The following is a 45,294-nucleotide window of genomic DNA, read 5'->3' as shown; positions in this document are numbered from 1 at the left end:
CAGGCCCTGGGCGGCGCCAAGAACCACATGCTGGTCCTGCCGGACGCCGACCTGGACGCGGCCGCCGACGCCGCCGTGAGCGCGGCCTACGGCTCCGCGGGCGAGCGCTGCATGGCGATCTCGGCCGTCGTCGCGGTCGGCGCGATCGGCGACGAGCTGGTGGAGAAGATCCGCGAGCGCGCCGAGAAGATCAAGATCGGCCCCGGCAACGACCCGACGTCGGAGATGGGCCCGCTGATCACCAAGGTCCACCGCGACAAGGTGGCGTCCTACGTCACCGGTGCCGCGGCCGAGGGCTGCGAGGTCGTCCTGGACGGCTCCGGCTTCACGGTCGAGGGCTTCGAGGACGGCCACTGGATCGGCATCTCCCTCCTCGACAAGGTGCCGACCACGGCGAAGGCGTACCAGGACGAGATCTTCGGCCCGGTGCTGACCGTGCTGCGCGTCGACACCTACGACGAGGGCATCGCGCTCATCAACGCCTCGCCGTTCGGCAACGGCACCGCGATCTTCACCCGGGACGGCGGCGCGGCCCGCCGCTTCCAGCTGGAGGTCGAGGCCGGCATGGTCGGCGTGAACGTCCCGATCCCGGTCCCCGTCGGCTACCACAGCTTCGGCGGCTGGAAGGACTCCCTCTTCGGCGACCACCACATCTACGGCAACGACGGCACGCACTTCTACACCCGCGGCAAGGTCGTCACCACCCGCTGGCCCGACCCGGCGGACGCCCCCTCCGGCGTGGACCTGGGCTTCCCCCGCAACCACTGACGCAGGGATCAGGGGCCGTCCGTATAGCGGACGGCCCCATTTTTTTGTGCCCGGCACCTACGGTTCCCGTACGGCCGAATGAGGCGAATTCCCGCGCGGGCATGCCGTATCCGGGGCCAAAAGCCGTTTTGATCTACGGATTTCGTAGGTGAACGGCTATTGACGCGCTGGTTTTCGTTGGGATTCCATCAGCGCAATCTGCTGCCCCTGGCGATCGGAACCGCGCATGACCGACACGCTCCGCCCCGTCGACACCGTCGTCGACGCGCCCCACGGCCCTCAGAAGCTCAAGCGCTCCATCGGCGTGGTGGGCGGAACCCTGCTGACCCTCTCGTGCGTGACCCCCGCCTCCACCCTCTTCGTGGTCGTCCCGGATCTGTTCGGCTCGCTCGGCACCGCGACCGCCCTCACGATCGCGATCGGCTCGCTGCTCTGTATCGCCGTGGCGTTCTGCTACTCGGAGCTGGGCACCCTCATCCCCAGCGCGGGCGGCGAGTACGCCATGGTGTCGACGCTGGCCGGACGCCTCGCCGGCTGGCTGGTCTTCGTCCTCTCCCTGCTGGTCGTGATGATCGTCCCGCCGGTGATCGCGATGGGCACCGCCGACTACCTCGCCCCGGTCGTCCACCTCGACCCCGCCCTCGCGGGCGCCGGCGTCATGCTGCTCGCCACCCTCGCCGGACTGCTGGACCTGCGCGCCAACGCCTGGATCACCGGCGTCTTCCTGGTCCTGGAGGTCATCGCCGCGGCCGTCGTGGCCGTCCTGGGCTTCGCGCACGGCCACCGCGGCCCCGGCAGCCTGGTCTCGATGCAGGTCGCGGACGCCCACGGCGGCACCGACACCGTCACCGCGATGCTGGTCGTCTCCGGTCTCGCCATCGCCCTCTTCGTCACCCAGGGCTTCTCCACCGCCGTCTACCTCTCCGAGGAGCTGGAGCACCCGCGCCGCAACGTCGCCCGCACCGTCCTCGCCACCCTCGCCATCTCCTCGGTGATCATCCTGGTCCCGGTCGTCGCCATCACCTTCGGCGCCTCGGACCTCGCCCAGCTCACCGGCGGCGACATCAGCTCCATGGTCACCGCCTGGTCGAACTCCGCCGTCGGCACCTTCGTCAGCCTCTGCGTGGCCCTGGCGATCATCAACGCCGGCATCGTGATGGTCATCCAGAACTCCCGCGTCCTGTTCGCCTCCGCCCGCGACCAGGCCTGGCCCGGACCGGTCAACCGTGTCTTCGCCAAGCTCGGCCGCTTCGGCTCCCCCTGGGTCGCCACCCTCGCCGTCGGCGTCCCCGGCGCCGCCCTGTGCTTCGTGAACCTCGACACCCTCTACGGCGTCACCGGCGTCTCCGTGACCGGCATGTACCTGCTCGTCGCGGTCGCCGCCCTGCTCTCCCGCCGCGGCCACCACCGGCACACCCCCGCCTGGCGCATGCCCCTGTGGCCCGCCGTACCGGCCCTGCTGATCGCCGTACTCGCCTACATCCTCACCCAGCAGGAGACGAGCTACCTGCTGTGGACCGGCGGCATCACCGCCGCCGCCACCCTGTACTGGGCCCTCTACCTGCGCCCCCGCCCCGACACCCGCTGGCTGGTCACCCTGCCCGAGGACGCGCAGGCCTGACACCGCCCCGGTACCGCGCCTGGTGTACGTACGAGGGCGCACGTACGCCCCTGGTAGGGCAGGCGGTTCGGCCTCCGGTCGACAACTCCCCGACAGGTTGACCCCGTACGGTTGAAGCATGGATCTTCGACTGCCCGGTCTGCGAGGACCACGGCGGCCACGACGGCTCCTCGCCGCCGCGGCCGCCGTCGTCGTACTCGCCGGTGCCGGTACGTGGACGGCCGTCGCCGACGACGACGACCGGCCCGCGGTGCACCACAGCGATCAGGTGATGTCCGTGGACGGCGTCCGCCTGGACACCTCCTACTTCACCTCCGGCGGCTCCGGCCGCCGCCCCGCCGTCCTCCTCGGGCACGGCTTCGGCGGCACCAAGGACGACGTACGGCAGCAGGCCGAGGACCTCGCCCGCGCCGGATACGCGGTCCTGACCTGGTCCGCGCGCGGCTTCGGCAGGTCGACGGGCAAGATCGGGCTGAACGACCCGAAGGGCGAGGTCGCCGACGTCACCCAGCTGATCGACTGGCTGGCCGATCGGCCCGAGGTGGAGCTGGACAAGAAGGGCGACCCGCGCGTCGGCGTCGCCGGCGCCTCCTACGGCGGCGCGATCGCCCTGCTCGCCGCCGGGTACGACGACCGGGTGGACGCCATCGCCCCCTCGATCACCTACTGGAACCTCGCCGACGCCCTGTTCCCCGACGGCGTGTTCAAGAAGCTGTGGGCCGGCATCTTCGTCAACACCGGCGGCGGCTGCGACAACTTCGAGCCCGCGCTGTGCACGATGTACCAGCGGGTCGCCGAGTCCGGCACCCCCGACGCCGCCGCCCGCGCGCTCCTCGACGCCCGCTCGCCGTCCGCCGTCGCCGACCGCATCAAGGTCCCCACCCTCCTCGTGCAGGGCCAGGCCGACTCCCTCTTCACCCTCGCCCAGGCCGACGCCGCCGAGAAGGCCATCAAGGCCAACGGCGCCCCCGTGGACGTCGACTGGATCGCGGGCGGCCACGACGGCGGCAACCTGGAGAGCAGCCGCGTCCAGGCCCGCGTCACCGCCTGGTTCGACCGCTACCTCAAGGGCGGGAAGAGCGTCGACACCGGCCCCGCCTTCCGCGTCACCCGCACCGGAGGCGTCGACTCCACCGACGGCACGGTCCCGCTGCGCGGCGCGAGCGGCGACAGCTACCCGGGCCTGGCGAACGACCGCAGGTCCATCGCCCTGACCGGCCGCGAGCAGTCCTTCGACAACCCGGCCGGCGCCAGCCCGCCCGCCATCTCCGCCCTGCCCGGCCTCGGCGGCTCCGGCCTCGGCCAGCTCTCCGCGTTCGGCGTCGGCGTCTCCCTCGACTTCCCCGGCCAGTACGCCGCCTTCGACTCCGCGCCCCTCACCGGCGCCCTGCGGATCACCGGCACCCCGACCGCCACCGTCCACGTGAAGTCCACCACCGGCACCGCCGTCCTCTTCGCCAAGGTGTACGACGTCGGCCCCGACGGCAGCCGGCAGCTCCCCTCCCAGCTCGTCGCGCCGATCCGCGTCGAGGGCGCCAAGGCCGGCAAGGACGTCACGATCACCCTCCCGGCGATCGACCACGACATCGAGGAGGGCCACCGGCTGAGCCTGGTCCTCGCCTCCACCGACCTCGGCTACGCCTCCCCGGCCACCCCGGCGACGTACACCGTCTCCCTGAAGGGCGAGCTGCGGGTTCCGACGGCCCCCGCCGTCACGACCGCCGCCGCCCCCCTCCCCTCCTGGGTGTGGTGGCTGCCCCTCGCGGGCGCGGGCGTCGCCCTGCTGCTCCTGCTGACCGGCCGCCGCCGCACCGCCATGCCCGCCCCCGACCCGGAGCTGGCCGAGGTCCCGCTCCGGATCGCCGGCCTGAGCAAGAAGTACGCGGGCGGCGACCGCTACAGCGTCCGTGAGCTCTCCTTCCAGGTGGAGAAGGGCCAGGTGCTGGGCCTCCTCGGCCCCAACGGCGCCGGCAAGACGACCACCCTGCGCATGCTGATGGGCCTCATCGGACCCGACGAGGGCGAGATCCGGGTCTTCGGCCACGCCGTCCGCCCCGGCGCCCCCGTCCTCTCCCGGGTCGGCTCCTTCGTCGAGGGCGCGGGCTTCCTGCCGCACCTCACCGGCCGGGAGAACCTCGACCTGTACTGGAAGGCCACCGGCCGCCCCGCCGAGGACGCCCACCTGGAGGAGGCCCTGGAGATCGCCGGCCTCGGCGACGCCCTGGCCCGCGCCGTACGGACGTACTCCCAGGGCATGCGCCAGCGCCTCGCCATCGCCCAGGCCATGCTGGGCCTGCCCGACCTGCTGATCCTCGACGAACCGACCAACGGACTCGACCCGCCGCAGATCCGCGAGATGCGCGAGGTGATGATCCGGTACGCGGCCGCCGGACGCACGGTGATCGTCTCCAGCCATCTCCTGGCGGAGGTCGAACAGTCCTGCACCCACCTCGTCGTCATGGACCGCGGCCGGCTCGTCCAGGCCGGCCCGGTCGGCGCGATCGTCGGCTCCGGCGACACCCTCCTGGTCGGCACCGCCGCCCCGGTGGAGGAGCCCGTCCTGGAGAAGGTGGCGGCCCTGCCCGGCATCGCCTCCGCGGACCGCACCGACGAGGGCCTGCTCGTACGGCTCGACGCCGACGGCAGCGCCCAGCGCCTGGTCGCCGAACTCGTCCGGCTGGACGTGCCCGTGCAGTCGGTCGGCCCGCACCGCCGCCTGGAGGACGCCTTCCTCACCCTGATCGGAGGTTCCGCATGAGCACGCTCACCGAGGTCGCCTCCGGCTACCAGCCAGGCCGCACCCTGCCGTTGCGCGTCGAACTGGCCCGCCAGCTCAAGCGCCGCCGCACGATCGTCATGGGCGGCATCCTCGCCGCCCTGCCGTTCGTGCTGCTGATCGCGTTCGCCGTCGGCGGCGAACCGGGCGGCCGCAACAACACGGTGACCCTGATGGACACCGCGACCGCCTCCGCCGGCAACTTCGCCGCCGTCAACCTGTTCGTGTCGGCGGGCTTCCTGCTGGTCATCCCGGTCGCCCTGTTCTGCGGGGACACGGTCGCCTCCGAGGCCGGCTGGTCCTCCCTGCGCTATCTGCTCGCCGCCCCCGTGCCGCGGGCCCGGCTGCTGTGGTCCAAGCTCGTCGTCGGCCTCGCGCTCAGCCTGGCCGCGATGATCCTGCTGCCGCTCGTCGCCCTCGCCGTCGGCACCGCCGCCTACGGCTGGGGACCGCTGGAGCTGCCCACCGGCGGCACGCTCGACGCGGTCACCGCGGCGCAGCGCCTGGTGGTCGTCGTGGGATACGTCTTCGTGTCCCAACTCGTCACCGCCGGGCTCGCGTTCTGGCTGTCGACCCGGACCGACGCCGCCCTCGGCGCGGTCGGCGGCGCGGTCGGACTGACCATCATCGGCAACGTCCTGGACGCCGTCACCGCCCTCGGCGACTGGCGGGACTTCCTGCCCGCCCACTGGCAGTTCGCCTGGGCCGACGCCGTCCAGCCCAGCCCCGAGTGGTCCGGCATGCTCCAGGGCACGGCCGTCTCCGTGACCTACGCCCTCGTCCTGTTCGCCCTGGCCTTCCGGGGGTTCGCCCGCAAGGACATCGTGTCGTAGGCCGCGTGCCGTAGACCGATTCGCAACCGGCCCGCAACCTCCCGGGCCGCACGTTCCGGCCCCCTGTCCCGTCACAGTCACAGACATCGACGGACACAGGGGGCACGGACGATGAGAACCCACCGGACACCCGTACTGCTCACCCTCGCCACCGCACTGCTGCTCACCGGCTGCGCCGCCGCCGACTCCTCGGGCAGCAAGGCCTCCGACGGGGCGGCACGGGGCAGCGAGGCCTTCCCCGCACCGAGCGCACCCGCCACCGAGGCGGACGGCGACGAGGCCGCCCGCGACCACCTCTCCACCTTCGCCCTGGACGTCGACACCGCCTCCTACGGCTACGCCCGCCGCACCCTCGCCGACGGCGCGCTGCCCGACCCGTCCACGGTCCGCCCCGAGGAGTTCGTCAACAGCTTCCGCCAGGACTACGACCGCCCCGACGGCAACGGCTTCTCGGTCACCGTGGACGGCGCCCGCACCGGCGACGACGACTGGTCCCTGGTCCGCGTCGGCCTCGCCACCAGGGCCGCCGACGACGAGAGCGACCGCCCGCCCGCCGCCCTCACCTTCGTCGTGGACGTCTCCGGCTCGATGGGCGAACCGGGCCGGCTGGACCTCGCCCGGCACGCCCTGGACACGATGACCGACCGGCTGCGCGACGACGACTCCGTCGCGATCGTCACCTTCAGCGCCGACGCCGAGACCGTCCTGCCGATGACCCGCCTCGGCGACCACCGCGCCCGCGTGCACGACGCGATCGACCGGCTGAAGCCCGACGACTCCACCAACCTCGGCGCCGGTGTCGAGACCGGCTACGACACCGCCGTGGACGGGCTGCGCGAGGGCGCCACCAACCGGGTCGTCCTGGTCTCCGACGCCCTCGCCAACACCGGCGACACCGACGCCGACGCGATCCTGGAACGCATCGGCACCGACCGCCGCGAACACGGCATCACCCTCTTCGGCGTCGGCGTCGGCAGCGACTACGGCGACGCCCTCATGGAACGGCTCGCCGACAAGGGCGACGGCCACACCGTCTACGTCTCCGACGAGGACGAGGCCCGCGAGGTGTTCTGCACCGACCTCCCGCAGAACATCGAGCTGACCGCCCGCGACGCCAAGGCCCAGGTCGACTTCGACCCCGACACGGTCACCGACTTCCGGCTCGTCGGCTACGAGGACCGCGCGGTCGCCGACGACGACTTCCGCGACGACTCGGTCGACGGCGGCGAGGTCGGCCCCGGCCACACCGTCACCGCCCTCTACGCCGTGCGCACCCGGCCCGGCGCCGAGGGCCGCCTCGCCACCGCCACCGTCCACTGGCTCGACCCCGAGACCCGCACCCCGCACGAGAACACCGGCAGCCTGACCGCCGACGCCCTCCACGACGCGCTGTCCACGGCCCCCGCCCGCTTCCAGGTCACGGCGACGGCCGCCTACTTCGCCGACACCCTCCGCCACACCGGGACCCCGCTGCCCGACGCCCCCTCCCTCACCGAACTGTCCGCTCGCGCCCACGCCCTGGCCGACCGCACCGAGGACCAGGACGTACGCCTCCTCGCCCGCGCCATCGACGAGGCCGACCGCATCGGAGGCCCGGACCTGGACCCGGACCTGGACCGCAGGCGTTGAATTTTCCTTACTTGCGGGTAAGTTGGCCCACCGGTACCAGCCACCCACACCCGCCAGCCGCACCACGACACGGGAGCCGTCATGGGCGTACGCAAGGATCTGAAGCGGGCGAAGCGACGCACCGACCTCGCCTCCCGCACCCGTGTCGAGGTGACCCGGGACGCCTCCGGTGCCGTACGCGAGGCACGCACCGCGCCCCTGGTGGAGCCGCCCACCACGGGCAGCATCGCCGACCTGCCGTTCACCAACGCGGCCGAGGACCCCGGCGCGGTGGTGCTGCGCCGCAGGCACGGCGACGACTGGCGGCCGGTGGCCGCCATCGTCTTCGCCGCCGAGGTCACCGATGTGGCGAAGGGCCTGATCGCCCAGGGCCTCGAACCGGGCGGCCGGGTCGCGATCATGTCCCGCACCCGCTACGAGTGGACCCTCGTGGACTTCGCCGTCTGGGCGGCCGGCGGAGTGACCGTGCCGGTCTACGCCACCTCCTCCGCCGACCAGGTCGACTGGATCGTCCGCGACTCCGGCGCCACGCTCGTCGTCGTGGAGAACGCCGAGAACGCGGCGACGGCCACCACCGGCACGGCCCACCACCCCCGGCCCCCGCGGATCCTCGCACTCGACGCGGACGCCGTCGGCACCCTCACCGCCCTCGGCCGGGACCTCCCCGACGAGGAGGTCACCAAGCGCCGCGCCGCCCTCACCCCCGACACCACCGCCACCCTCTGCTACACCTCCGGCACCACCGGCCGCCCCAAGGGCTGTGTCCTCACCCACGCCAATCTGCACGCCGAGGCGGCCAACCTCCTGGAACTGCTCCACCCGATCTTCAAGGAGGTCACCGGAGAGACCGCCTCCACCCTCCTGTTCCTGCCCCTCGCCCACATCATGGGCCGCACGCTCCAGATCGCCTGCCTGATGGCCCGGATCGAGACCGGTCACTTCCCGAGCGTCAAGCCCGACGAACTGCGGCCCGCGCTCAAGGAGTTCCGGCCCACCTTCCTGGTCGGCGTGCCCTATCTCTTCGAGCGCATCCACGACACCGGCCGCGCCACCGCCGAGAAGATCGGCCGCGGCGCCTCCTTCGACCGCGCCGAACGCATCGCCGTGCGCTTCGCGGAGGCGTACCTGCGGAAGTTCCTCGACGGCGGCAGGGGCCCCGGCCCCGGCCTCTACGCCGCCTGGGCCCTGTACGACCTGCTGGTCTACCGCCGGATCCGCAGCGAGCTCGGCGGCCGGATGCGGTACGCCATCAGCGGCGGCTCCCCGCTGGACCGCACCCTGAGCCTGTTCTTCTACGCCGCCGGCATCGTCGTCTACGAGGGCTACGGCCTCACCGAGACCACCGCCGCCGCCACCCTCGTCCCCCCGCTCGGACCCCGGCCCGGCACGGTCGGCCGGCCCGTCCCCGGCACCGCCGTTCGCATCGCCGACGACGGAGAGATCCTGATCAGGGGCGGGGTCGTCTTCCCCGCCTACTGGAACAACCCGGCCGCCACCGCCGAGGTCCTCAGCGACGGCTGGTTCGCCACCGGCGATCTCGGCGCCCTCGACGAGGACGGCTACCTCACCATCACCGGCCGCAAGAAGGACCTGCTGGTCACCTCGGGCGGCAAGAACGTCTCCCCGGCCGTCCTGGAGGACCGGCTGCGCAGCCGCACCCCGGTCGGCCAGTGTCTGGTCGTCGGCGACAACCGCGCCTTCGTCGGCGCCCTGATCACCCTCGACCCCGACGCGGTCGCCCACTGGCTGTCGGTCCGCAAGCTGCCCACCGGCACCCCGCTCGCCGAACTCGCCCGCGACCCCCGGATGCGCGCCGAGGTCCAACGGGCCGTCGACTACGCCAACGAGGCGGTCTCCCGCGCCGAGTCGATCCGCGCCTTCACCCTGGTCGAGGGCGAGTTCAGCGAGGCCAACGGCCTGCTCACCCCGTCCCTGAAGGTGAAACGGCACGCGGTGACGGAGAAGTACGCGCGGGAGATAGAGGACCTGTACCGCAGGTGAGGCACGCGAACGGCGGGCCACCGGAGAACCGGTGACCCGCCGCGGCGGTACGTCGGACTGCTGAGCGTCAGCCGTTCTGGACGCCGTTGCCCGAGAGGGCCGAGATGTCGTCCAGGATGTGCGACAGCGGCTCGTCGCCCTTGGCCTGGGTGCTGTTCTCGACGCACTGCTGGTTCTGCGGGGCGGACAGGATCGGGATGTCCTGGAGCGCGACGCCGGCGGCGCCGATGCCACCCACGTTGAGCTTGGCCGGCAGGCCGATGCAGGGCTTGTTCAGCGAACCCTGGACCAGCGAGAGCTGCGGGCTCATGTCGCCGAACGTGGCCGAGTTGCCGAACTCCTGCGAGGCACCGTTGCCGCTGGCGGAGGTGGTGCCGCTGTCGTCGCCGATGGCCAGGGCCTGCGGCGCCGAGGCGACCGCGATACCGGCCAGGGACGCGGCGACGGCCGCGGTTGCCCACAGCTTCTTCATGTTCTTTCCCTTTCGCAAAGCGGACTCCGGGGGAGGAGCTGCATGATCGTCAACGCGCGGACCCTGGGGAATGTTGCGCAGTTTGCCCCGATTGGAGTAGCGCATTGGGCGGGCAGAGGCGTGCGCCCCTCGCTCCCGCACCGAAACAGCGGGTCGCCGATGCTCGGTGACCCGCTGTCGTGGTGGAACGTCAGTGGTTGCCCGCACCGTTGCCGGCGAGCAGCGAGATGTCGTCCAGGATGTGCGACAGCGGCTCGTCGCCCTTGGCCTGGGTGGAGTTCTCGACGCACTGCTGGTTCTGCGGGGCGGACAGGATCGGGATGTCCTGGAGCGCGACGCCGGCGGCGCCGATGCCGCCCAGGTTGAGCTTGGCCGGCAGGCCGATGCAGGGCTTGTTCAGGGAACCCTGGATGAGGGCCATCTGCGGGCTCATGTTGCCGAAGGTGGCCGAGTTGCCGAACGACTGGCTGGCGCCGTTGCCGCTGGCGGAGGTCGTGCCACTGTCGTTGCCGATGGCGAACGCCGGAGCTGCGGCAGCGGCGCCGGCGCCGATGACGGAAGCGGCGACCGCGGCGGTGGCCAGTACCTTCTTGATCACTTGCTAGTCCCTTCTGGAGAAACCCCGGCCATCGGAGCGATCTGATCAACCGCCCCCGCCGTGTTTGGTTGCTGCTGTTCACTCCGACGGCCTATTTCTCTGAGGAATGCCGGGAGGGCTGAACTCCTATTGAGTGAAGCGCCGCAACCATTTCCCGCAGCCTGGGTTGAGTCGGGCGCAGACACATGGTCCCGGCGTCGGAGCCGGGGCCCGGAAAGGAAAAGCGAAATGCTGAAGAAGGCAATGGCCGTGGCGGCGGTCGCCGCTTCCGTCGTGGGTGTGTCGGCGGCGGTCGCGCCTCAGGCGCTTGCCATCGGCGACGACGCCGGCACCACCTCCGCCAGCGGCAACGGCGCGCGCGAGGCGTTCGGCAACTCCGTGACCAAGGGCGACATGAGCCCCCAGGCCACGCTGGTCCAGAGCTCCTTGAACAAGCTCTGCATCGGCCTGCCGGCCAAGCTCAACGCGGGCGGGATCGGCCTCGCCGGCATCGCGACCCAGGACATCCCGGTCCTCTCCGCCGCGCAGAACCAGCAGTGCGCCGAGAACTCCACCCAGGCCAAGGGTGACGAGCCGGCGTCGCACATCCTGGACGACATCTCCGCGCTCTCGGGCAACGGCGTGCAGAACGGCTGACGGCCGGCACCACCCGTCCCGGACGGCCCGCGCCTCGGTGCGGGCCGTCCGGCTTTTTATATGAAGACATTCGAGTGAATAGCACGATCATATGTGTTCGCGGCTTTCCCTTGCCGTCAATCACTCGTGTGCAGCCTGTCGGTTCCGACCGTCAACGAGGCATGGCCGCAGAGAAGGGAAATTTCATGAAGAAGAGTGCCGCTGTCGTCGCGGGCCTGGTGCTGGCCCTGGGCGCCGCCACTCCCGCGTTCGCCGACAACGAGACCACCGGTGTCGCCGTCAACTCCCCGGGCTTCCTGTCCGGGAACGTGGTCCAGATCCCGATCGACGTGAACGCCAACGTGTGCGGCAACACGCTCAACGTGATCGGGCTGGTGAACCCGGCCATCGGCAACCACTGCAGCAACGGCTGACGCCACGCCACCCCAGCCCTCCGGCTGGGCCGAGGCCGGTCCCGGGACAGCTTCCACGCGTTCCGGGGCCGGCCTTCCCACTTCTTCGAGCAGGAAGACAACGAGAGTGCGACAGACCCTGAGAAAGGGGATGGTCGCGGCCGCCGCCGCGACGAGCATCCTGTACCTGTGCGGAGGCACCGCCGTCGCGGACACGCACGAGGACGGTACGGCCACGAGTGCGCCGGGCGTGGTGGCGAGCAGCCCCGACGCGCCCGAGGCGGCCGTGCCCACGAGCCACACCCACGAGACGTCGACGTCCGGCAACCAGGACTCCGCCCACCGGGGCTACGGCGACGAGGACTCCGACCACGGCAGCTCCGAGAAGCCGGACCACGGCGGCCACGAGAAGCCGGGTTATGAGAAGCCGGGCCATGAGAAGCCTGGTCACGAGAAGCCTGGTCACGAGAAGCCGGGTTACGAGAAGCCGGGCTATGAGAAGCCTGGCCACGACAAGCCGAGCTACGACAAGCCGAGCTACGAGAAGCCGGGGCATGACAAGCCTGGCTACGAGGAGCCCGGTTACGGCGGGAACGAGAGCCCGAGCCACGGTGGCTACGAGAAGCCGGGCCATGAGAAGCCGGGCCACGGGAAGCCGGGTCACGAGAAGCCCGGTCACGAGAAGCCCGGCTACGGCGATCACGAAAGCCCCAGCCACGGTGGCTCCGAGAAGCCGGGCCATGAGAAGCCCGGTCACGGCAAGCCCAGCCATGAGAAGCCGGGCCACGAGAAGCCCGGTCACGGCAAGCCCACCCATGACAAGCCCGGCCATGAGAAGCCCGGCCACGGTGACCACGGCAAGCCCGGTCACGGCAAGCCCAGCCATGAGAAGCCGGGCCACGAGAAGCCCGGTCACGGCAAGCCCACCCATGACAAGCCCGGCCACGAGAAGCCCGGCCACGGTGACCACGGCAAGCCCGGTCACGGCAAGCCCAGTCATGACTCCGGCTACGGCGACCACGGCAACGGCGGCTCCGGCTACGGGCAGGGGCACGACGACTCCAGCCACGGCTCGCACCCCCCGCACACGAAGCCCCCGCACACCAAGCCCCCGCACACCACCCCACCCCCCACCAAGCCCCCGCACACCACCCCGCCGGAGCACGCCTACCCGCCCCACAAGCCGCCGGAGCTGTCCCACACCGGCAGTGAGGCGATGCTGGCGGCCACGGGGGTCAGCGCCGCGCTGATCGCCGGCGGTGCCGTCCTGTACCGGCGAGGCCGGACCGCCTCCCGCCGGTGACCGCGCCGGGTGCCGGACGCCCGCGCGCCCGGCACCCGCGCCGCACGGATCCCGTACGGCCCGTCAGCGGCTGCCCGCCTTCTCGTCGTCCGTCTGTTCCGCCGAGGGCAGCGTCGAGGGCGTGGGCACCCGGCCGAGCAGGCCGGGGCGGGCACCCGGCGGACCGGAGCGGGGGAGGCGGTCCCGCAGGCGCCGGGTGACATGGGCGCACCACAGCCGCCGCATCGCCCGTCCGGGGGCGGGGTCGTCCCCGGCGTACCAGGCCAGTTCACGGCCCTGCGGGGCCGGCCGCAGCGCGGCGAGCGGCGCATAGTTCTCGACCACGAAGGTCCGCCCCGGCAACGGCTTCCCGGCCGGCAGCGGACGGTGGGTCAGATCCAGATGCTGGGCGCGTACGACGTCCAGTCCGGCCGCGTCGGCGAAGAGCCGGAACTGCGCGCCGGGACGGGGGTTGAAGTCGAGCAGGTGATAGGCACCGGTCCGGCCGCACCGGCGGAAGTCCAGGTCGAGGACGCCCCGGTAGCCGAGCGTGTCGACGAGCCGTTCGGCGAGCGTGCCGACCTGCGGGTTCTCGGTCCACTCACCCACCGCCGTCAGTCCGGCCCCGCGCGGCCAGGCGCACAGCTTTCGCCCCGTCCCGCCGCCGTGCAGCGCGCCGCGGCGGTCGGCGTACCCGTGGAAGAACCAGTCCCGGTTCGGGCCCGGCGGCAGGAAGGCCTGGAGCAGCAGCCGGCTGCCGGCCTCCTCGGTGCGCAGATACAGCCGGCGCGCGTCCTGGGCGGAGCGCACCACGACCGTGCTGCGCAGTCCGCTGCCGGCCGGCAGCAGCCAGGGCCGGCTCCATTTCGCCACCAGCGGCAGCCCGAGGCGCCCTGCGGCCCGGACGGCCTGCTCGGCGCTGTCGGGGACGGCCGTCTCGGGGTGCGGTACGTCGGCCGTGGCGCACAGCGCGGCCAACTCGGCCTTGTCCGCGACCTGTTCGGGTAGCGCGCCGGGCTGCTGCGGCAGCAGGCAGGCGGACGCCAGTTCCTCGCGCAGCCGGGCCACGGCGACCGCGCCCGCGTCGTCCATGGGGATCAGTACGGCGGGCCGTTCGATGCGGGCGGCCACGCGCAGCAGGGTGGCGGCGATGTCGGCGGGCGCGGCGCCGGGCGGCGGCGGGGGATGCAGCTGGCGTACGAAACGGGATCGGCCCAGGGGGCTTCCCGTCGCGTCGGCGACCACGTGCACCTCGACCCCGGCCCGGCCGAGCGAGCGTACGGCGCCGAGGGTTCCGTGGTGGAAGGGGTTCCGGTCGATCCGCAGCAGTACGGCGGGGACGCGGGTGTCGAGCAGCGACACGGGCATTGCGCTCCTGTGGTGGGGCCGGATCACCGGTTCGGGCGAGCAGGGCACTCGAAAGCCGTAACGACGGTGGCGGCACATCTTTTTGTATGACTTTCATATGACTACGTATCAGTAGGGCAATTTCATCCCCCGCAGGGAGGACGGAGCCGGCATGGCCTCACAGCAGCGACGCGCCCGGTCCCGGCGGCCGGCCCTCGCCGTCGTCACGGCGGCCGCGGTGTCGGTGGCCCTGGCTTCCGGCCCCGGACCCGCCGTCGCCGACCCCGACCCGGTGCCGAGCACGACACCGGCGCAGACCGAACAGGCGGCACCCCCGCAGGACCCCGGCACCCAGCCGCCACCCCCACCCGTCCCCGCCGCCCCGACCACCGCGACCACCGCGACCGGGGACACCGAGTCCCCCGACCCGGCGGCCACACCCACCCCTGCCCCTCCGACGGATTCCGCGTCCGCGTCCGCCTCTGCCTCTGCCTCTGCCTCTGCCGCCGCCCCCGCCCCCGTCCCCACCCCCGCCTTCGGCGCCTACCTCGACTTCGGTGCGCGCGGGGTGGCCCGGATCGCCCAGCTCAGCGCCTGGCTGGGCGGGGCCGAGCTGCGGGTCGGGCACACCTATCTGCCGGGTGACCAGTGGCGGAACATCGAGGGCCCGCCCGGCTTCCTCGACGTATGGGCGCACTGGCGGCGGGAGAAGGACGACCGGATGCTCGTCCTCAACGTGCCCATGCTGGAACGCAACGAGGAGGGCGTCTCCGACCCCGAGGTCCGCGATCTGCTCCAGCGGGGCGCGGCCGGGGAGTTCGACCACCACTTCCGTGCCCTCGCCGAGCGGCTGGTCGGGCTCGGGGTGCCGGACACCGTGATCGTGCTCGGCTGGGAGATGAACGGCACGACGTACACCCACCGCTGCGGCCCGGACCCCGAGGCCTGGAAGGCGTACTGGAACCGGATCGTCACCGCCATGCGCGCGGTGCCGGACCAGCGGTTCCGCTTCGACTTCGCGCCCACCCGGGGCCGGGACGCCGTGCCGTGGACGGAGTGCTACCCCGGGGACGGCACGGTCGACATCATCGGCATGGACGCCTACGACCAGCCGAGCGGGCTCTCCTTCGACGAGCAGGTGTCCGAGCCGCTCGGCCTCCAGGAGCACGTCGACTTCGCCCGGACGCACGGCAAGCCCGTCTCGTATCCCGAATGGGGACTGTTCCGCAACGGCGACAACGCGGAGTACATGCGCCGCATGCTCGACTGGATGGACCGGCACGGAGCCCTCTACAACACGCTGACCGACTACTGCCCGCACGGGGTGTGGCAGTGCCGCAGGAACCCGCTCTCGTCCGCGGTCTACCGCTCCCTCCTGTCCCCCGAGTCCCCCGAGTTCCCCGAGACCTCCGAGACCTCCGAGACCATCGTGGCTCCCGCGACCCCGACCGCCTCGACCGCCCCGACCGCGCCCACGTCCCCCCGGCGCCCGGACACCTGCACGCCGATCGTGCTCGGGGAGTGGCTGGAGAGCCGGCTCGGCGGCCGGCTCTGTCTGCGGCTCGGCTGGTGGTCGCCCGCCCGCTGAACCGACCGGGGCGGGCGGGACCCCGTCAGGTCCCCCCGCCACCGGCGCGCTCCTTCCGCCGCTCCCAGCGCAGCAGCAGTTCCTTGCCCCGCCGCCGGGCGGCCACGTCGCAGACGACCGCCGACAGCAGCGGGGCGGTCCGCCGCCGGGCCAGCAGCAGCCGCTGGTTGACGACGGGTTCGGGCCGCCAGTGATGCTTGTACGGCTCGTCGCCGCGCAGCAGGCTCAGCGCGGCCCGCCCCCCGTCCCGCGCGTGCTCGGCGCACGCGTCGAGCAGCATCACCGCCACGTCCGCCTTGCGCTCCCGCAGCCGGGGATGGGCACCGTAGAGGTACCCGCCCGCCAGCCGCTGCGACAGCAGGGTCAGATCGACGGCCACCACGTCGTCGTCCAGCCGGAACTCGGTGACCACCGCGTTGCCCGAGCGCACCATCGGGCCGACCGAGCGCACCAGGTGCTCGCAGAAGCGCGGCCGCAGATGCTCCCCGGTCACCTTGCGGCCCTGCCACTGCAACCGGTGCAGGTGGAGGAGCCGGTGCAGCGCCGCGTCCACCTCGTCGGGCCGTACGGCGTGCCGCTCCACGCCCAGCGCGGTCAGCTTGCGCAGCTTGGCCCGCACCCGCTGGGCCTTCGCCGACGGCAGCCGGGCGACCAGCTCGTCCATGGGCAGGGCCGGCAGCTCCAGGCACAGCGAGTCGCCCACCCGCCGCCGCGGCCCGCGCCAGCGCTCGTAGACCTGCTCGACCGCGCTGCCCGGCCGGACCTCGCGGAAGTCGATGACGGCCGTGCGGGCGGCCGCCGCGAGGCCTTCGGTGAGCGCGGTGACGGCCCGCTCGCCGCGGCCGTCGTCGACGAGGACGTCCGCGTAGTCGGAGATCGCCCCGCCCAGCGGGACCAGCGAGGGCACCGGGCGGCGGAGGGCCATCAGCGGGGCGACGGCGAGCAGTTCGGCGCCGTCGCGGACCACGAGCAGACGCAGCCGGCCGGGGGTGCCGTACGACAGCCACCACGAGTGCAGCCAGGCGTGGCTCTGGAACGGGGTGGCCGTCGCGCACCGCCGGTAGAGCCGGTCCCAGGCGGGCGCGAGCCCGGCGAAGTCCCGCTCCCCGGTGATGAGTTCGGTGACGAGTCCGGTGGCGAGTCCGGTGGCGTACGGCGGTTTCACAGCGCTCCATGGAGTACGTCGTCCCGCGCGGCCGGGGCCGGTACGGCGGTCGCGGCGCCCGGCGTCTCCCGCTCCCGTCGCGGCCGGACCAGCAGCACCAGCCCGCCGAGCAGCCCGCCCGCGCTCGCCCCCACGAGGGAGGTCAGCGCCGGGGACGGCGAGGACGGGTCGGTGGGCGCGACCGCGCGGGCGAACTGCTGGAGTTCGACGTTGGTGGTGCTGCGGGTGCTCAGCGCGCGCTCGGTCAGGGAGCGGGACACCGCGTTGGCCATGGCGGCGGCCAGAGCGGCGCGCGGCGCGGTGGCCGTGACGGCGACCATCGGGGCGTCCGGGGAGGTCGCCGTCGTCACATGGCGCTGCAGTGTGCGGGCCGGCACCCCCGCCGCCGACTCGGCGTCCCCGAGCACCGCGAGCTGGGTGGCGACCCGCCCGTAGGCCTGCGCGAAGCCCAGCGCGGACGCCGGGTCGGACTTCTCGGTGGGGACGGCGACGACATACGCGGTGGCCGTGTACTCGGGCGGGGTGAGCGCGCCGTACGCGCCGCCGGCCAGACCGCCGGCGACGACTCCGGCGGCCAGCAGGGACCACGGCGGGAGCGACCTGGCGCGACGGAGGGCGGAGGGCCGGCGGCGGGGATGCGAGGTCATGCGGAACTGACTCCCTGGGGTGTCGGGGAAGCGTCGGCGGAGGCGGGGGACGGCAGGGGCCGTCCGGTGACGGCGGCCGTGTACACGTCCATGAGCCGGCCGGCGCTGCGGGCGATGTCGTAGCGGTGGGCCGCGTCGGGCGCGGTGCGCGGGCCGGGGGGTGCGGCGCGGGCCTCGGTGAGCGCGCGGACGAACGCCTCGGTGCCGCCGGTGACCCGGTGGGCGCCGGGGACGGTGAGGCCGTCGAGGGCGGGGCAGGAGGCGTAGCGCACGGGGAGTCCGCAGGCCAGCGCCTCGACCACGGCGAGTCCGAAGGTCTCCTCGGGGGACGGGGAGACGAGCACGTCCATCGCGCAGACGAGGGACGGCAGATCGGGTCCTGGGGTGCCGTCGGGATCGTAGGGGCGTTCGCCGGTGAGCAGGACCCGGTCCCCGACCCCCGCCTGCCGCGCGAGGCGGCGCAGCGCCTCCTCCTCGGGGCCGCCGCCGACCAGCAGCAGCCGGGAGTCGGCGGGCAGCCCGGCGAGGGCGCGGACGGCGACGTCGAAGCGCTTGCCCGCGGTCAGCCGCCCGATGCCGCCGACGACGTACGCGTCCCGCGGCAGCCCGAGCTGTCGGCGGGCCCGCTCGCGGGCGGCCGCGTCGAAGCGGAAGCGGGCCAGGTCGATGCCGTTGGGCACCACCGCGATCCGGGTGTTCGCCACGCCCCAGCCGCGCAGCCGCCCGGCGACCGCGGGGGAGACCGCGACCGTGGCGCGGCCGAGCCGCTCACTGGCGAGATACAGCGCCCGGACCCCGGCGGTCAGCCGCCGGCCCTCCAACTGGGTTCCGCCCAGGGAGTGTTCGGTGGCGACGACCGCCCGCACCCCGGCGAGCCGGGCGGCGGGGCGGCCGTAGACGCAGGCCCGGTAGAGATGGGTGTGGACGAGGTCGTAGCGGCCGGCCCGGATGATCCGCACCAGGCGGGGCAGCGCGGCCAGGTCGCGGTTGCCGCGCATCCCGAGGTCGGTGACCCGGACCCCGTCGGCCCGCAGCCCGTCGGCCACCGCGCCCGGGTTCGTCAGGGTCACGACGTCGCAGTCGGCCGCCAGATGCGGCAGCAGCAGCCGCAGCTGCTGCTCGGCGCCGCCCACGCCGAGGCCGGTGATGATGTGCAGGACCCTCACCGCTGCGCCTCGACCCGGCGGCGGCGCAGCGGGTGCAGCCGGTACTTGAGGAAGAGGCGCGCGGAGGTGTCGTTCTGGCCGACGTGGACGCGCGGGAAGGCGTACGGGCCGGTGAGCGGGCCGGGGTCGATCGCGCAGGCGTAGGTGTAACCGGCGTCGCGCACGGCGTCCACGGCCCGCCGGTCGATCGTGCCGTAGGGGTAGCAGAAGCCGGCGGGCGGTGTGCCCAGCAGCTCGCCGAGGGCGTCGCGGCTGCCTGCGGTCTCCGCCTTCAGGGTGGGGTCGTCGGCGCGGGTGAGGTCGAGGTGGGTGAGGCCGTGCGAGCCGATCTCGACGCCCTCGGCGGCGGCCTGCCGGATGCCGTCGGCGGTGAGCAGCGGTTTGCGCGGGCCGAGCGGGTCCCAGGCGTTGTCGCCGCCGAGCCGGCCGGGCAGCACGAAGAGGGTGGCCGTGCAGCCGTGGCGGCGCAGGACGGGCAGGGCGTGGGTGAGGAAGTCGGCGTACCCGTCGTCGAAGGTGAGGCCGACGAGTCCGCCGGGGGCGGGCGCGGCGAGCAGCTCGGCCATGGAGACGCCTCGCAGGCCCCGCCGGGCCAGCCAGGCGAGCTGCCGGTCCAGCCGCTCGGGGGTGATGGTGACGCGGTACGGGTCGTCGGCGCGGTCCTCGGTCACCGAGTGGTACATCGCCACCCAGGGGACGGAGGTGCGTCTGGTGGGGTCAGGAGCGGCCAAGGGAGTTCCTCCGGGTCGCGGAACGTACGGAACGGAGTGCGCGGGCGACGCCCTGGACGCCCAGGGCCCGGCCCAGCAGGGCGAAGACGGCGGTCACGGTGAGCGCGCCGGCGACGAGCCCCGTGAGGGTGCCCGTGCAGCGGCCGGTGACGAGGAGGCCCGCCACGGTCGCGAACAGCGCGGCGAGGACCGGGCGGCCGAGTTCGAGCAGGACGGCCCGGGTACGCAGCGGGACGCTGCGGGGGCCCGTCCCGGCCAGCAGGACCAGCGCGGTGACGGTGATGCCGGCCGCGTTGGCGACGGCGATCCCGTACACCCCCCAGGGGCCCACGCTCAGCGCGCCGACGCCGGACGTCACCAGGATCCCGGTGGCCATCGCACCCACCGGGTACCAGCGGCCGCGGCCGCCGGAGAAGTAGGAGCGGACGAGGACGCCGGTCAGGGTCTGGCCGAGCAGCCCCAGCGCGTACACCCGCATCACCCCGGCCGTGGCCGCGGTGTCCCGCGCGGTGAACGCGCCCCGCTGGAAGAGGATCTCGATGATCTGCGGGGCGCACGCCACCACGGCGGCGGTGCCGAGCAGCACGATGCACGCGGCCAGCGACAGGTCCCGCTCCACCCGGGTCCGGGCCCGCTCGGTGTCCCCCTCGGCCAGCGCCCGCGCGACCACCGGGAAGGTGACCGTGCAGACCATCACCGACAGGATCATCGGCATCTGCGCGACCTTCTGCGCGTAGTTGAGGTGCGAGATCGCCCCGGCGGGCAGGTTCGAGGCGAGGAACCGCTCGATGAGCACCTGCGACTGCCGGCACAGGGCGAACAGCAGCACGGTGGTCAGCAGCGCGGTGTCCAGCGGCCGGGGCTCCTCCCCGGCGGCCTCCCGGGAAGCGGCGGCTCCCTTCCTCAACTGCCCTACCAGCGAGGGAAGTTGTACGAGAACCATCAGCACCCCGCCGACCGCGACCCCGGCCGCCGCCGAGCGCACCCCCCACCGCCCGCCGAGCGCGAACATCCCGGTGACGATGCCGACGTTGTACGCCACGTAGATCGCCGCGGGCGCCACGAACCGCCGGTGCGCGCGCAGGGCGGCGCTGCAGTATCCGGCGAGTCCGAAGCTCACCACACAGGTCGCGGTCAGCCGGGTGCAGTCCACGGCGAGCGCCGGGTCGGGCAGCCCCGGGGCGAGGATCCCGACCAGCTGGGGGGCGATGCCGGCGAGCAGGGCGCCGATCGCGACGAACGCCAGCGACAGCCGCGGGAGCGTGCCCGCGACCAGGGCGCGCACCGGATCGCCGGGGGCGCCCTGGGCCCGCCGGGCCAGCGCCATGCTGAACGCGGGGATCAGCGCGAACGCCAGCCCGTCCTCGATGAGCAGGGTCGCCGCGAACTCCGGCACGGTCCACGCCACGAGAAAGGCGTCCGTGTCACTGCCCGCCCCGAACAGCCGCGCCAGCGCCTGGTCCCGGACCAGCCCGAGCAGCGACCCGGCGACCGAGAGCACGGCGGTGACGAGCGCGGCCTTGGCGAGAAACCCCCCGGAGACCGGGGGACTCCCACTGCCCCCCGCCTCCCCACCACCCCGAGCCACCGGCACGACCGCACCACCACCGGCCCGCCCCGCACGCCGCCCGCCCCGCCCGGACAACACCTTCACCTTCACGCCCCACCCTCCCCGGTTCCCACTTCCTGAGCCCCCACCGGGGTCTCCTCGCCGCGAGGTGCCCGCGCGCTCGCCGTGGCCTTCCCGGCCGGTGGCACCAGCGCATCCGCCGCGCTCTCCTCGGCCCCCGAGACCCGGACCCCCGCCGCGGCCTCCCCGGCCCCCGGGCCCCGGACCCCCGCCGCGGCCTCGCCGCCCGTCAGCGCCCACCACGCGACCAGGCCGAGGACCACGGCGGTCAGGACGGTCGAGGGGCCGCCGATATCGGCGTACATGAAGTCCACGAGCTGCCAGACCAGCAGGCCGCAGGCCGTGAGGGCGCAGTCCAGGCCGGGGCCGGTGCGGCGGGCCCGGAGCAGGCCGCGCAGGGCGAGGAGCAGCAGTGCCAGCCAGCCCCCGGCGAGGGCCAGCAGGCCGATCAGGCCCTGCTCGCTGAGGACCAGCAGATACATGTTGTGCGGGGACAGCAGAGGCTGCCGTACGAAGCCGGAGCCCGCGCCGTCCGTGTCGCTGCCGGAGGACAGCGCGAGCGAGGCGTGCGCGTCGCGGTGCTCGGGGAATCCCTTCAGTCCGACCCCGGTCAGCGGATGCTCGCGCCACATGCCCACCGCCGCCGCCCACATCGTGTACCGGTCGGTGACCGACTGGTCCGGCGCGTCCGTGACCTGCGTGATGCTGCCGACCCGCTCCTGAAGCATCGCCGAGCCCACCCCGAACCCGCCGACCAGCACCACCCCGGCCGCGACCCCGACCGCCCCCACCTTCAGCGCCCGCACCGGCCCGGCCAGCACCAGCTGCACCGAGCAGGTCACCGCGGTCGCGATCCAGGCACCCCGGCTGAAGGACAGCGCGAGCGGGACGCACAGCAGGAGGGCGGCCAGTGCGGCGACCGTCCGCCGCCGTGCCGAGGTCCGGCCCAGCGCCAGCCCCACCGCGCAGACCAGCCCGAACGACACCACCGTCGCCATGCCCATCACGTCCTGCGGCCCGAACGTGCCGACCGCGCGGATCATCTCCCCCTGGTACGAGGCCCCGGTCCCGGTGACGAACTGATGGACGCCCACCGCGCCCTGCCAGCCCGCCAGCGCCACGAACGCCCAGGCCAGCACCCGCAGATCACGCCGGTCCCGGACGAGCAGCAGCACCGCCGCCGGCACCAGCACGAACACCTGGAGATAGCGGCCGAGCCCGGTCAGCCCCTCGCCCGGCGAGGACGCCCCCGCCGCGGCGAGCGCGAGCCCCGCCACCGGCAGCCCCAGCACCACCGCGGCCGTACGGGACAGCGGGCGCCGCCGCTGCCGTACCAGCCGGACCAGGCAGAACAGCACGACGAGCGCGGAGACCGCGTCCGCCGGCCCGGCCCCGCCCTCCCCGCCGGGCGCGACGGGCAGGGCCAGCACGGCGATCACCGCGACGACCGGCAGCACCGGCGACACGGACCGGGCGGCACCCGGCAGAGGCAGCACATACGTCATGGGCGGGCTCAGCTCCCGGTCGGTCGCACGAGGGCGGCCGCGGTGCGCACCAGGATGCACACATCCTGCCACAGCGACCAGTTGTCGATGTACGCGTTGTCGAAGCGCGCCCGGTCCTCGATCGACGTGTCGCCGCGCAGCCCGTACACCTGGGCGAGCCCGGTGATGCCGACCCGCATCCGGTGACGCGCCGCGTAACCGGGATACGTCTGGCTGAACTGGCCGACGAAGAAAGGCCGCTCCGGACGCGGCCCGACCAGGCTCATGTCGCCCCGCAGCACGTTCCACAACTGGAGCAGCTCGTCCAGCGAACTCTTGCGCAGGAACCGGCAGAACGGGTTCATCCGCACCTCCCCGGCCACGTTCCACCGGGTCGCGGACTCGTGCTCGTCGACCGGCCGCAGCGTGCGGAACTTCAGCAGCGTGAACGGCAGCCCGTCCTTGCCGATGCGCTCCTGACGGAAGACCACCCCCGGCCCGTCGGTGCAGCGCAGCACCGCCGCGCACACCAGCAGCAGCGGGCTGATCAGCAGCAGCAGCGTCCCCGACACCAGGACGTCGAGCAGCCGCTTGCCGGGACTGTCCCGCCGCCCGGACCCCAGGTCCAGCCGGCGGCAGGCGAACCCGGCGAGCTGCTCCCGGCCGGTGTACGAGGGCGAGTCGGCGTCGACCTCCCACACCGTGCAACCGGAAGCGGTCAGCGCCCGCAGCAGGGGGCCCTGCTTGGAGCGGACGGCGGGGTGGACGCACAGCACGTCCCGGACGCCGTTCTGGATCAGGGCCCGCTGCACCTCCTGGCCGGTGGTCAGCACCGGCAGCCCGTCGGGGCCGTCCGGCCGCTCCGCGACCACGCCCACCGGCCGCACCCCGCACCGCGGATGGCGCAGCAGCGCGGCGGCCACCCGCTGGGCGGTCGCGGCGGGCCCGATGACGAGCGCGGCGCGCGGATGCCGGACCATCGCCCGGCGGCTCCGCAGATGCACGAGCGCCCGCCCGGCACAGGCGGTCAGGACCTGTGCGGCGAAGCCGGTGGCCAGGGTGTGCGCGGTGAGCGCGTGCCCGGGGTGCCAGGCCGCGGCGAGCGCCCCGAGTGCCAGCCAGGCCACCGTGACCCGGCCGCAGAGGGTGGGCAGCTCGTCCAGCACGCCGCGCACGGCCGGCTGCCGCCGGGGCCGCACCGCTAAGGCCAGTGCCGCCAGCACGGCCATCAGGGCCCGGTGGTGGCCCGCCCCGAGCAGCACCGCCCCGCCCGCCAGCGCGGCGAGGCCGTCGGCGAGCAGCAGCAGCGGGGGCGCGGCGGCCCGGACCGGGGGACGCCGGGCCGGGAATCGGAGGCCCGCGCCGGTGCTTTCCGGCCGGGGGATGACGGACAGGGGCGGATAGCCGCCCTGGACGCCGGTCGGGGCGACGGTCGATTGCGCAGTACTTTCCGCAGTCACGGGTGGATGGACTCCCTGGACTCGGTGGGCACGACCTGGGGCGCGGGCCCGGGACGGAGCAGGTCGCGGTACACGTCCGCGACCGCGGCCGCCGTGCGCCGCACATCGTGCGTGGACAGGACGTGACGGCGCCCCCGCTCGCCGAGCGAGGCCCGCAGCGGCGCGTCGGACAGCAGCGCGGCGACGGCCCCGGACAGCGCCGCCGGATCGCCGGCGGGCACCAGACAGCGGGGGACGAGCGCGGGCGGCAGGCTCTCGCGCGCGCCGTCCACCTCGGTCACCACCACCGGCCGCCCGCAGGCCAGCGCCTCCAGCGGGGCCAGCGCCATGCCCTCCCAGCGGGAGGGCAGCACCACCAGGTCGGCGGCCCGGTACCAGGGGACCGTGTCGTCGACGGCCCCCGCGAACAGCACCGACTCCGGTGCCGCCGCCCGCAGCCGCTCCGCGTCCGGCCCGTCCCCGACGAGCACGAGCCGCGCCGCGGGCAGCCGCCGTACGACGTCCGCCCAGGCCTGAAGCAGTACGTCCTGCCCCTTCTGCGGGCACAGCCGTCCGACGCACACCGCGAGCGGCGCGGCCGGGTCGACCTCCGGCAGGAGGGCGGCGCGTACGCCGTCGCCCGCGCCGGGGTGGAACCGCTCGGTGTCCACGCCGTTGGGGACGACGCTCCACCGGCCGGTGATTCCCGCGCCGAGCCCGGTCGCGCGCTCGGCCTCGCTCACGCACACCAGCCGGCCAGCCCAGCGCGCCCCGAACCGCTCCCACCGCAGGGCGAGCGCGGCGGTGGCCCCGCCGACCGCCTCGAACGACCAGGCGTGCGGCTGGAACACCGTCGGGATCCGCCCCCGCACGGCGAGCCGGCCGGCCAGTCCCGCCTTCGCACTGTGGGCGTGCACCAGCGCGGGGCGTACCTGGTCGAGCAGGCGTACGAGCCGTCGTACCTCACCCGGCAGCGAGGGCCCGGGGGACCGGGTCGCCTCCCAGCGCCGCACCTCGGCGCCCAGGGCGCGCAGGCCGTCGGCGAGGGGGCTGTCGGGGCAGGCCACGGTGACGTGCAGCCCGGCGGCGAGCTGGGCCCGCGTCAGGTCGGTGACGACGCGGGCCACGCCGCCGTCCACAGGCTGGGTGAGATGCAGGACCCGGGTTCCGACGTCGGGTTCTGGCTGGTGCATCGCGGGTTTTCCTCGCTCACGGTGGCGCTCGGGACGGGCCGGAACGCGCCGACTGCTTCGTCCGTGTCCCGGTGGCCGCGAAGAGCGCCCCCGGTCCACGCCGCGTCCCGGTGGAAAACGAGCCTGAACGTCCGCTGGTCACCACCGGGCCGCAACCCGCGCCGAGATCGAACACGTCACCGCAACGGCCCACGACGCCGGTGTGCGCCGGGACGTGCGCCGCCGGAGCCGCCCCGGCCCGCTGATCACCGTGTTCAACACATCGTCGGATGGGCAGACCGGCTCGCCGCGGGCCGGGGCGGGAGCGGCGCGACCCGGGTGTCATCGAGCGCATGGGCGAATCAGTTCACTCCTTTGGCGGCACAACCCCGGGCGGCGCAGCGCGTTGACACAGCGCCGGGCATCCCCGCCCGGGTGATGGGTGTCAACACCCCAAGTCAAAACCCCAAGGAGCACTTCTCCATGTCGCGTATCGCGAAGGGCCTGGTCCTGACCTCCGTTGCCGCTGCGGCCGTCGCCGGCGCCTCCGGCATCGCCGCCGCCGACAGCGGCGCGAGCGGTGTCGCCGAGCACTCCCCGGGCGTGCTCTCGGGCAACGTCATCCAGGCCCCGATCCACATCCCGGTCAACGTCTGCGGCAACACCGTCGACATCGTGGGCCTGCTGAACCCGGCCTTCGGGAACACCTGCGTCAACGACTGACGTCACCTCACGTCCTCGTCGAACGGCCGCCCTCCCCCGGGAGAGCGGCCGTTCGGCGTCGCCCGCCCCCTTTGATCACTTACCTCTTTGACCCCTCTGATCTCGGAAGGAACCCGATGAAGTCCCTCAAGGCCGCCGTCGTCGTCGCAGGGTCCGTCGTCCTCGCCGGCGCCGCCGCACCCGCGTTCGCCCACGACACCGCCGACCTCACGCCCACCAGCCTCAACGGCGCCGTGAACACCCTCACCAAGGGCGATCTCACCGCCCGGGACGTGATGCCGCTCCAGCAGCAGTCGAACGCGCTCGACACCGAGAACAAGGGCTCCCTGCTCAACGCGGTCAACGGCGCGGCCGGCGCCCTCAACCAGCACACCAAGCTGCTCGGCGGGCTTCCCCTGAACGGCTGACCCACCCCCTTTGCGCGGGGCCGGTCCCGTACGGACGGGACCGGCGTCCCTCGTTCGTGTGGAGCACCTCCGAGGCGTCCCCCGGTCGGGTGAGAACACCCCGGCCGCCCGCCACGGCGCTTGTAAGGTCGCGCGGTGACCTCAACCCCAAGCACCACCCGCCCCTTCAGCGTGGCCGACCTGGGCACCCTCGTCGTGATGCCGTGGAGCGGCGAGGCCCCCGACGGCAGCGACATGCCCTACCTGCTCGCCTACTCCCTCGGTGACGCCGCGGACGGCGGCGCCGAGACCACCGCCGTGGCCATCGAGCGGCTGCTCGGCGACAACGGCCTGCCCGTCGGCGGCGACCTCGTCGACGGCGCCGCACGGCCCAGCCTGCCGGTCACGCTGCTCGTCACGGCCGGCTCGGCCGTCCTGAACCTGCCGATGCTCAACGCCCAGTGCGTGCCGCCGCCCGAGTGGATCGACGCCGTCGAGGCCCGCGGCTACGCCTATCTCGTCTTCACCACCCGCCCGTGGCCCGAGGCCGTCCCCGGCCGGCCCGTCGAGCCCGAGGCGCTGGCCGCGTTCGCGGGCGCCGAGGAGACCCTCACCGCGGCGGCCCACATCGTGCTGCCCGCCCGCAGCCTGCGCGGCTGACACCCGTGGCCCCGGCCGAGCACAACAGGACGGCGGGCGCGGCGGGCGCGGCGCGCACCGGCCGCGGTCTCGCCGTACTGCTCGTGCTGTGCGGCGCGGCCGGGCTGCTGGCCTCCTGGGTCATCACCCTCGACAAGTTCAAGCTGCTGGAGAACCCGGACTTCGTCCCGGGGTGCAGCCTGAACCCGGTGGTGTCCTGCGGCAGCGTCATGAAGAGCGACCAGGCCTCGGCGTTCGGGTTCCCGAACCCGATGCTGGGCCTGGTGGCCTACGGCGTCGTCGTGTGCGTCGGTATGAGCCTGCTGGCCGGTGCCGTCCTCCCCCGCTGGTACTGGCTCACCTTCACCGCCGGCTGCCTCTTCGGCGTCGGGTTCGTGACCTGGCTCCAGTTCCAGTCCCTGTACCGGATCAACGCGCTGTGCCTGTGGTGCTGTCTGGCCTGGATCGCCACCATCGTGCTGTTCTGGTACGTCGTCTCCCTCGACGTACGCCGGGAGTTCCTGCCGGCACCGCCGGCCGTGCGTGCCTTCTTCGCGGAGTTCACCTGGGTCCTGCCGCTGCTGCATCTCGGCGTCGTCGGGATGCTGATCCTGACCCGCTGGTGGGATTTCTGGACGAGCTGACGATCCGCTCGTCGTACTACTGCGGCAGTCGGGGGATTTGTGCGCTGGCGGCGATTTCGGACTCGTTACCCGCTACGGACGTACAGCCGTACTGCCGTACTGCGGTACAGCCGCACAGCCCCCAGAACTCGACGAAAGGGCCCGCACCCGAGATGAAGCCGACCACCCGAGGAACCCTCGCCGCCGTGCTGACCTGTGTGGCCGCCGTGGCCGGAGCCGCCGCCGCGACCCCCGCCGCGGCGATCGGCACGGTCCCCGTCCCCGTTCCGCTGAACGGCCTGGAGAACTCCCTCGGCATGGAACTGCCCGAGGTCGGCGGCGAGGTCCCGCTGCCGACGCCGGGCTCGCCCGAGGGCCCGCGCTATGCCGAGGGCCGGCTGATCCCCGAGCGGGCCGTCCCGCAGCTCCCCGTCGACGCCGGTCTGCCCGGCGCCGGCGTCCGGGCACCCCTGCCGGAGGTCCTCGGCGACGGCTTCCAGCACCTCGGCCTCGACGCCCCCGCCACCGACCTGCGCACCCTCGGCCCCGGCCTGGCCCTCGACGCCCCGCTCACCCCGCCGAACCCGGACAACTTCGGCCTGCCGGAGCCGAAGCTGCCCCAGGCGGGCGTCCTCACCCCGGTGGCCCAGGCGGTCCCGGCCGCCCGCCTCGGACTGGGGCAGGGCCTCTAGCGCCGCAGCGGACGACGACAGCGCGCCCACGGGCCCGGACGGCCTCCCGTCCGGGCCCGTCCGTGTGCTTCGGGAGCCGGGAGGTGACCCGGAGGGCCGCCGGGCGGTTACCGCTACGGACAACCGCACACGGACTTCCGCACACGAGAAGGAGCACCCCATGGTCGTCGACGTCGACGGAGTACCCGGATCCACGAGGCAGCCCGGGCCGGCCAGAGCCGGTACCCGGCGGGAGACGCTGCGCGGGCTGCTCGGCGTCGCCGCCGGACTCGCACTCGTCCCGGTCGTCGCCGCCGCATGGCCCGGCCCGGTGGACGACACGGGCGGCACCGGCGCCACGGACGACGCGGCCGGCACCGGCTTCGACGAGATCTACCGCGGCCGCCGCATCCAGGGCGTCCTCACCCCGGCCGGCCGCTCGGCCGCCGACGGCGCCCAGTGGGAGGTCACCGTCGACGGCCGCCCGCTGCACCTGATGCGCCGGGCCGACGGCACCTGGCTGAGCATGGTCGACCACTACCGCTCGTACCGCACCCCGCTGGAGGCCGCCCGCGCCGCCGTGGACGAGCTCGGCCCGGGCGAGATGCTGCGCGAGGGCGACGCCCCGGCGTACGGCGGCGGTCACGCGCACGACATGGGAGGACGCCATGGTCTATACGCGTAAGGACGTCAGCACCCTGACCGCCGACGAACGCCGGCGGTTCGTGAAGGCGATGCTGGAGATCAAACGGCGGGGCGAGTACGACGAGTTCGTACGGACGCACATCGACTACTACGTCTCCGACGGCGAGGGCGGCCTGCGTACGGCCCACATGGCGCCCTCCTTCCTCGCCTGGCACCGGCGGTTCCTGCTGGAGCTGGAGAAGGCGCTGCGCCGGGTCGACCCCTCGGTCACCGTGCCGTACTGGGACTGGACGCGCGCCCGCACCGCGACCGCCACGCCCTGGACCGCGGACCTCCTCGGCGGCAACGGACGTGCCTCCGACCGCCAGGTCACCACCGGGCCGTTCGCCTACGCCACCGGCAACTGGACCCTCAAGGAGAACATCACCGACGGCGAGTTCCTCACCCGGGACCTCGGCCGCTCCGCCGGACCCATCGAACTGCCCACCGCGGCCGAACTGGAGTGGGCCCTGAAGGACCCGGTCTACGACACCGCGCCCTGGGACTCGACGGTCACCGAGGGCTTCCGCAACAAGCTGGAGGGGTGGGGCACCGGACGGGGCAGCGTGGCCTGGCGCAACCACAACCGGGTGCACCGGTGGGTCGGCGGGGAGATGCTGGGCGGCGCCTCCGTCAACGACCCCGTGTTCTGGCTCCACCACGCCTTCATCGACCTGGTGTGGACCCGCTGGCAGGCCCGCCACCGCGTCCACCGCTATCTGCCCGCGGAACCGCCCGGCCCGGCGAGCCGGCAGTACCAGCGGGTCGTCTCCCGCAAGGAGAAGCTGCCGCCGTGGAACGTGACACCGGATCAGCTGGAGGACATGTCGGCGGTCTACCGGTACGCGTAGGCCGGTAGGTCGGTGGGCCGGTAGGTCTGTCGGCCGGTAGGTCTGTCGGCCTGCGGGCGGGACAGGCGAGAGCCCCGGCGCTCGAGGTGCCGGGGCTCTGCCGATGCGTGGGGGACGCGTGCGTCAGTCGCCGTAGCCGGCGCCGCCGCGCTTGCCGCCACCGTTGCTGGAGCTGCTGCCGTGGCGGTCGTGACCGTAGTCGCCGCCGTGCTCCTTGCCCTTGTCGTGGCCGCTGACGTTGGCGCAGGTGTTGCCGAAGGCCGGGTTCAGCAGGGCGATGACGTTGACGGTGTTGCCGCAGAGGTTGACCGGGACGTGGACCGGGACCTGGACGACGTTGCCCGACAGGACACCCGGCGAGCCAACGGCCGCACCCTGCGCACCCGCGTCCGCCATGGCCAGGCCGGCCCCGCTGACCACCGCGGCGCCGGTGCCCAGGGCAACGGCCGCCACCTTCGCGATGCGAGACATCACGTTCTCCTTTAAGTGATTCGGTTCGCGCGACAGCAGGGAACGCCGTCGCACATGCCCTTCAACGCCGCCGCCCCGGCCGGGTCACGGCGCATCGGTCCCGATCACCCTTTTTGAACAGGAGACACCTACAGACGGGTGCCTAGCCAACCCGGAGGTGCGCCGCGACGAAGCCGGCGAGCGTGGCGATGGACTCCAGACTGTCCAGACTCAGGTCCAGCGCGGCGACGTCCACCCCGAACCGGGTGTCGATCGCGCCCAGCAGGGTCACCCCGGCCAGCGAGGTGAGGGCGATCTCCGGGCCGAACAGCGCGGTGTCCGCGGGGAGTTTCCCCACCACGTCCGGGTCCAGCCGGGCGGCCTCGGCGATCATCGAGCGCAGTTCCCGCTCCACCGCGGGCGGGTCCTGGATGTCGGTCACGCCTCGGCGTCCTCTCGGTCGGTCACGTGCAGATAGGGGGGCGGCTGCGGGAGCTCGCCGTGCAGTGCGCGCCCGAGGACGGCCGAGTCGGGCGTCGCGCCCTCGGTGTCGTCCATCCGGCGCAGACCCGCCTGGCGGAGCAGGATCCGCATCTCCAGGTTGGCGTCCGTGGGACGCAGGGTCACCCGGAACTCCTCGGCACCGGCCTGCCGGGCCCGTCCCATCAGCCAGAACAGGAAGGCCGCCGCAGCCCCCCGGCCGGCGACCCGGCAGGAGAGGGCGAGCAGCGGGACGGACCAGGTGCTTGCGCCTGTGCCTGCGTGGGTGCGCTCGACGAGCGCGGCGCCGATGATGCCGTACGCGCCGAAACGGTCCGTCATCCGGGCCGTGTACAGCTCGTGCCCGTCCGAGGCGGCCCGTTCGCGCAGCCGGTCCGGGGTGAGGCCGGAGGAGTTCAGCCGGTGGGTGCGGGCGGCGAGTTCCAGGGCGCGCGGGATCTCCTCGGGCGTGGCCGGGCCGACCGTGAGCCGCATGGCGCACCAGCTCAGGAACTCCTCCCGGCTGCCGTGGAAGCGTTCGCCCTCGGCCCGGCGCGCCTCCTCGGTGCGGTAGCGGTCGACCCGGGCGCGTGACTCGGGGGTGACCTCGCGGCCCTCGAACGCGGCCAGCAGCGCGGGCACGTCCTCGGGGGCGAGGGTGCCCACGGCGGGCAGCAGGGCCTCGACCTCGGCCCGTTCGTAGGGCGAGTCGTCGACCAGGACGAGGGCGTCCACGGCGATCCCGAGGCTCTCGGCGATCCTGCGCAGCGATTCGCTCTTGTCCTGCCAGGACACCTGCGGGGCGAGGAACCGCTCGCGCACCTCCGGCCGGCCGGCCGCGAGCCGGTCGAGCACGGCGGGCGCGCTGCGGCTCGCGATGCTGCTGAGCACGCCGCGGGCCGCGAGCGCGTCGATCGCGGCCAGCATCTCGGGGCGGGGGACGGGCAGTTCGTCGGTGGGGGACTCGACGGCGATGTCGTCCCAGAGGGTGCCGTCGAGGTCCCAGACGACGCACTTGACGCGGTCGGCGTCCAAGGCGGTCATCGCTCACCCCGGGGCAGGAACAGCTTCATCGAGAGGCTGGTGGGGTCGAAGCCGAACTTGCGGTAGACCGTGCGCATCGGGACGTTGCCGACATGGACCCGGCCGGTGACCTCGGTGATGCCGCCCGCCAGACAGAACTCCAGGCCCGCGGTGAGCAGGAGTTCGGCGACGTCGCTGCGGTTGTCCACCGGGGAGACCGCCAGGGAGCGGAAGTTGGCGTAGCGGTCGCCGGTCATCGCGTTCTGGTTGATGCTCACCCAGCACCAGCCGACGGGCTCCTCGCCGGGCCGTCCGGCGACGATCATGCCCTGCTTCGACTTCTCCATCGCCTTCCCGAGGCGGGCCGCCCAGCGGACCGGGTCGTCGATGGCGTCCTCACCGAAGGACACCCGGGCGATCTCCGCCTCGAACGCCCCGATCGCCGGAAGATCGCGCTCGTCGGCCTGCCGGGTGACATAGGGGTGCGCGCGCTCCTGGAGGGCGGCACGGTCCTCGGGGGCCGGGGGGCGCCAGCCGATCGTGCGGGTGGACGGCACGGTGGCGGCGGCGGGTGCGGTGGGGGTGGTGGGTGCGGCCGGGGTGGTGGGTGCGGCGGGCGCGGGAGATTGCCGCTGCCGCACCTCTGTCCGCTCCGGAGCCTCTGTCCGCTCCGGCGCCTCCGGCTGCTCCGGCGCACCCGACGCTTCTGGCGCATCCGAAGTATCCGGCGCACCCGAGGCTTCCGGCGCGCCCGAGGCCTCCGGTGCCTCCGACACCAGCCGTCCCGGCCGGAACGGTCCCTTCCCGCAGTTCGGGCAGCCCTCGGCGCGCAGGGCCGCGACCTGGGTCCAGCGGGCGCCGGGGCCCACCCGGACCTTGTGGCCGCAGGCCACGCACTCGTACTCGCGCTGCCGGGTCCGCTTGTCGCCCGTGTAGAGGGGACCGCTGTAGTCGCCCTGGCGGGAGGCGGTGGAGGTGGTGGTGAGGAGCTGCTGGAAGAAGCCGACACCGCCGAGGATGCCGCTGCCCTCGTACTCGTTGAAGTTGCGGATGTAGCCGTTGGTGACCAGGCCCAGGGCCATGATCTCCCGCTGGACCTCCAGCATCTCGTCCGGGCTCTTGCCGCCGAAGGAGAAGAAGACGCTGTGCGCGGGACCGGGCCGCAGGCCCTCCACGGCGCGGGACAGGAAGAGCCGGGCGCCTTCGGGGGTGTACGGCGGGTCGGTCATCGCGACGTCGTGCTGCCCGTGCAGCTGCTCGGGCAGGGGCTGGCGCAGATCGTGCTGGACGGTCTCGACGCGGGTCCCCAACCCCCCCGCCACCTTCTGGATGTAGTCGAGGATCTCGGCGGAGATGTCGACCACGGTCACCCGCTCGACGATCGGCCCGCCCAGCACGTCGCCCACGACGGCCACGGCCAGCGACACCAGGTCGTCGTCGCCGACGAGCAGCAGCGAGCCGCCCGGCAGCGCGCCCGCCGTCAGCAGCGCCAGCACCCGGCGCACCTTGGTCTCGGCCGTGCAGTGCGACTGGTCGATCGCCATGTCGGCGGCGGGACCGGACTCCATGAGCGCCCGCAGCCGTCGTACGGCCTCGTCGAGCACCTCGGGGATCACCAGCTCACGGCCGTCGCAGGTGCGGCAGGTGGCGTCCATGGTGAGGTCCATGCCGAGCTGCACGACTAGGTCCGTGCCGGCCTCGGTCAGCCGGGAGGGCCGCTCCTTGGTGACGAGACCACGCCGCCGCAGCTCATTCCCCAGGGCGGCCACGATCGGCACCGGCAGACCGGTGGCCCGGCTGAGGTCCTTGGTGGAGGCGGGGGCCAGACGGCGCAGCGCACGCAGCACGGACCGCACTCCGGGCGGGCCCTCCTGAAGCCGGACGGCGTCCGCGACTTCCGTGAGCAGTTGATCGGCGGTGGTACTCCGGGGGTACCGACGCGTGTTCGTCACAATGCTGCTCCAGGGAAGCTGATGGATTCCGTGGGTATCGAGTATACGGGCTGGTAGGCGCCCCGATCGGACTCGGTGCGACGGCCGGGAATACGAAGCGGGAAGGTGAGTTACTGCGTGAATTACGGCGTGAATCGCTGCGTGAATTACGGTGCGCAGCACGGCGACGGTCCCGCACTGTTCCGGCGTGCGACATTCCGCACCGCCGGACGGAAAGGTTTACCGGAATTCACCGCACCGCTTCGCGGCATCGTTTTCCGGTCGAATATGCCCCCGGTCTTGCCGCCCCCTTGACGGGACGCGCTCGCGAGCCCCATAGCGCCCCGGATGCTAGGCTTGGCCCGACCGAGCGCCAGTAACCGGCCTCGCGACCTTCCTCTTCAGCCGCGCGGACCAGCGCAGATCTATCTGAAAGGAGACGGGGGCAGCGGTTCCTCACCCCCGGTTCCCCATGACCAACTCCACCGACCTCGCCACCGAGGGCATAAACGTCGACGATCTGTGCTCTTATGCCGTCGACGTATGGGTGAGCGACCACAGCATCCTGACCGACGAGGAGCGCCTCCTCCAGGTGCTGCGCACGGCCGCCGAAAAGGGAAACGCCACGGTACTCGGTGAGGCGTCGCACGTTTTCCCGAACGGCGCCGTGACCGCCATTCTCCTGCTTTCCGCCTCGCACCTGAGCATTCACACCTGGCCCGAATTCAGCCTGGCGAACGTCGACCTGCTCGCGTACGGCCGGCTGAACGGCGAGCGGATGATGCAGAGCGTGGAGCTGGGCCTTTCGCCCACGAAGATCAACGTGACGCGCATGCTGCGCGCCGTGCACTAGTTCCTCTTCGTCCCCCGTCTCCGTCATGCATTCCGTGCAGGTCTCGTGGGCGCGCTCGGCCGATGCCCACGAGGAACTGCTGGACACGCTCGACCCCGTGGAGCGCGCCCGCTGGGCGGCGACGGTGGACCCCGCCTCCCGCAACCGCTTCCTCGTCGGCTGTGCGCTGAGCCGTCGGCTCCTGGGCGATCTGCTCGGCGTACCCCCCGAGGACGTACCCCTGCGGCGCGTCTGCCCGACCTGCGGCGGACCGCACGGCAAGCCCCGACTGGCGGTCCCCGCCGGGTACGACTTCTCGGTCACCCACAGCGGCGATGTGGTCGGGGTGGCCGTGTGCCGGGGTGCGCAGGTGGGCCTGGACGTCGAGGAGGCCGGCACCGCCCTCGACGTCGACGCCGCGGCCCGCACGGCGCTCTCCGCCCGCGAGTCGGCCGCCCTGTACTCCCTCCCCCCGGACGAGCGGGGCCCCGCGTTCCTGCGTACCTGGACACGGAAGGAAGCGGTGCTCAAGGCGCTCGGCGTGGGCCTGCGCGCACCCCTGCGGGAGCTGGAGGTGTCCGGTCCCGACTCCGCCCCGGCGGTACTGACCTGGCCGGATGCACTCGCCGACCATCCGCGGACGACCCTGGCGGACCTGACGGCGGACGGCGTCCATCCGGCGGCACTGGCGGTGACGGCCCCAGCCGCCCGAATGGCGTGAAAAAGCCCTCCCGACGGGGAGGGCGGAGACTTGCGCCCCCGGCAGGACTCGAACCTGCGGCCAAGCGCTTAGAAGGCGCCTGCTCTATCCACTGAGCTACGGGGGCCGGATGGAGTGGCCTCGTACGTCCTGCCCGGGTGTGGGGCGATCCGTGACGTTGCCGGGGACAAGGATAGGGCTCCCGGTTCCTTGTCCTGGTTGCTTCGCCTCCGTGGCTCAATGTGGAGGTTCGGTGAAGCGGTCCTGATAATCGCAGGCAGGTGCGAATCGTGCATCGCTTTTGGCGTCTCGCAACCCGGGTGTTGTGCACTCGTTATGCCTGGGCTGTGCCTGTGTCCCAGTCGCCCCTTCCGTCCCTTGTGTCCTATCGGCGCGCAGACATGCCTATATGCTTCATAAATCCCCTAAAATTGGGCATTCTTCGCATGTGGTGACCTTGGACGTACGGCCTCAACTGCTCGACGCACTCTCCGCCCTGCGCGACCGTGTCGCCGCCGCACGCTACCCGCTGCCCTTGGCGGGCGCGCCACGCGCGCGTGCCAACCGCGACGAACTGCTCGCCCAGCTCGACGACTACTTGGTGCCCCGCCTCAGACAGCCCGAAGCACCGCTCCTGGCCGTCATCGGCGGCTCCACCGGCGCGGGCAAGTCGACCCTCGTCAACTCCCTGGTCGGACGCCGCGTCAGCGAGGCGGGCGTGCTGCGGCCGACGACCCGGACCCCGGTGCTGGTCTGCCATCCGGAGGACCATCACTGGTTCAGCGGCATGCGCGTCCTGCCCGGCCTCACGCGCGTGTGGGTGCCCCATCAGGAGTCCACGGACGACCTGTTGCTTCCCGGCGAGGACGGCCGGCGCGTCCTGCGCATCGAGACCGCCGAGACCCTCCCGCCCGGCCTCGCCCTCCTCGACGCCCCCGACATCGACTCCCTCATCGCCGACAACCGCGCCCTCGCCGCCGAACTGATCTGCGCCGCCGACATCTGGGTGATGGTCACCACGGCCGCCCGCTACGCCGACGCCGTGCCCTGGCATCTGCTGCGCACCGCCAAGGAGTACGACGCCACCCTCGTCACCGTCCTGGACCGCGTACCCCACCAGGTCGTCGCCGAGGTGTCCCGGCAGTACGGCGCCCTGCTCACCAAGGCAGGACTCGGCGACGTCCCCCGCTTCACCGTCCCCGAACTCCCCGAGTCCGCCTGGGGCGGCGGGCTGCTCCCGGCCACCGCCGTGGCACCGCTGCGGTCCTGGCTCGTCCACCACGCCCAGGACCCCGGCGCCCGCCACCACGTCCTCGCCCGCACCGCCCACGGCGTCCTCGACTCCCTGAAGTCCCGGATGCCGGAACTCGCCGGCGCCGCCGCCGCCCAGTACGCCGCCGCCCTGCGGCTCACCACGGCCGTGGAGAAGGCGTACGACAGCGAGTACGCGCGCGTGCGGGGCCGTCTGCAGAACGGCGCAGTCCTCGCCGGTGGCGCCCTCAAGCGCTGGCGGGCCTTCCCCCTGGACTGCACCGCGGGCGAACTCCTCGACGCCCTCGCGGAGAGCCTGGCCGCCCTCCTGCTCTGCGCGGTCACCGCCGCCGACGAACGCGTCGACGAGGCCTGGCGCCGCGAACCCGCCTCCGCCGCACCGGCCCTGACGGACGCCGAGTCCACCCCGGAACACGCCGAACACCGCATCGGGATGGCCGTACGGCGGTGGCGGCGCGAGCTGGAGGAATACGCGGAGGACGAAGTGCGCGCCCTGGAACGCGGCGCCGCACCCGACCCCGAGACGGTCGCCGCCCTCGTCGCCACCGCCCTGCTGGGCGGCCGCCGGGCCCGCACCGCGGGCGAGGGCCTCGCCGAACGGCTCGGCGCCCACGGCGCGCTGAGGCTGCGCGACCGCGGCGGACGGCTCCTCACCGAACACCTCGACCGCGTCCTGCACGCCGAACGCGAGCGCCGCCTCGCCCCCCTCGACGGACTCGACGTCCACGCCGAACCCCAGGCCGAACTCATCGCCGCGCTGTCCGTACTGCAGAAGGAGAGGTGACCGGTGACCGCCGTCACTGACGAGGACCACACGGATCACACGGATCGCTCGGGCCGTACGGACCACACGGGCCGTACGGATCGCTCGGGCCGTACGGATCAGACGGATGACACCGGTCGCTCGGAACGCACGGCCCACGCGGCCGGCCGTGACCGCAACGGGCCCGAGAGCGGCGGGCGGGGCGGGCCGGAGGACGCTTCCGAGGGTGCCCCCGAGCCGGCCGCGTCCCGCGCGGAGGCCGGTGGCGCCGGTGCGGACGACCCCGTCGCCGAAGCGGTCGGCGCCTGGGACGACGGTCTCATCGCGCGCCGGGTGAACGAGGAGGCGGGCGGCGAGCAGGCCGCCGTGGCGCAGGTCCGCACCGGTGCCGCACCGGCCTCGGGCCCACCCGTCTACGACGGCCCGCTGCGGTCCCGGCTCGACGCGCTGCGCGAACTCGTGGGCCTGTCCCGCACGCGCCTCGACAACAGGACGCTCGCCGAGGCCGGCCGGGTGCTCGACGAGGCGGCGGCGCGGCGCAAGCTCTCCGGGCAGCACACCGTCGTCGCCCTCGCCGGCGCCACCGGCAGCGGCAAGTCCCAGCTCTTCAACACCCTTGCCGGGGTGCCCATCTCGGAGACCGGCGTACGGCGCCCGACCACCGCCGCGCCCATCGCGTGCAGCTGGAGCGACGGCGCCGCGAGCCTCATCGACCGCCTCGGCATCCCGGGCCGGCTGCGCCGACGGCCGGTGCAGAGCCCGGAGGCGGAGGCCCAGCTGCGCGGACTCGTCCTGATCGACCTGCCCGACCACGACTCCGCCGCCGTACAGCACCGCGAACAGGTCGACCGCATCCTGAAGCTGGTCGACGCGGTCGTGTGGGTGGTGGACCCCGAGAAGTACGCCGACGCGATGCTCCACGAGCGGTATCTGCGCCCCCTGGCGGGGCACGCCGAGGTGATGTTCATCGTCCTCAACCAGGTCGACCGGCTGCCCGGCGAGGCCGCCGAACTGGTCCTCGACGATCTGCGCCGGCTCCTCGACGAGGACGGCATCGCCCTCGGCGAGTACGGCGAACCGGGCGCCACCGTCCTCGCCATGTCCGCGCTCACCGGGGACGGCGTCGGCGAACTGCGGGAACTGCTCGGCCAGTTCGTCACCGAGCGCGGTGCGGCGGGCCGCCGGGTCTCGGCCGACGTGGACGCCGCCGCGGCCCGGCTGCGGCCCGTCTACGTCACCGGGCAGCGCACCGGGCTGAGCGAGGAGGCGCGGGAGGAGTTCTCCGACCGGCTCGCGGACGCGGTGGGCGCCGCCGCGGCGGGCGAGGCGGCCGAGCGGGCCTGGCTGCGCAACGCGGGCCGGGCCTGCGGGACGCCCTGGCTGCGGCTGTGGCGCTGGTGCCAGTCCGGCGGGGACCCGGTCACCGGCACCGGGCGGCTCCCGGCCCGGGCCCAGGCCGACGAGGAGGCCACGGCCCGCCAGCGGGTCGAGCAGGCGGTGCGCACGGTGTCCGAACGGGCCTCCGCCGGGCTGCCCGCGCCCTGGGCGCAGGCGGTGCGGGAGGCGGCCGTACGCGGCTCCCAGGGGTTGCCCGAGGCGCTGGACGAGCTGGCCGCGCGGGCCGGTCTGCCGCCCGGACGGCCACCGCGGCCGGGGTGGTGGCCGGCGGCGGTGCTGGCGCAGGCGGCCATGACGCTGCTTCAGGTCGTCGGCGGACTGTGGCTGGCGGGGCAGATCGCCGGGGTCATGGACCCGAACCTGGGGGTGCCGGTGCTGCTGATGGTGGCCGGGATCGTCGGCGGTCCGCTGGTGGAGTGGAGCTGCCGGCTGGCGGCCCGGGGGCCGGCCCGGCGGTACGGGCAGGACGCGGAACGGCGGCTGCGGGAGGCCGCGGCCGGCTGCGGCCGGGCCCGGGTCCTGGATCCCCTGGCGGCGGAGCTGCTGCGGTACCGGGAGGTACGGGAGCAGTACGGGAGGGTCGTGGGGGCGGGGGTGCGCTGAGCCGCGCGAGGAGGGCGAGGGCAGGGGTGGGGGCGGCGACGAGGGCGTGATCCGGCTGTGGATCGACGTGGCTCACTCGTCCGGGTGGCGGGGTTGTCCCCAGGTGGGTGGTGGTCCACAGGGCGCGGCGGGCTCGGTCCGGCGGCGGCAGTCTGGCGGTGCGGCGATCGCGACGGACGCGGTCGGCGCGGCGAGGCAGCCGTACGGGACGGGCCCGTACGTGTGTCCGCCCGGCGGGACGGCCGGGCGAGGGGAGGGTGCGAGGCATGAACGAGACGATCGTGTGCGCGGTGGGGAACGTGGCGACGCAGCCGGTCTACCGGGAGCTCGCGGCGGGGCCGTCGGCGCGCTTCCGGCTGGCGGTGACCGCGCGCTACTGGGACCGGGAGAAGGGCACCTGGGCCGACGGGCACACCAACTTCTTCACGGTGTGGGCCAACCGGCAGCTGGCCGTGAACGCGGCGGCGTCGCTGAACGTCGGCGATCCGGTGATCGTGCAGGGCCGGCTCAAGGTGCGCACGGAGACACGGGAGGGGCAGCAGAACTGGACGTCGGCGGACATCGACGCGGTGTCGATCGGCCATGACCTCGCCCGCGGCACCTCGGCCTTCCGGCGCTCGGTCAGGCCCGAGCCGGCCGCCGTCGGCGCCCCGGCACAGCCCGAACCCGAGTGGGAGACACCCGCACCGGCGACGGACCTCGGCGGACCCGGGGCCCAACAGCCGCGCGAGGCGGTGGCGGTGACGTGAGAACGGGTGATGCGAGACCGGGTGACGTGACGTCGGGCGGTGCCCCCGGGTGACGGATGGGCGGCTTATCGGCGGATCCATCCGCGTTGCCCGGTGGATTTGTCGATAAGCGCTGCTCGCGGACCGCCTGTTGGCGATCTTGGGGATAACGATTCCGAGTCGGATCACCCATCCGATGACATGACCGCGAAACCGGGTGGGCGGGCGTCTCTAGGATGCCGATCGTGGCTCACGGGGCTTCTGAGGCTGCTGGCGGGACCGTACCCCCAGGTCAACGAGTCCTGCTCGAAGGGGAATTACGTTGATTTCTTCGTTCTCCGCGCCGTTCGCGCGCAGGCGCGGCGCCGCCCGCCTCGCCGCGTCGACGCTGGTCAGTGGACTCGTCGCCGCCGCGGGCATGATTGCCGCCGCGAGCCCGGCCGCCGCCGACGAGACCACGCAGACCCCGGGCGGAGCCACCGCCACCATGGGCGGTCTCAAGACGTACGGCGCCGCGGTCCTCCACGACGACAGCGGGGACCAGGAGATCTCGGCGGGCCTGTTCGAGATGTCCGTAGACGGCGGCGGCACCCTCCAGACCTACTGCGTCGACCTGCACAACCCCACCCAGCGGGACGCGAAGTACCACGAGACGCCGTGGAGCGGCAGCTCGCTGGGCGCCGACGACGACGCGGGCCGCATCCGCTGGATCCTGCAGAACTCCTACCCCCAGGTCAACGATCTGGCCTCGCTGGCGAGCAAGGCCGGCATCGCCGGGGGACTCACCGAGCAGGACGCGGCGGCGGGCACCCAGGTGGCGATCTGGCGCTACTCGGACGGCGCGGACGTGGACGCCGTCGACCCGCAGGCCGAGCAGCTCGCGGACTACCTCCAGAAGGCCGCGCGGGACACGGCCGAGCCGGCGGCGTCCCTGACCCTCGACGCGCCGGCCGTCTCGGGCCACCCCGGCGAGCCCATCGGGCCGGTGACCGTGCACACCGACGCGAGCGCGGTGACGGTCACCCCGCCGCTGGACGCCGGTATCACCGGGGTGCGGATCGTCGGCAAGGACGGCAAGCCGGTCACGACCGCGACGAACGGCAGCCGGCTGTTCTTCGACGTGCCCGCCGACACCGACCCCGGCTCCGCCGAACTCACGGTCCAGGCCTCCACGACCATCCCCGTCGGCCGCGCCTTCACCTCCGAGAGCCGCAGCCAGACGCAGATCCTGGCCGGCTCCAGCGAGTCGACCGTGTCGGCGACCGCGAGCGCGAGCTGGGCGGAGCAGGGCGCCGTACCGGCCCTGTCGGCCGCGAAGAACTGTGCCAAGAGCGGTGTCGACATCACCGTGGCCAACCAGGGCGACGAGGCCTTCACCTTCGAGCTGATGGGCGCCGAGCACGCCATCCCGGCGCGCACCACCCGCACGGTGACGATCCCGCTCCAGGAGGACCAGCCCTACGACTTCACGATCACCGGTCTCCAGGGCGCCGAGACCCGCTTCACCGGCCTGCTGGACTGCCAGACCCGGACCGCGGAGACCGCGAACGTGACCACCCAGACCCTCAGCGACCCCAGCCCGGCCACTGTCGGCGGCACCACCACCGCCACCGACACCAACCTCGCCGAGACGGGCGGCTCCAGCGCCACCCCGATCATCGCGGGCACGGCCATCGGCCTGGTGGTGATCGGCGGAGCGGCCCTGGTGCTGGCGGGCCGCAAGGAGAACGCCTGAGGGAGGGCCTGGGCGGGTACCGCCGCTGACGTCCGCCCGCGGCGCATGGTGCGGCTGACTGCAACTTCCGGTGCGAACGGGCCGTCATATCCGCTGTGACTGAAGCATGCGCACATCGGAGGGTGAGGTGGTCGCCCGCCTTCGCCGCGGTGGCGGGTACCGGGGCGCTGGCACTCGCCGCCGTGGCGGGCTGGAGCAGGCTTCTGCTGGTGGTGCAGGAGCGGGTGGTCCCCGGCTGGGGCATGAGCGCGGCGTCCCTCGTCCTGGCGCTCGCCCTGCGCCGGGCCCTCACCCGGAGGAGCCGCCGCGCGGGCGCCGCGGAGCTCCCGCGGAAGCAGGCCGGATGGGTACGGCAGGCGGGCCGTCTGCTGATCGGCGTGGCCGTGCTCGGTATCGCGTGGGGAGCGGTGGACGACCTGGTCTCGGGCGCGAAGTACTACGTCCTGAGACCAGCGGGGCCGGACGGCTGTACGGCCGTGGTGCGGGAGACGTCCTTTCTCGTGATCGGCAGCGGCGAGGTCTACGCGGTGGGACGTACCGGCCTGGCCGTGGGCACGGCGGGGCACTGGACCGTCGACGACAACCGCCGGCCCGTCGAGGAGGGGGCGTACGAGCTGACCTGGGGGCGGGACGGCGGTCGTCTGCGGGTCGACGGCGCGACCGGTGATCCGGTTTTCGACGGGGGAGCGGCCGACGTCGACTGCTGACGGCGGCACGGGCGGAGCTGGTTAAAAAGTGTGATTTTTTCCGAGCGTTCGAGTCGTTCCCCCGTGTTTTTGATTCCATCGAACAGGGGCTCGGAATGTTCCTCGCCAGGTTGCATCGCCGTATGAAACAGGTGAGGAAATGAGAAAGGCGTACGCCTTGTTGCCGGTGATCGCGGCGGTGTCCGCGGCATTGCCGGCCGCACCCAGCTATGCCGCGTCCACGCTCATCGTCTCCGCCGGCGGACCGACGACGAACTGCCCGAACTCCACCTACACCACGATCGGGGACGCCCTGGCGGCGGCGGTGCCGGGTGACACGGTCCACGTCTGTCCCGGCACCTACGCCGAGATCGTCAACGTCACCAAGTCGGACATCACGCTGGAGGGCGAGACGACCCGCCCGCAGAACTGCGACGTGTTCGCGGAGCCCGACCCGACGGCCGATTCCGTCATCCAGGCCACGAACACCATCGGTGAGGGGATCGTGAACCTGCGCGAGGACAACATCCGGCTCCGGGGCTTCACGATCCAGAACAACCAGGGCTCCACCTTCGGCGGTTACGGCGTCAACACCGTCGTCGGTCACTCCGGCTACCTGGTCACGAACAACGTGATCCAGGGCAACCCGGCGGGGATGTACTACAACACGAGCGGCACGATCCAGTCCGAGGTCGCGAACAACTGCATTCGCCTGAACAACACGGGCTTCGGGATGCAGCCGGCGGCCGGCAACGGCGTCTACTCCGACCAGGGCGTGGACAACGCGCTGATCGACAACAACGCGTTCTTCCAGAACAAGAACGGCGCGATCACCCTCGACAAGTACCAGAACACCGTGCGGGTCGACATCAACCACAACGTCTCGCACCAGGACGAATCGCTCCTGAACATCTTCCGCTCGAACGACAGCCTGGTGACCGACAATCAGGCCGTCGGGAACACCGGAGCCGCGATTTTCATCGGCGACGACAACCACGGGCTCCAGATCCTGCGCAACAACATCCAGGGAAGCGACGCGGGAATCCGCTCGGGGACCTTCGTGGACCTGCCGAGCGATCAGGTCCGAATCAGTGACAACACCATTCAGGACAGCATGCGTGACGGAATCTCCGCAGGACCCGACTCGCTGACGAATTCGACCATCTCGGACAACAGCGTGACCGGCAGCGGGCACGACGGCGTCCTCATCGAGGGCAACGCCGGCAACGGCGGCAACACGGTCACCGGCAACGTGGTGCAGAACAGCGTCCACTTCGACTGCGAGGACCTCACCGTCGGCGCCCGCACGGCGGGGACGGCGGACACCTGGACGGCCAACCAGGCCGCGACGAGCAACCCGGCCGCCCTGTGCCCCGCCAGGCCCTCCTTGACGATCGGCAAGACGCACGAGGGCGACTTCACGGCGGGGCGGCAGGGGACGTACACCATCACGGTCGGCAACGCCGGGCCCGGTGCGACGGACGGCAGCACGGTCACCGTCCAGGACGTCCTCCCCGTCGGGCTGACCGCCGCGAGCCTCTCGGGCCCCGGCTGGACCTGCTCCGTGGCCAGCCTGACCTGCACCCGCAGTGACGTCCTGGCCGCCGGGTCCGGCTATCCGCCGATCACGCTCGTCGTCGACGTGCCGTGCAACTGCAGGACGGTCCACGGCGTCGACACGGTCACGGTCACCGGGGGCGGCGACCGCACGACGCACACCGCCACCGACCCGACCACGATCAAGCACACCGAGCACTGCGAGGAACACGGGCACCACCACGGCGCCCACAAGCCCTACTTCCCGTTCCCCTACAGGTTCCCCATGCCCTCCATGCCCGCGATGCCTTCCCTGCCTTTCCTGTCCGGCCGCGACTGACGCACCACCGCACAGGCCGATGGCGCGCACGGTCCGGTGAATCCGGGGAGTGGTCCCCGCTGACCTTCAAGGCTGTCGTACCGCGCCTCCGCACGGGTCCGCGGGGTCACACAGGTGAGGTCGTCGGAACCCCACGCCTCACGCCAGACTTACCCTTCTCGGCAGGTACGGGGCCCGTAGTCCTGGGCGACGGCGGTCGACGGCGCAAATCAGCCCACCACCGATTCCTGCGGCAACCACCATCGTCGCGGCCATGAATCGCCGGAACACAGTCATACCTCCAGAGTTCCGAGGCCGCTATGTCTCCATCGTCGGCTCGCGCCGTGAAATCATCAAATCCGCCGGTATTTCTACCGCTCCAGCGGAATTCAACGGATTCGGCCGTCAAATGTCGAATTCCGGGAGCGACTCACGGGCTGCGGCTGCCGCACCTCACGAGAAGAAGCCGGACCAGTACTCGTCATGACCGCACACGAAATCGCCCGGACGCTCCGCCCTCAGCACCTCGTACCTGGCGACAAAGACCTCCAAGGCCTCTTGGAGCGAGCAGCCCAGATGCTCACGTAGTGCCTTGAGACCCCGGATGATCTGGTTGGTGAGGATCTGCTCGTCGGCAAAGTCGACTGCGGCGCCATCGGTCATGGCTGAGATCGAAGCCGATCCATGGCTCACCGGGCAACAGGGTTTGCTGCTGCGGGGCAGATGCCGTGATGCGTGGATCGGGTCGCGCCGCGCACCGGCCCTCGCCCTCGCCTTCGCCCCGACCGAAGGAGTCTGATTCGAAAATCCAACCTTCCCGCAGGTCACCCCGCTTCCGCTGATTGGAGGGACACTTGATAACCGAGCATGTTGAGCTGGCTGAC

At 73.0% G+C, this 45,294-nt stretch carries 41 protein-coding genes and 1 tRNA gene; 25 read left to right on the top strand and 17 right to left on the bottom strand.

The window, feature by feature from the left end; all coding sequences use genetic code 11:
* The 6 genes from ABZ490_RS48025 to ABZ490_RS48000 form a co-directional block, all read left to right on the top strand.
* Positions 1 to 768, top strand: a 768-nt coding sequence (locus ABZ490_RS48025; RefSeq protein WP_359005863.1) for an aldehyde dehydrogenase family protein, incomplete at its 5' end; no start/stop codon positions are given.
* Between the two features lie 226 nt (positions 769 to 994).
* Positions 995 to 2,389 (top strand): APC family permease, encoded by a 1,395-nt coding sequence (locus ABZ490_RS48020; protein ID WP_359005860.1) that lies wholly within the window; start codon positions 995 to 997, stop codon positions 2,387 to 2,389.
* Between the two features lie 118 nt (positions 2,390 to 2,507).
* Positions 2,508 to 5,147 (top strand): alpha/beta fold hydrolase, encoded by a 2,640-nt coding sequence (locus tag ABZ490_RS48015; RefSeq protein WP_359005857.1) that lies wholly within the window; start codon positions 2,508 to 2,510, stop codon positions 5,145 to 5,147.
* A complete protein-coding gene (locus tag ABZ490_RS48010; RefSeq protein ID WP_359005854.1) occupies positions 5,144 to 5,998 on the top strand; it encodes an ABC transporter permease in 855 nt (284 codons plus the stop codon). Before ABZ490_RS48015 ends, ABZ490_RS48010 begins: the two co-directional genes overlap by 4 nt.
* A gap of 111 nt (positions 5,999 to 6,109) precedes the next feature.
* Complete coding sequence (locus ABZ490_RS48005) at positions 6,110 to 7,627, top strand: von Willebrand factor type A domain-containing protein (protein WP_359005851.1); 1,518 nt, start codon at positions 6,110 to 6,112, stop codon at positions 7,625 to 7,627.
* A gap of 81 nt (positions 7,628 to 7,708) precedes the next feature.
* Positions 7,709 to 9,628: an AMP-binding protein gene (locus ABZ490_RS48000; RefSeq protein ID WP_359005848.1), complete on the top strand. Its 1,920-nt coding sequence runs from the start codon at positions 7,709 to 7,711 to the stop codon at positions 9,626 to 9,628.
* Between the two features lie 67 nt (positions 9,629 to 9,695).
* Here the strand turns inward: ABZ490_RS48000 and ABZ490_RS47995 are convergent, their stop codons facing one another.
* A complete protein-coding gene (locus ABZ490_RS47995) occupies positions 9,696 to 10,100 on the bottom strand; it encodes a rodlin (RefSeq protein WP_359005845.1) in 405 nt (134 codons plus the stop codon).
* Between the two features lie 190 nt (positions 10,101 to 10,290).
* A complete protein-coding gene (locus ABZ490_RS47990) occupies positions 10,291 to 10,698 on the bottom strand; it encodes a rodlin (protein ID WP_359005842.1) in 408 nt (135 codons plus the stop codon).
* Between the two features lie 228 nt (positions 10,699 to 10,926).
* On the opposite strand from ABZ490_RS47990, the gene ABZ490_RS47985 reads away from it, so the two are divergent.
* From ABZ490_RS47985 to ABZ490_RS47975, 3 genes are all read left to right on the top strand, one after another.
* Positions 10,927 to 11,334 (top strand): rodlin, encoded by a 408-nt coding sequence (locus tag ABZ490_RS47985; protein ID WP_359005839.1) that lies wholly within the window; start codon positions 10,927 to 10,929, stop codon positions 11,332 to 11,334.
* 185 nt (positions 11,335 to 11,519) lie between these two features.
* Positions 11,520 to 11,747, top strand: coding sequence for a chaplin (locus ABZ490_RS47980; RefSeq protein ID WP_359005836.1), 228 nt, complete (start codon positions 11,520 to 11,522; stop codon positions 11,745 to 11,747).
* Between the two features lie 106 nt (positions 11,748 to 11,853).
* Complete coding sequence (locus ABZ490_RS47975; protein ID WP_359005833.1) at positions 11,854 to 13,029, top strand: hypothetical protein; 1,176 nt, start codon at positions 11,854 to 11,856, stop codon at positions 13,027 to 13,029.
* Between the two features lie 63 nt (positions 13,030 to 13,092).
* On the opposite strand, the gene ABZ490_RS47970 is transcribed toward ABZ490_RS47975, so the two are convergent.
* On the bottom strand, positions 13,093 to 14,376 hold the full coding sequence (locus ABZ490_RS47970) for an ATP-grasp domain-containing protein (protein WP_359005830.1): 1,284 nt from the start codon (positions 14,374 to 14,376) through the stop codon (positions 13,093 to 13,095).
* Between the two features lie 151 nt (positions 14,377 to 14,527).
* On the opposite strand from ABZ490_RS47970, the gene ABZ490_RS47965 reads away from it, so the two are divergent.
* Entirely contained in the window at positions 14,528 to 15,943 is a 1,416-nt protein-coding gene (locus ABZ490_RS47965; protein ID WP_359005827.1) for a glycosyl hydrolase, read from the top strand.
* A gap of 25 nt (positions 15,944 to 15,968) precedes the next feature.
* On the opposite strand, the gene ABZ490_RS47960 is transcribed toward ABZ490_RS47965, so the two are convergent.
* The 8 genes from ABZ490_RS47960 to ABZ490_RS47925 form a co-directional block, all read right to left on the bottom strand.
* On the bottom strand, positions 15,969 to 17,108 hold the full coding sequence (locus ABZ490_RS47960; RefSeq protein WP_359005824.1) for a GNAT family N-acetyltransferase: 1,140 nt from the start codon (positions 17,106 to 17,108) through the stop codon (positions 15,969 to 15,971).
* Positions 17,105 to 17,755 carry a lipopolysaccharide biosynthesis protein gene (locus ABZ490_RS47955; RefSeq protein WP_359005821.1) on the bottom strand — a complete coding sequence of 217 codons (651 nt, stop codon included), beginning with the start codon at positions 17,753 to 17,755 and terminating at the stop codon, positions 17,105 to 17,107. Before ABZ490_RS47955 ends, ABZ490_RS47960 begins: the two co-directional genes overlap by 4 nt.
* Positions 17,752 to 18,921, bottom strand: a complete 1,170-nt coding sequence (locus ABZ490_RS47950) for a glycosyltransferase (RefSeq protein ID WP_359005818.1) — start codon at positions 18,919 to 18,921, stop codon at positions 17,752 to 17,754. The genes ABZ490_RS47955 and ABZ490_RS47950 overlap by 4 nt, the downstream gene beginning before the upstream one ends.
* Positions 18,918 to 19,604 (bottom strand): polysaccharide deacetylase family protein, encoded by a 687-nt coding sequence (locus ABZ490_RS47945; protein WP_359005875.1) that lies wholly within the window; start codon positions 19,602 to 19,604, stop codon positions 18,918 to 18,920. Before ABZ490_RS47945 ends, ABZ490_RS47950 begins: the two co-directional genes overlap by 4 nt.
* Positions 19,605 to 19,638: 34 nt before the next feature.
* A complete protein-coding gene (locus ABZ490_RS47940) occupies positions 19,639 to 21,240 on the bottom strand; it encodes a lipid II flippase MurJ (RefSeq protein WP_359005872.1) in 1,602 nt (533 codons plus the stop codon).
* Between the two features lie 68 nt (positions 21,241 to 21,308).
* Positions 21,309 to 22,787, bottom strand: coding sequence for an O-antigen ligase family protein (locus ABZ490_RS47935; protein WP_359005815.1), 1,479 nt, complete (start codon positions 22,785 to 22,787; stop codon positions 21,309 to 21,311).
* A gap of 8 nt (positions 22,788 to 22,795) precedes the next feature.
* Positions 22,796 to 24,160 carry an exopolysaccharide biosynthesis polyprenyl glycosylphosphotransferase gene (locus ABZ490_RS47930; RefSeq protein ID WP_359005869.1) on the bottom strand — a complete coding sequence of 455 codons (1,365 nt, stop codon included), beginning with the start codon at positions 24,158 to 24,160 and terminating at the stop codon, positions 22,796 to 22,798.
* Positions 24,161 to 24,222: 62 nt separating this feature from the next.
* Entirely contained in the window at positions 24,223 to 25,398 is a 1,176-nt protein-coding gene (locus tag ABZ490_RS47925) for a glycosyltransferase (RefSeq protein WP_359005812.1), read from the bottom strand.
* Between the two features lie 462 nt (positions 25,399 to 25,860).
* Between ABZ490_RS47925 and ABZ490_RS47920 the strand changes: the two genes are divergently transcribed.
* From ABZ490_RS47920 to ABZ490_RS47890, 7 genes are all read left to right on the top strand, one after another.
* Complete coding sequence (locus ABZ490_RS47920) at positions 25,861 to 26,100, top strand: chaplin (RefSeq protein ID WP_359005809.1); 240 nt, start codon at positions 25,861 to 25,863, stop codon at positions 26,098 to 26,100.
* A gap of 116 nt (positions 26,101 to 26,216) precedes the next feature.
* Positions 26,217 to 26,507, top strand: a complete 291-nt coding sequence (locus ABZ490_RS47915; RefSeq protein ID WP_359005806.1) for a hypothetical protein — start codon at positions 26,217 to 26,219, stop codon at positions 26,505 to 26,507.
* Positions 26,508 to 26,642: 135 nt separating this feature from the next.
* Positions 26,643 to 27,146 (top strand): DUF5949 family protein, encoded by a 504-nt coding sequence (locus ABZ490_RS47910; protein ID WP_359005803.1) that lies wholly within the window; start codon positions 26,643 to 26,645, stop codon positions 27,144 to 27,146.
* Between the two features lie 77 nt (positions 27,147 to 27,223).
* Positions 27,224 to 27,769 (top strand): vitamin K epoxide reductase family protein, encoded by a 546-nt coding sequence (locus ABZ490_RS47905; RefSeq protein WP_359005866.1) that lies wholly within the window; start codon positions 27,224 to 27,226, stop codon positions 27,767 to 27,769.
* 152 nt (positions 27,770 to 27,921) lie between these two features.
* A complete protein-coding gene (locus ABZ490_RS47900) occupies positions 27,922 to 28,440 on the top strand; it encodes a hypothetical protein (protein WP_359005800.1) in 519 nt (172 codons plus the stop codon).
* Positions 28,441 to 28,600: 160 nt separating this feature from the next.
* A complete protein-coding gene (locus ABZ490_RS47895) occupies positions 28,601 to 29,104 on the top strand; it encodes a tyrosinase family oxidase copper chaperone (protein WP_359005797.1) in 504 nt (167 codons plus the stop codon).
* Complete coding sequence (locus ABZ490_RS47890; protein ID WP_359005794.1) at positions 29,088 to 29,954, top strand: tyrosinase family protein; 867 nt, start codon at positions 29,088 to 29,090, stop codon at positions 29,952 to 29,954. The genes ABZ490_RS47895 and ABZ490_RS47890 overlap by 17 nt, the downstream gene beginning before the upstream one ends.
* 123 nt (positions 29,955 to 30,077) lie before the next feature.
* Here the strand turns inward: ABZ490_RS47890 and ABZ490_RS47885 are convergent, their stop codons facing one another.
* The 4 genes from ABZ490_RS47885 to ABZ490_RS47870 all read right to left on the bottom strand — a co-directional run bounded on the left by ABZ490_RS47885 (position 30,078) and on the right by ABZ490_RS47870 (position 33,859).
* Positions 30,078 to 30,425 carry a chaplin gene (locus ABZ490_RS47885; RefSeq protein WP_359005791.1) on the bottom strand — a complete coding sequence of 116 codons (348 nt, stop codon included), beginning with the start codon at positions 30,423 to 30,425 and terminating at the stop codon, positions 30,078 to 30,080.
* Between the two features lie 142 nt (positions 30,426 to 30,567).
* Positions 30,568 to 30,846 carry a phosphopantetheine-binding protein gene (locus tag ABZ490_RS47880; protein WP_359005788.1) on the bottom strand — a complete coding sequence of 93 codons (279 nt, stop codon included), beginning with the start codon at positions 30,844 to 30,846 and terminating at the stop codon, positions 30,568 to 30,570.
* On the bottom strand, positions 30,843 to 31,928 hold the full coding sequence (locus ABZ490_RS47875) for an HAD-IIIC family phosphatase (RefSeq protein WP_359005785.1): 1,086 nt from the start codon (positions 31,926 to 31,928) through the stop codon (positions 30,843 to 30,845). Before ABZ490_RS47875 ends, ABZ490_RS47880 begins: the two co-directional genes overlap by 4 nt.
* Entirely contained in the window at positions 31,925 to 33,859 is a 1,935-nt protein-coding gene (locus tag ABZ490_RS47870) for a GNAT family N-acetyltransferase (protein ID WP_359005783.1), read from the bottom strand. The genes ABZ490_RS47875 and ABZ490_RS47870 overlap by 4 nt, the downstream gene beginning before the upstream one ends.
* Before the next feature lie 451 nt (positions 33,860 to 34,310).
* Here ABZ490_RS47870 and ABZ490_RS47865 point away from each other — a divergent pair, with 451 nt between their 5' ends.
* Positions 34,311 to 34,691 carry an S-adenosylmethionine decarboxylase gene (locus ABZ490_RS47865; RefSeq protein WP_055639048.1) on the top strand — a complete coding sequence of 127 codons (381 nt, stop codon included), beginning with the start codon at positions 34,311 to 34,313 and terminating at the stop codon, positions 34,689 to 34,691.
* 25 nt (positions 34,692 to 34,716) lie between these two features.
* Positions 34,717 to 35,391, top strand: a complete 675-nt coding sequence (locus ABZ490_RS47860) for a 4'-phosphopantetheinyl transferase superfamily protein (RefSeq protein ID WP_359005780.1) — start codon at positions 34,717 to 34,719, stop codon at positions 35,389 to 35,391.
* A 33-nt stretch (positions 35,392 to 35,424) separates the two neighbouring features.
* Here ABZ490_RS47860 and ABZ490_RS47855 read toward each other — a convergent pair.
* A tRNA-Arg gene (locus tag ABZ490_RS47855) sits at positions 35,425 to 35,497 on the bottom strand.
* 321 nt (positions 35,498 to 35,818) lie between these two features.
* On the opposite strand from ABZ490_RS47855, the gene ABZ490_RS47850 reads away from it, so the two are divergent.
* The 6 genes from ABZ490_RS47850 (at position 35,819) to ABZ490_RS47825 (ending at position 44,431) form a co-directional block, all read left to right on the top strand.
* Positions 35,819 to 37,426 carry a dynamin family protein gene (locus tag ABZ490_RS47850; RefSeq protein ID WP_359005777.1) on the top strand — a complete coding sequence of 536 codons (1,608 nt, stop codon included), beginning with the start codon at positions 35,819 to 35,821 and terminating at the stop codon, positions 37,424 to 37,426.
* 3 nt (positions 37,427 to 37,429) lie between these two features.
* Positions 37,430 to 39,406 (top strand): YfjP family GTPase, encoded by a 1,977-nt coding sequence (locus ABZ490_RS47845; protein ID WP_359005774.1) that lies wholly within the window; start codon positions 37,430 to 37,432, stop codon positions 39,404 to 39,406.
* Positions 39,407 to 39,672: 266 nt separating this feature from the next.
* Entirely contained in the window at positions 39,673 to 40,155 is a 483-nt protein-coding gene (locus ABZ490_RS47840; RefSeq protein WP_359005771.1) for a single-stranded DNA-binding protein, read from the top strand.
* A 301-nt stretch (positions 40,156 to 40,456) separates the two neighbouring features.
* Positions 40,457 to 41,869, top strand: a complete 1,413-nt coding sequence (locus ABZ490_RS47835; protein WP_359005768.1) for a thioester domain-containing protein — start codon at positions 40,457 to 40,459, stop codon at positions 41,867 to 41,869.
* Between the two features lie 122 nt (positions 41,870 to 41,991).
* Positions 41,992 to 42,576: a hypothetical protein gene (locus ABZ490_RS47830; protein ID WP_359005765.1), complete on the top strand. Its 585-nt coding sequence runs from the start codon at positions 41,992 to 41,994 to the stop codon at positions 42,574 to 42,576.
* A gap of 139 nt (positions 42,577 to 42,715) precedes the next feature.
* Positions 42,716 to 44,431 (top strand): hypothetical protein, encoded by a 1,716-nt coding sequence (locus tag ABZ490_RS47825; RefSeq protein WP_359005762.1) that lies wholly within the window; start codon positions 42,716 to 42,718, stop codon positions 44,429 to 44,431.
* 432 nt (positions 44,432 to 44,863) lie between these two features.
* Here ABZ490_RS47825 and ABZ490_RS47820 read toward each other — a convergent pair whose 3' ends face one another.
* Positions 44,864 to 45,073, bottom strand: coding sequence for a hypothetical protein (locus ABZ490_RS47820; protein ID WP_359005759.1), 210 nt, complete (start codon positions 45,071 to 45,073; stop codon positions 44,864 to 44,866).
* Positions 45,074 to 45,294 lie beyond the last annotated feature (221 nt).

The organism is Streptomyces sp. NPDC005811 (genome assembly GCF_040630405.1).
Taxonomy (GTDB): Bacteria; Actinomycetota; Actinomycetes; order Streptomycetales; family Streptomycetaceae; genus Streptomyces.
This window is presented reverse-complemented; position numbering and strand designations above follow the sequence as displayed.

Excerpts from the sequence above, each read along its gene's own strand:
- ABZ490_RS48020 (WP_359005860.1), top strand. The coding sequence starts at position 995 with ATGACCGACACGCTCCGCCCCGTCGACACCGTCGTCGACGCGCCCCAC.
- ABZ490_RS48015 (WP_359005857.1), top strand. The coding sequence starts at position 2,508 with ATGGATCTTCGACTGCCCGGTCTGCGAGGACCACGGCGGCCACGACGG.
- ABZ490_RS48010 (WP_359005854.1), top strand. The coding sequence starts at position 5,144 with ATGAGCACGCTCACCGAGGTCGCCTCCGGCTACCAGCCAGGCCGCACC.
- ABZ490_RS48005 (WP_359005851.1), top strand. The coding sequence starts at position 6,110 with ATGAGAACCCACCGGACACCCGTACTGCTCACCCTCGCCACCGCACTG.
- ABZ490_RS48000 (WP_359005848.1), top strand. The coding sequence starts at position 7,709 with ATGGGCGTACGCAAGGATCTGAAGCGGGCGAAGCGACGCACCGACCTC.
- ABZ490_RS47995 (WP_359005845.1), bottom strand. The coding sequence starts at position 10,100 with ATGAAGAAGCTGTGGGCAACCGCGGCCGTCGCCGCGTCCCTGGCCGGT.
- ABZ490_RS47985 (WP_359005839.1), top strand. The coding sequence starts at position 10,927 with ATGCTGAAGAAGGCAATGGCCGTGGCGGCGGTCGCCGCTTCCGTCGTG.
- ABZ490_RS47980 (WP_359005836.1), top strand. The coding sequence starts at position 11,520 with ATGAAGAAGAGTGCCGCTGTCGTCGCGGGCCTGGTGCTGGCCCTGGGC.
- ABZ490_RS47970 (WP_359005830.1), bottom strand. The coding sequence starts at position 14,376 with ATGCCCGTGTCGCTGCTCGACACCCGCGTCCCCGCCGTACTGCTGCGG.
- ABZ490_RS47965 (WP_359005827.1), top strand. The coding sequence starts at position 14,528 with ATGGCCTCACAGCAGCGACGCGCCCGGTCCCGGCGGCCGGCCCTCGCC.
- ABZ490_RS47955 (WP_359005821.1), bottom strand. The coding sequence starts at position 17,755 with ATGACCTCGCATCCCCGCCGCCGGCCCTCCGCCCTCCGTCGCGCCAGG.
- ABZ490_RS47945 (WP_359005875.1), bottom strand. The coding sequence starts at position 19,604 with ATGTACCACTCGGTGACCGAGGACCGCGCCGACGACCCGTACCGCGTC.
- ABZ490_RS47935 (WP_359005815.1), bottom strand. The coding sequence starts at position 22,787 with ATGACGTATGTGCTGCCTCTGCCGGGTGCCGCCCGGTCCGTGTCGCCG.
- ABZ490_RS47925 (WP_359005812.1), bottom strand. The coding sequence starts at position 25,398 with ATGCACCAGCCAGAACCCGACGTCGGAACCCGGGTCCTGCATCTCACC.
- ABZ490_RS47920 (WP_359005809.1), top strand. The coding sequence starts at position 25,861 with ATGTCGCGTATCGCGAAGGGCCTGGTCCTGACCTCCGTTGCCGCTGCG.
- ABZ490_RS47915 (WP_359005806.1), top strand. The coding sequence starts at position 26,217 with ATGAAGTCCCTCAAGGCCGCCGTCGTCGTCGCAGGGTCCGTCGTCCTC.
- ABZ490_RS47900 (WP_359005800.1), top strand. The coding sequence starts at position 27,922 with ATGAAGCCGACCACCCGAGGAACCCTCGCCGCCGTGCTGACCTGTGTG.
- ABZ490_RS47895 (WP_359005797.1), top strand. The coding sequence starts at position 28,601 with ATGGTCGTCGACGTCGACGGAGTACCCGGATCCACGAGGCAGCCCGGG.
- ABZ490_RS47890 (WP_359005794.1), top strand. The coding sequence starts at position 29,088 with ATGGTCTATACGCGTAAGGACGTCAGCACCCTGACCGCCGACGAACGC.
- ABZ490_RS47885 (WP_359005791.1), bottom strand. The coding sequence starts at position 30,425 with ATGTCTCGCATCGCGAAGGTGGCGGCCGTTGCCCTGGGCACCGGCGCC.
- ABZ490_RS47875 (WP_359005785.1), bottom strand. The coding sequence starts at position 31,928 with ATGACCGCCTTGGACGCCGACCGCGTCAAGTGCGTCGTCTGGGACCTC.
- ABZ490_RS47865 (WP_055639048.1), top strand. The coding sequence starts at position 34,311 with ATGACCAACTCCACCGACCTCGCCACCGAGGGCATAAACGTCGACGAT.
- ABZ490_RS47860 (WP_359005780.1), top strand. The coding sequence starts at position 34,717 with ATGCATTCCGTGCAGGTCTCGTGGGCGCGCTCGGCCGATGCCCACGAG.
- ABZ490_RS47840 (WP_359005771.1), top strand. The coding sequence starts at position 39,673 with ATGAACGAGACGATCGTGTGCGCGGTGGGGAACGTGGCGACGCAGCCG.
- ABZ490_RS47825 (WP_359005762.1), top strand. The coding sequence starts at position 42,716 with ATGAGAAAGGCGTACGCCTTGTTGCCGGTGATCGCGGCGGTGTCCGCG.
- ABZ490_RS47820 (WP_359005759.1), bottom strand. The coding sequence starts at position 45,073 with ATGACCGATGGCGCCGCAGTCGACTTTGCCGACGAGCAGATCCTCACC.